This is a genomic window from Haloarcula sp. KBTZ06 (genome assembly GCF_048595605.1).
Taxonomy (GTDB): domain Archaea; phylum Halobacteriota; class Halobacteria; order Halobacteriales; family Haloarculaceae; genus Haloarcula; species Haloarcula hispanica.
In genome coordinates, this window is sequence record NZ_CP184337.1 from 493,463 (window position 1) to 546,794 (window position 53,332).

Below are 53,332 nucleotides of genomic sequence, written 5' to 3' on the forward strand. Positions count from 1 at the left end.
CGCCGTCTGCGTGACCGGACGTGTACAGCGAGTCGTCGATGTACACGTCGAGCGTCGCCCCGCCGCCGTGACCGCGGCGCTCGCCCTGGACGACGACTTCGTTCAGCGCCGGCGATAGCTCCCAGTCGTCGCCGCTGGCCTGGAGCCGCGGCTTGGCCCGCGTTCTGGCGCTGCCGGTCTTCTGGATGTGTTCGACCTCCGCGACGACTGTCTCGACGGCTTCTTCGGGTGCGATAGCGTTCAGAAAGCCGACCTCGCCGAGATTGACGCCCAGGATCGGCGTCGACCCCGCGCCGCGGGCCGCGTACAGAAACGTCCCGTCGCCGCCGATGCTCACGACGAGGTCACAGGCGGACATCTCATCGACCGGGGCCGAATCTGGTACGGCGGCCTCCCACGCGTCGTGGTCTCCCAGCGCCCCGGCGGTCGTTTCGTCCACCACGACGGCCGCCGACGTGGCGCGCAGTCGGTCACACAGTGTACTCGCAAGCGACATGGCCCGGTCGTTGTCCCGCTGCGCGACGATACCGACAGTCATTGCCGGACGTTCCCGCCGGCCGCATATAAACCCTCTACGACGGCAATTATATCCGTCCCGACGCGTATCCACTTCCATGAGCCGTTCGTGTGGCTGGTGGTCGTGCGTATGAGCGGGGACGACGGGTCCGACGACGACTGGTTCGAAAGTGCGCTGGACGACGAGGACGGCGACAGCGAACAGACGGATACCGACGATACTTCGGCGATACAACCCGAAAGCGACGCAGCGGAGTCCACATCCGCGGACACTGGGCCGTTCGACGCCGACGGCGACGACGGGCAATCCAAGCGCAGTGGTGGCGACAGCCCCTTCGACGACGATGGGGGCACTCCCTTTAGCGAGGAGAGTGACAGCAGCCCGTTCGACGACGGCGGCGATGACCCCTTCAGTAGCGAGAGTGGTGCCTCCGATACCGACGCCGGGTCCTCCGGTGACGACGGCGGCGGTGGACTCTTCGACGACGACTTCGCCACCGCGTTCGAGTCTGCCGGCAGCGGTGACGGTGACAGCGGTAGCGACTTCGAGGAGGAGTTCGAGTCCGACATCCCGCGGGTCGACATCGGTATCGAGGGGCTCGACCAGATGATTCAGGGCGGGATTCCACAGCGCCATCTCATCGTCACTATCGGCTCGGCTGGAACCGGGAAGACGACGTTCGGGCTGCAGTTCCTTCACCACGGCCTCCGGAACGGCGAGAACGCGGTGTTTCTGACGCTCGAACAGTCCCACGACGCGATACTGGACACTGCCAGTGAACGCGGCTGGGGGTTCGAGGAGTACGAGGAACAGGGCCAGCTAGCGATTGTCGACCTCGACCCGGTCGAGATGGCGAACAGCCTCGACAACATCCGGGGCGAACTGCCGGCGCTCATCGAGAAGTTCGGCGCCGACCGGCTGGTGCTTGACTCCGTCTCCCTGCTAGAGATGATGTACGACGACCAGTCCCGGAGACGCACCGAAGTGTTCGATTTCACCCGGTCACTGAAACAGGCCGGCGTGACGACGATGCTCGTCTCCGAAGCCAGCGAGAACAACCCCTTCGCGTCCAGACACGGTATCATCGAATACCTGACTGACGCGGTGTTCATCCTTCAGTACGTCCGGTCGGACACCGGCGAGACGCGACTCGCCGTCGAGATTCAGAAGATACGGAACGCGAACCACTCGCGGGAGACGAAACCCTACGAGATAACGAACGACGGTATCTCGGTCTACCAGCAGGCCAACATCTTCTAAGCCGTCGCCGTCCCGACCGACTCCGGTTCGTCCCGCTCGTCGAGTGCGGCGTTGTAGCCGCCGGCCCAGAGGTCCGTCGCGACGACCAGCACGTAGAAGGTGGCGAACGGGCTGAGAATCACGGCGAGGAGCGAACCGAGGAACGGTATCACATTGAGCAAGTTCACCACGACGTTGACGGCGATGAACAGCGCAATCGAGACCAGCCACGGCGTCGCGTACTTCGGGGACAGGACTAACTTCCGTAGCGTCCCGAAATCGAACCCAGCACCGAACTCGCCGGTACAGGCGAAGTGGATGATGGCGGCCGTCGCCACGTAGCCGAACACCAGCGACAGGACGAACGAGATCACCAGCCCGCCGAAGAGGCCGGCCAGGCCGGCACCCGCTCCGGCGCGGGTCCCCGTCGCCATCGCGAACAGGCTGCCGCCGACGGTCACCCCGAACACGACGAGCGGGACGAGCATGTACACGATGCCGATGACCCAGGCCTTGAGGCCGCCGACGAACAGTTCGCCCCAGTCCTCGAACGCCGGCGGCTCTGTCGCCCCGTCTGCCCGTTCGCGGACTGCCTGAACGAGATAGCCGTACACGAGGATACCGGGTACGAGGAGAAAGGCGAGGAGGCTGAGAACGCCGCCGATGAGAACGGTCACGGTCCAGTCGTCGTCTTCCATGGGATATCTGAGTGTCTCTTCGAGTGATTCCATGTGTCTTGGTCACGCCCTACATAATTAGTTACAGACACCTTGCCGGGTTATTCGCTCGGCTTACCGCAGGACTGCGATGTGTCGATTCCAACACGATTCCACTCAAATCGCGCCAGCTTGCGGAACCAATAAATCACAACCGGGCGACAGGAGGGATATGGTACTACTCGTGCCCTTCGACGGTTCGGACCTGTCGAAAGCCGCGCTAACGCGGGCGATGGAGTTCGCGGACTATCGCGACGAGGACATCACTGTGCTGTCCGTTATCCCGGACGATGCGGCGTACGCGCGGGAACGCGGCTGGATCGATGCGGACGAGGTGTTCGATACTGGGACCGTCGCCGACCGAATGCGAGAGCAAGCCGAGTCGGTCGCCCCGACGGCGTCGTTCCGCTACGAGGTCCCGGAAGACGTGAGCTCGATGGCATCGACGACGACGGACATCACCCGGACCATCAGAGAAGTCGCTCACGAAGCGGGGGCCTCAATCGTGTTTATCGGCAGTGAGAACGCCGGACGGGTGTCGACACCGGTCTGTAGTGTCGGCTCACCGGTGTCGGAAGACCCCGAGTACGACGTCCATATCGTCCGGCACCCGTAGCACTATCTGACGACGGTTACGGGGACGGACGCTCGTCTGACGACGATTTCGGCGACGCTGCCCAGCAGGATGCGGGACATCCCCGAGCGGCCGTGGCTTCCCATGACGATCTGGTTGATGTCGTGTTCGTCCGCGTACTCCACGATGACCTTCGTCGGTCGCCCGACCTCGATGACGCGTTCGACGGACTCGACACCGGACTCGGCCACTTCAGCTTCGAGTTCGTCGAGCAGGTCCTCCGCTGTGGCTTTCTGTTTTTCGTACCACTCCTCGGAGAAGGATGGAATCGAGGCCTCCGCGCTGTAGCCGGCCTCTGCGGGGTTGATGACGTGCAGGAGAACGACCGTCGCGTCCGGATACTCCTCGGCCGCGAATTCACAGGCTACTGTTGCTTGATCTGAACTGTCGACCGGAACGAGGATTCGCTTTGCCATATGCCCACTTCCGCTGGGGCCGGTTTGAATCTTCGGCCCGCTGCAATCGGTGAGCGGGCCGTCGGTTTGTCAGTCTCGCCCGTGACGGGTCACACACGTCGACAGACCGATCAGTTCGACCGGTTCGGAGTTATCCGGCGAGTAGACGACCCGCTGGCCCTTCTCCATATAGGGAACCTTCGATTCGAGGTTGCTGGGAATGTTTACCGCCGAGATGGCGTCTTCGTCGCCGAGATTGAGCACCATCGTCGTGTTGATCTGCTTGAACACCGGGTCGGCGATGTCCTGGGGGTCCTGCGTGATGAGGTACAGGCCGAGGCGCTCCTTCCGGCCCTGTTTGGCGGCCTCGGTGAACTTCCCGATGACCTTGCGGCCCTGGACGCTGTCGGCGTCGGTGAGGAAGTTGTGGGCCTCGTCCATCCCGAGCACGAGCGGCGTCTCCTTGATGCGGTCGTAGTCCGGGTCGTTCGAGAGCTTCTGATCGATGAGCAGGCTGGAGACGGCCAGCACGATGGTCGATGCGGTCCGGGAGTCCGTGATGTGGTACGTCGGGATGACCGTCAGCCCGCCGTCGCGGACGAACTGCGATATCTGGTCGGTGATGGGGCGGGCGTCCTGGTCGAAGACTGCGCCGAAGCCCTGAACGCGGCGCTTGACGGCGTCGAACGTGGCCTCGTGCACGTCGCCCGCCTCGTCCAGTTCCTCCTTGAGTGCGGGGTCCCCGAGGAAGGTCCGGAAGTCGCTGTACGTCCCACTCTCGCCGTATTCGCGCTCGAACCGCGGGAGCAGCGTGTTCACCAGCGCGCCGTACTGGTTGTCGTTCAGGCTGGACCCGGCGATGAGCCAGGGGTTGTCGTGGACGAGCGAGAACGGGATGGTGAACTCCACCTGCTCGGCACGGTGGTGGCTGGCGTTGTAATCCGCGCCGGCCACCTTCGGGACGAAGGCGATGGTGTCGTCGTGCCCGCCGTAGACGACGCCCTCCCGCTCGCAGCGGCGCTCGAACTCGTCGGTCATCGCGGGGTTGTCGTCGTGCATCTGGGCGTACTCGTCCTGGGGGTCGAACTGGACGACGGCGAGTTCGGGCGTGCGGCCGTCGCCCATCTCGTAGGTCCGGCCGAGATACTGCCGCAGGACGTTCTTGGAACTGTGGGTCTTCCCGGAGCCGGTCCCGCCGGCGACGAGGGTGTGCCGGAATACGAGCGGGTCGCCGGCGTCGTAGTCGTCTTTCAGCCGGTAGTCGATGGTCGGCGGCTCGGCGGCCGTTCGGACCTTCTCGCCGCCGACGGCGAGATGGCCCAGGAAGACGCCGTCCTCGGGAATCTTCAGGCCGGTCTTGATCTCGGATTTGTCGGTGGCCTCCCGGACGACGGTTTCGGGTTTGGGCACCCGGTCAGTCATCCGCCGCTTGAGTTCGCCACCGTCGCTGTACAGCACTGCAACCGGCTCAAGCTCGGCGATGAATTTGAAATCCCGCTCGTCGATGCCCCGCTCGCGCATCGCTCGCCGGGCGTGGATTTCGGTCGCGTCGTCGGCGTGGAACTCCTGCGCGTACTCCAGGGCCTTGATGCGGCAGAACAGGCGCTCACCCCCAGGGTAGGGGACGAGCAGATAGGTCCCGATGCGCAGGCGCGAGCGGTTCCGCGCGGTGACGTACGCCCGGAGGACCGTTTCCTCCGCTTCCTCGCTGATTCGGAGGCCGTTCGCCGCCGAGAGGACACCGAGGCCGGTGTCTGTGCCGGCCGGTGTCACATCCATATCTTCGAAGTCATCGTCTGCAGACTGTGTTGTCGGGTCGGTTCCCCCCGACGCGTCGACAGCCCCATCACCGTCATCGGCCGTCTCGGCCGACTGTGCGGCCTCGTCGTCAGCCGCCGCGTCGTCGCCGTCGAAATCAGTGAAATCCCCGAGGTCGGACATACCCCAGTTCAGGGTAGCCGGGGATTAACACCTTTCCCCAGCAGCATGAATGTGAAACCTTACCCGGATGGCTGTCAACGAACGCATATGAAGCCGACGCGGGTGATGTCTTTCAATGTGCGGTACGACACCGCCGGGGATGGGGTAGACGGGTGGCCTCACAGGCGGCGGCTGGTGGCGGGGATAATCCAGTACCACAACCCCGATATTATCGGGGTTCAGGAAGCGATGGCACACCAGCTCCGGGAGCTAGAGGTGTTGCTGGACGGCTACGAGTGGGTCGGTGACCCACGGGAATCCGTCGATGCCGGCGGGGAGCACACGGCCATCGGCTACCGGGCCGAGCGCTTCGACTGTGCGGCCACGAACACGTTCTGGCTCTCCGAACAGCCCGCCGAGCCGAGCAGCGTCGGCTGGGACGCCGCCTACCCCCGCGTAGCGACCTGGGCCCGCCTTCGTGACCGCGACACCGACGATGACCTCCTGTGTCTGAACACGCATCTGGACCATCAGGGGGCTGACGCGCGTGTCGAGGGTATCGAACTGGTGCTTGACCACCTCGATTCCATCGCCCGCGAGGCCCCCGCAGTCGTGACCGGCGATTTCAACTGTGTCGTCGGCGAGCCGGCCTACGAGCGGGCCGAGGGCCACGAACTCCCGGACGGCCGCACGCTCGTCGACGCCCGCGACACAGCGACCGTCACCCACGGCCCGACGACGAGCCGGACCGATTTCCACGCTCTGCTCCCCGAGATGGGGATCGACCATGTGTTCGTCAGCGAGGACGTGGCCGTCGACACCAGAGCGGTCATCGCCGACCGCGACGACGACCACTACGGCTCCGACCACCTGCCCGTCGTGGTCGACTGCGAGCCCTGACCTGGGGGAGAATCTTTTGCCTGTGTGGCCCCTACAGTGAGCTATGTTGCTTATTCGGGGGACAGCAGGCGGGACGGCGCTGACCGGGACGCTGTACGAACCGGGCGAGGAGCCGCCCGAGTTCAACGGCGCGCCGGACGAGGGGACGCCCTACGTCTGGCTCTGTGACGCCTTCTACGAGGTCGAAAGCGGCGGTCAGGTCCAGTCTATCGGCGACCGCGAGATCCGGATTGCTTTCGAGTCCCCGATGCCCCGCGGCTTCGAGACGCGCGATGCGGCCATCGACGCGGCCAAGGAACACGTCAGAACGCAGTTCGCCCGGCTCGGCGTGGCTGGCGAGACCGTTGACGTGACGGTGCAGCAAGCTGAGACGGCGTAGCTGCACAGGTCCGCTGTAATCGACCGTCCGTTTTCTGAGTCAGCGAACGACCAGTGAGTTATACCAATGTGACGGGTGAACCCACTGCGCGTGGCCGAGGACCCGTCCCCGACCGAGGTGTTCGCCCTCCTCGACGATGACTACGCTCGCGCGCTCCTTGCAGCCACGAGTCACAGACCGATGACTGCAACTGAACTCAGCAACGACTGCGACATGTCGCTCTCGACCGTGTATCGCCGCCTTGACGCCCTCGAGGACAGCGGCCTCGTCGCCGCTCCGACGCGACTCGCGGACGACGGCCACCACCCGGACGTGTACGAGGCACAGATGGACGAACTCACCGTGCGGCTTACCGACGGGACCTTCGATGTCAGCCTCTCCGTCGAATCGACGACACACGAGTTCGCCGACGCGCTGGTGGATCTCTGGGAGGGGCTCTGATGGACGTTGCCGGCCTCTCCGCCGAAACGTGGGTTACCGTGAACACTGCTTTCCACCTCGCACAGACGGGGGTCGGGCTGCTCATTGCTGCATTGGCGCTCGTCGGCTACCGTCGACAGCGGACCCGCTCCATGCTCGCGCTGGCCGTCGGAATCAGCCTCCTCACCTTCGTCTCGTACCTCGTTACCCTTGGTGCCGTGCAGGTCTTCCCGCGAGTGGTGTTTCCCCTTCCGGGCACTATCACAGAACTCGTCGGGCTCCTCGTCCTCCTGTACGCCATCGTTCTGGCCCGCCGCGGATAGCACGCTTCAGAACGATTCTTCGACGGCTCCCCACCGGATATCGTTGAACTCCCGCTCGCGGTCGGTCTCGAAGGTCCGCTCGATGCGGCGGGTGAGTTCCTCGCTGCCCTGGCGGTCGATCTTCGCTAACTCGTCAGCCTTCCCGATAGCCAGCGGCGGCCCCTGTTCCCGGGCCACGTCGTGGAGTATCTGCCGTGTGAGTTTGGCCCGACACTCCGGGTCTTTGGTGAACGCGTACGGGGCCTCGACGCGGAACACGAGGTCCGAGCGCGGGTCGTAGAGAACGAAAAACGTCACCTCGTAGGCCTCGGGGTCGAGCGACCGCTCGATGCCCAGCGCGTCGCCGTCGGCGGCCATGATGCCGTCGGTGCCGCCCCGCGAACGGAACCAGTTCGTCGCGGTGAGACAGTCGGTCTGCCGCTCACCATCGTCGTCGCGACGCTCCAGGATTCGGCGGAAGAAGGCGGTGTCGTTCACCCACGGCGCGTTGGTCTTGCGCCGGAGCGCCCGCGTGAGGGCCTTCGTTGAGGAGTTCTTGATGAACCCCACCATCGGGACGTCCCGCTCGACGAACCGCTCGACGAGGTCGACGTAGTTGTTCACGACCGTTTTGGGGCGGTCGTCCTCCGCGAGCAGGTCGGCCAGTTCGGTGTCGCGGTCGGCCCATCGGAGGACACCGGTCGGATAGATAGGGCCGTCGAGGATGAACAGGTCCTCGACCACGTCGGCGTTGGTCAGCGCGTGCTGGCTCTCGGCGAGGTATAGTGCCAGCGCGTGGACGACCCGCTGCTCGTAGCGGTCGACCTGGGGCACGTCGAGGACGCGCCGCTTGGCGTAGCCGCGGTCCCCGCCCTGCCACTCGCCGTCGAACCCCAGCGTCGCGTCGTTCGAGTGGACGGCCATGATGATCGTCCGGCCGCGATGCAGTTCGACGTCGGATGGCACGCTGCCCATCGCCGCCTGCGCCACGTCCAGCACCAGTCCGTTCTTGAATGTCGTGGGATTGATAGTCCCCGAATCCAGGCCGTGCTGGGTTGGAAACGGCGGGTCCGCCAGCGCGATGTCCTCGATGGGAACCTTCCGGCGGCGCTGCTCGCCTAGCGGTTCCAGAATCTTCGTCCCGTCCTGCCACAGCGGGTCGAGAAAACTGTCCCAGACTTCCTCGGCGGCCGCCTCCTGGTCGCTCGTCTCGACGGTCTCGCGCACCTGCCCGGCGAGCTTGGCGATGCCGTCGACGTGGACCGGGTCCAGCGTCATGCCCGTGCGTTCGCGGGGACGGGGATAACCCTTTGGTCACCTGCCGATTCGGTGGTTACTCCTTGCCCGACTCCTCGCGGAGCAGGCGTTCGATGGCCTCGGCGATCTCCTCGTAGGACTGCATCGTCAGGCCGTCCGTGGTGATGAGCACGCCCTGGCGCTCGGTCGTCGCCCGCAGGAGGTAGCCGTTAGAGAACGCGCGGACGGTGAAGCGGTAGTCGCCCAGTTCGGACTCCTGATATGCGTTTTTCGTTTGCTTGTACCCCTGCCATTCGTGGCCCACGAAGTCGTTGAGGTCGGCGTCCTGTTCAAGGTCCTCCCGCAGGTAGAGTTGCTCGAAGTTCGCACGCGTGAAATACGTCACTGAACGGAGCGAGTCACCCGTCGCTGTCCGGGCTGTCGTGACGATTGCGTCGGCCAGATCGTCCGAGAGAATGTTCCGAGTCATGCCAGACCGAAGGCGGGCCACCCTCTTAATTTCAGGGTTCCCGATACCGGCAGCGATAGCGGAGTAGCGACATGGAGTACCGACACCAGAGCCGCCGAATTTCGCATTATCGACCGTCACGTTCGGGACTGACCGACAGTGTATTAGGCCGGTCGCGTGACCCACCGGGTATGGACGTCGGACTTATCATCTTAGACGGCTGGGGCCTGAATCCGGACGACGATGTCCGGGATGCCGTCGCCGCCGCCGACACGCCGAACTTCGACCGCTACCGAGACGCGGGCGCAGCGTCGACGCTTGCCACCCACGGCCGCCGGGTCGGCCTCCCGGAGGGCCAGATGGGCAACTCCGAGGTCGGCCACCTCAACATCGGGGCCGGCCGCGTCGTTAAGCAGGACTCCGCCCGCGTCAGCGACAGTATCGCGCGCTCCCGGGGCGAGTCGCCGCCCGATGACGCCGCACAGGACCCGCCATTCTTCGAGAACGAGACGGTTCTGTCGGCCTTCGAGCACGCCGAGGACCACGGCGGCCGGGTCCACTTCATGGGTCTCGTGTCGGACGGCGGCGTCCACTCCTATCAGGACCACCTCCACGCGCTCATCGAACTCGCTGGCGAGCGTGGGACTGACGCCGTCTCGCACGCTTTCACCGACGGCCGCGACACCTCGCCGACCGGCGGCGAGGACTACCTCGCGGACCTACAAGCCCACGCCGAGGCGCACGGAACTGGCCACGTCGCCACCGTCTGCGGGCGCTACTACGCGATGGACCGCGACCAGAACTGGGAGCGGACCCGTCGGGCCTACGACGCCATCGTCCACCGCGAGGGCGACCACCACGCGGATGACGCCGTCACGGCCGCTACGGAGTCGTACGCCCGTGACACCACGGACGAGTTCATCGAGCCGACGACCGTCGGCGACCACGCCGGTCTCGAAGACGGCGACGCGGTCATCTTCTTCAACTTCCGCTCGGACCGCGCCCGACAACTCACCCGGATGCTCGGCGACATCCGCCCGGACGACTGGGGGGCCGACACCGAGCCGCCGGACACCCGGCTGGTGACGATGACGCAGTACGACGAGACGTTCGACCTGCCGGTCGCCTTCCCGCCGAACCAGCCCGAGGACGTACTCGGCGAGGTGCTTTCTGAAGCCGGGAAGATCCAGATCCGGCTGGCCGAAACGGAGAAATACCCCCACGTCACCTACTTCCTCAACGGCGGTCGCGAGGTCGCGTTCGACGGCGAGAGCCGAGAAATCGTCGACAGCCCCGACGTGGCGACCTACGACCTGCAACCAGAGATGAGCGCGCCGGAACTGGCCGACACCGCTATCGAGTTCATCGAGACTGAGGACCCCAGCGCGATGGTCCTGAACTTCGCGAACCCCGATATGGTCGGCCACACCGGCGACTTCGACGCGGCGGTGACCGCCGTCGAGGCCGTCGACGAACAGCTCGGTCGACTGGTCGAGACGATTCAGGATGCCGGCGGCCACGTCCTCATCTGCGCCGACCACGGTAACGCCGACGATATGGGGACCGAAGACGACCCGCACACAGCCCACACGACCAACCCCGTCCCGTTCATCTATCTCGCCGCCGACGGGACTGCCGGCGGACGGACCGCCCGCGATGGCGGGACGCTGGCCGACCTCGCGCCGACGATGCTCATGCTCATGGGCATCGACCAGCCGGAGGCGATGACCGGCACGCCGCTTGTCGAATAGCGGGCGACGCGATCACGCTATTTTTCGAGCAGTGAGAGATACCCCAGCGGCACGCGGTCAGTCGTGTACGTCTCGGTCCCGCGCTTGACGATTCGGCGGTCGTCGGCTTGCATCGCCGCGGCGTCGACGACGAACACGACGGGGTCGGCGGCGTGGCGACGCCCCACCTCGCGGGCCGCCGCGACGGAGTCCGAGAGGTGGACCGTCTGTCGCCCCATCGGCTTCAGTCCCGCGTCGCGTATCGAGGCGACGTTTCGCGGGGCAGTTCCGTGATACAGCGTCGCCGGGATGGGGTCGTCGGTCGCATCCAAGGTTACGTCGACAGAGTGCCCGTAGGCCGCCCGAACGCGGCCGCCAGCGGCCACTGTACTTGACTCGTCACTGGTTCCTGTCCGCTCGAACCGCCCTTTCGGGTCCGTGGCGATGACTCCAGCCAGCGCCTCGCCGTCGGCCCAGTCGTACTTCCGCTCGACTGCGGCCTGGAGGGACGCGAACGCCGTCCACCCCGCTTCGTCTACCTCGATACCGGCGTCCTCGGGAAAGTGTCTGAGCGCTCCCGAGGTGAATTTCGAGAGCTGTCGCCGCCGTTCGCCGTCGAGAACGAGGGTCCCCTCTCTGTCACAGACCGGGCACGCATCCCCCTCGAAAAAGCCGTCCTCGGAACAGCGACGGACCGCGTCTGGCATGGTCGAGAATGAGCCACGACCATACAAAAGCATCACGCGGACGTGACGACGGCCCGCGTATCGACAGCTGCCAGACGCTTTCACCGGCGGCCACGGCATCGCTGCTGGCAAGTCGACATAAGCTCTCAGACTAACTTCTCGGGAATTTTCAAGTGGATACAGGCATCAGTGAGCCATAGCGAAATGCCGTCCCCAACAGACCTCGAACTCGGCGGTGAGCGGTCCGACGTGTATCGGTTCGTGGAGCGGAACGGCCCCGTCGCGCCCGCCGAGGTGGCCGAAGCCATCAGCGTCGATCCCGAGCGGTTCCAGCACCATGTCTCCATTCTCAAACGGGACGACCTCATCGAGTCCACCGAGGACGGGAAGCTGACCGTGGCGCTCCACCACGGCGAGACGGCCGAACACTACGAGGCCGGCGTCAGCTACGAGATACGACCTTCCCGGCCGTCGGACCTCTCCGGCGTCGTCGGCACGATACGCGACGTGACCAGCGAGGCACCGTACATCATCGCGGCCGGTGTCGCCGAGCAACTGGCCTACGAGGACACGCTCGTCCGCTGGGGCCCAAACCGCTGTCGCGTCGTGTTCGTCGCCACGGTCGACGACGACGTCGTCGGCTGGGTCCACGTCGCCATGTCCGAGGTGGCCGAACTCGCGTCGACGGCCGAACTCACGCTCGGAGTAATGGAGACGTACCGCCGCCACGGTATCGGCAGCCACCTGCTCCACCGCGGGGTCGAATGGGCCGCGAGCCGCGGCTGTCGAAAGGTGTACAACAGCCTGCCGGCCACAAACGAGCGGGCCATCGACTTCCTGAAGGAGACCGGCTGGACGGTCGAGGCTGTCCGCGATGGCCACTACGAGATCGACGGCGAACTGGTCGACGAGGTGATGCTGGCGCGCCGGCTGGACTGAGACGGACTGACGGCAAGGGCCACCCTTGTGAGCGGAGAACCCGGGGCTAGCGCCCTATGGCTTTATGATTATCTACCGACAAGTGACGACATGACAGTTACCGAACTAGAAGACTACGGAATGCTCCGGATGAACGTCGAGGACATCGAAAAGACCCTCGAACGGAAGAGCATTGGCGTGCTTGGCGTCCCGACCGATTCCGCGCCGCTACTGCGCCCGCTTGGTTTCTGGTACGACGGCGAGTCCGCGCTCTACTTCGTCTACGTTCTCGGTGCCGACAGCCGGAAAGTGACGGCAAGCGACCACGCGGACGTTGCCCGGTTTCTCATCTACGACGTCGAAACGACGTTCAACTGGCGCAGCGTCCTGCTGACGGGGACCATCGAACGAGTCCCTGACGACGAACGCAGGGCAATCGAAGAACAGATAGACACTTCCTGGACGCCCGACGTGTTCGAACGGGCGGCCGAGACGGAAGCCACAGCGCTGTATCGGTTCCGGATCGACGACCGGGTTGGTATCAAGCAACTCGAACTCCCGCCGGAACTCAGAACCGAATTCTCGACGAGCGGGCCGGATTGACCGGTACCTAGCCCGTGCGGAAAGAGAAATCCAGCGTCGGCGCGGAGTGGGTCAGCGACCCCATCGAGATGATGTCCACGCCCGTTTCGGCGTAGGCCGGCACGTCCGCAACTGTGATACCGCCGCTAGCCTCGGTGAGCGCGCCGGAAGTAGACGCTGCCACTCTGTCGACGGCCCGCTCAGTTTCCGCGGGGGACATGTTGTCGAGCAGGACGATGTCCGCGCCGGCCTCGGCGGCCCGCGGGGCGTCCTCCGGAGCTTCGACCTCGACGTCGAGTTTCGTCGCGAAGGAGGCCCGCTCGCGGAAGTGCTCGATGGCGTCGACCAGTCCCATCTCGGCGATGTGGTTGTCCTTGACCATCACCATGTGCGAGAGGTCCAGTCGATGGGTGTCGCCGCCGCCGGCCGCTACCGCCCGCTTCTCGATGCCGCGCAGGCCGGGAGTCGTCTTGCGCGTGCCGGCGATACGAGGGGTGGAATCTGTCGCAGCCGATTCCGCCGCATCGACGGCGGCCCGTGTCTTCGTCGCCACGCCCGAGGCATGGCCGGTGATGTTCACGGCGACGCGCTCGCCGCGGAGGACCGACTGCGCGGGGCCGTCGACGCGAAGCACTACGTCGCCGGCGTCGATGGCCGCCCCCGAGTCGACCGGTGTCTCAACTGCACAGTCCAGATACTCAAACACCGCGGTGGCAGCGTCAAGGCCGGCGACGACGCCGGACTCTTTTGCCACCAGTCGCCCCTCGGTCGTGCCGGGCACGTCGTTGGTCACGTCGTGGTGGCCCACGTCCTCGCGGAGCCACCGCTCGATGTCGCTGTCGGCGAGCATCAGTCAGCCGTGGACTCCGGTGGTTCCTCGCTCGCATCCACGAGATTGTGCGTGCCGACGCTCTCCTCGTTCTCGGCGGCGTGGCGCGCGATCAACAGGGCGGTGACGCTGGCGTGGCGGAGTTCGTACAGCGAGCGACTGGTCCGCGTGCGGACGTAGGCGTCGACCTCGCCCTTGAGCCGGCGGAGGACGGCCATCGCCCGCTGGAGGTCGGCCGGGTCGCGCTCGACGCCGACGTTCTCGTCCATCACGCGGGTCAGCCGCTGGAACTTGTCGCGGGCGAACCGCTCGGGCAGGTCCGGGTCGCGTTCGAGGAGTTCCGGCGCTTCGATTGGCTCCGGCTCGGCCCCGGCGGCGTCTTCGCCGGCGCGCAGGCCCCAGACCAGCCCTTCGAGCAGGGAGGTGCTGGCGAGGCGGTTCGCGCCGTGGACGCCGGTTCGAGAGCACTCGCCGACGGCATAGAGCCGGTCCAGTGTCGTCCGGCCGCGGTCGTCGACGTTGATGCCGCCACAGAGGAAGTGCTCGGCGGGCGCGACCGGAATGCCGTCTGTCCAGTCGATGCCGTGCTCTTTACAGCGGTCTGCGAGGTTCGGGAACTCTTCGGCGAAGTCAAGCGGCGAGACATCCAGCGTCACCTCACCGGTCGCCTCTCGCTCCGCCTTGACTGCCCGGGCCACCACGTCGCGGGGCGCGAGTTCGGCGTCCGCGTGGTAGTCGGGCATGAACCGCTCGCCCTTGTCGTTGCGTAGCAGGCCGCCCTCGCCGCGGACGGCCTCGCTGACGAGGAAGGCGACCTCAGCGCTACCGGAATTACCTTCGAGTACGCACGCCGTCGGGTGGAACTGCACGTACTCCATGTCCTCGACCTCGGCCCCGGCGAGTGCGGCCATCCCGATGCCGTCCCCAGTGGTGTTGTCGGGGTTCGTCGTCCGCGGGTAGAGGTCGCCGATACCGCCCGTCGCCAGCACGACGCTGCCGGCGAAGTACGGGTCGACCTCGCCGTCGGATTCGAGCATCGCGCCGTGGACCCGCCCCTCGTGACGGATGAGTTCGAGCGCGGCGGTGTCGTCCAGAATCTCCACGCCGTCGTGGTCGTCGATGTAGTTCAGGAACGGGACGTGGATGTGTTTGCCCGTGGAGGCATCGACGTGGAGGATGCGGTCTTCGCTGTGGGCGGCCTCGCGGGTGAAGTCGTGGCCCGAGCCGTTCTGGTCGAACTCGACGTCCAAGGTCTCAAGCAGCACGTCCTCGACGGCCTCGTTGGCATTCTCGACCAGCACATCGACGGCGTCGGGGTCGGCGGTGCCGTCGGAGGCGGCCATGATGTCGTCTTTGAATTCTTCGGGCGTATCTCGGGAGATGGCGATGCCGCCCTGAGCCCACCAGGATGAGGAGCCTTCCGGACGGGTCGCCTTCGTGGCGAGCGTCACGTCGTCGCCTTCACGGGCCGCGGCGAGCGCCGCCGCCAGCCCGGCGATGCCGGAGCCGACGACCAGCACGTCCGTCGTAATCGGGTCGTCCGTCATGGTTAGATCTCCAGCATTCGGTCCATCGCGACCTGTGCCAGTTCCTTCTCCTCGGGCGCGACCTCGATGACGTTGCGCTCGCGACCTTCGACCAGTTCCTCAAGCACCCACGCGAGGTAGTTCGGGTCGATCTGGCGCATGGCATTGCAGTCCATGCAGGCGTCGCCACACAGCGGGACGACATCCACCTCGGGGTGCCACCGCTGGAGGTGGTGGGTGAGGTGAATCTCGGTGCCGATGGCCCACGTTTCGCCGGGATCAGCCTCGGCGACGGACTCACAGATAGTCGACGTAGAGCCGGCCACGTCGGCGGCCTCGACGACCTCGCGGCGACACTCGGGGTGAACGATGACGTTCGCGTCGGGGTAGTCCTCGCGGATCGATTCGATGTGGTGCTCGCGGAAGCGTTCGTGAACCTGACAGTACCCCTCCCAGAGAATGACGTCGTTTTCGACGGCGTCAGCGGCGTCGGTGCCCTCGGCGTCCCACGGGTCCCACTCGACGGTTTCGTCGGCCATGCCGAGCCGGTGGGCCGTGTTCTCGCCGAGGTGCTTGTCGGGCAGGAAGAGTACTTTGTCGCCCTTCTCGAAGGCGTACTCGAAGGCCTTGTGGGCGTTGGAGGACGTACACACCAGGCCGCCCTGCTCGGCACAGAAGGCCTTCAGGTCGGCGTAGCTGTTCATGTACGTGATGGGGATAATCTCTTCGTCGTCGTCGAGCGCCGCGGTCAGTTCTGCCCACGCGGCGTCGACCTGCAGCGCCTCGGCCATGCCCGCCATCGGGCAGGACGCCTCCATCGACGGGAGGATCACGGACTGGTCGTCGTCCGTGATGATGTCCGCGGATTCGGCCATGAACGTCACGCCGCCGAAAATCACGTAGTCGGCGTCGGACTCGGCGGCCTCCTTCGAGAGCTGGTAGGAATCGCCGATGAAGTCGGCGTGTTCGACGATCTCCCGGCGCTGGTAGTTGTGGCCGAGGATGACCACGTCGTCGCCGAGGGTATCGAGCGCGCTCTCGATGCGCTCGGTCCGCTCGTCCGCCTCGAGGTCCCGGTACGCCGGCGGGAGTTGCTCGAGGTTGTCGTACTTGAAGAGGCTGAGGTCCGTCTCGAACGCGGCGGTTTCCATTTCGGGCACGATGTATCCACCTGTCGGTACTCACACTTCAGAACTCCTTCGTGAAAAGATTTTATCTTCAAAGTCGAGGGTTGGTGGGCAAGGAAATTGCATACCTGATATTGGAGGTAACTACAGTTCTGTTTCAGGTGTTGGTGGCCTATCGGGTTTTATATCCGGGTTTGGCGATCTAACTGCTTCTATATCCCGTACTGTCGAATTATGTTGTTTGTTACCGAGAAACAGGAAACGTGACGCGTCGATACTGCCGTCTGTCGGACTTACTCGCCGGAATCGAACACGACCTCGCCGTCGCTGACGGTCAGCGTGACGGCTACGTCCGAGATATCACCATCCGGTACGCTCCACGGAGAGGCCGATAGCACGGCGAAATCTGCAACCGATCCCGGCGTAATCGTGCCCATCCGGTCCTCGTCGAAGCCCGCGTACGCGGCACCGCTGGTGTACGCTCGGAGCGCCTCGTCGACTGTCAGGCGCTGGTTCGACTCCGCGCGGTGACGGCCTGCTGGACGCCATACAGCGGGGAAAGCGGCATACAGTCGCTCCCGAAGGCCAGTTGTGCGCCGGCATCCACGATGTCGCGGAACCGGTTCGTCAGCGCGCGGCGCTCGCCGAGTCGCTCGTCGTACAGGCCGCCCGGCACCGCCCAGCGGTGGAAGTTCGGCTGCGCCGAAACGACCAGTGGCGACGCCGCCAGTCGCTCCGCCAGGTCGCCGGTGAGCACCTCGGCGTGTTCGACGCGATGGCGCTCGTCCGCGGCGTCGACTGATTCGATAGCCGAAAGCAGCGCGTCGATAGCCGCGTCGCCGATGGCGTGAGCGGCGAACTGGAGGCCCGCGTCGTCGATCGCTGACACGAGTTCCCGGAGGGCATCTGGGTCCGTTCGCCACTCGCCGACGCTGTCGCTGTCGGCGTACGGCTCCCGGAGCCGCGCGGTGCCGGCCCCGAGCGACCCGTCGATGTACGTCTTGATCGCGCCCGTTTGCACTCGGTCGCTCCCGTGGTTCGTCACCAGGCCAAGCTCCCTGACTGCGTCGAGGTGGTCTGCCCAGTAGTTGAGCCGCACTCGCAGGGAGAGTGCGTCCTCGGTGTCTAGGTCGCGGTACACTCGCGGGGCGTGAGACTGCCGCACCATGTCGTGGACGGCGGTAATTCCTTCCGAGAGCGCCACCTCCTGTGCAGCCAGCAGATACTCCCGTGTCTGTGTGTAGTCGGGCGCGATGGCGTCGAAGACGGCCTCAGCGGCTTCCTCGACGAGCACACCGGTCGGCGCGCCGTCCTCGGTGCGGACACCGTTGTCGGGCAGATCCAGTACGTCCAGCGCGGCGTGGTTCACCGACACCGTGTGGATATCTTCGCGTGCGGCCGCGACCGGACGCTCAGCGCTCACCCGGTCCAGCGTCGCCGCCTGCAACAGGTCTCCGTCCCAGTCGCTCTCGTCGTAGCCAAAGCCCAGAACCCAGTCCTCGCCGTCGTCGGCCGCCAGCAGCCGGTCGATGCAGTTGTCCGGGCTGTCCGCCCCGGCGAGGTCGGCTTCGACCGCACGCCGGCCGACGATGTCAAGATGCGTGTGGGCGTCGACGAAGCCGGGCAACAGCACGCCACCGCGACAGTCGACGGTCTCGGCACCCGCGGTCGAGAGGTCATCCGGGTCGCCGACGGCTGTGACAGTTCCGTTCGTCACTGCGACCGCCGATGCCGGACCGTCGCCGGACAGCGGCCGCACCTCACAGTTCGTGAATACGCGGTCGACCATACAGACTCCGGGCGCGGCGACTGCAAAACGCTTGGCCTGCCAAGAGCAACTGTTAGGAGTCCCGAAGCCACACCGGTCAGTATGACCGACTCCGACGCTACGGCGCTCGCGGAGCGCGTTCGTGACGGTGAGTTGCGGCTCTACGAACTGGAAGACCACGCCGACCCCGACACTGCGGCGGCGGCCCGTAGACACCTGCTGGCCGAGGAGACCGGCGCGGACCTCTCAGCGGTCGGCGACTACACCTTCGACGCTGCCGACGCCGAGAGCAACATCGAGAACATGGTCGGCGCGGCGCAGGTCCCGATGGGTGTGGTCGGCCCGCTGCCCGTCGACGGCGGGGCCGCCGAGGGCGACCACCACCTCCCGCTGGCGACCAGCGAGGGCGCGCTGCTGGCCTCCGTCAACCGCGGCGTCTCGACGATTCGCAACGCTGGCGGCGCGACCGCTCGGGTCCTCAAATCCGGAATGACCCGCGCGCCGGTGTTCCGCGTCGAGGACGTGGCCGAGGCGGGCGAGGTGTCGGCCTGGGTCCGCGAACACGTCGATGTCCTCGCCGACGCTGCCGAATCAACGACGAGCCACGGCGAGCTACAGGACGTGACACCCTACGTCGTCGGCGACAGCGTCTTCCTGCGCTTTTCTTACGACACCAAAGACGCGATGGGGATGAACATGGCCACCATCGCGACGGAGGCGGCCTGCGACGTTGTCGAGTCCGAAACCCCGGCCGACCTCGTGGCGCTGTCGGGCAACCTCTGTTCGGATAAGAAGCCCGCCGCCATCAACGCCGTTGAGGGCCGCGGCCGGACCGTCGCCGCGGACGTGCTCATCCCCCACGAGCAGGTGGAGGAGCGACTCGATACGACTTCCGACGCTATCGTCGAGGCCAACACCCGCAAGAACCTCGTCGGCTCGGCGAAGGCCGGCGCGCTGGGGTTCAACGCCCACGCTGCCAACGTCGTCGCCGCCGCCTTCCTCGCGCTCGGGCAGGACATCGCGCAGGTGGTCGAGGGGAGCAACGCTATCACGACCGTCGACGCCCGCGAGGACGGTCTGTACGCATCGGTCACTATCGCGTCGCTGGAGGTCGGCACTGTCGGCGGCGGGACGGGTCTCCCCACGCAGTCCGAGGCGCTTGACGTGCTGGGCTACGGCGGCGGCGGCGACCCCGCCGGCAGCAACGCCGACGCGCTCGCGGAGGTCATCGCCGCCGGCGCACTGGCTGGCGAACTCTCTTTACTTGCGGCGCTGTCCTCGCGCCACCTCTCTTCGGCGCACGCCGACCTCGGGCGGTAGCGCCGCTCCTGTGTCAGTGCGCTACCGCTGCCGGCGCTGACTCACCAGAAATCCCGCTCCGGCCACCAGCACGACGACGCCGGCGAGCAGGAGTGCTTCCTGCCCAAGCAGTGGACCCAACACCAGCAACGCCCACGCGACGGCGAAGACACCGTGTGCGATGGCGAACAGCCGCTGGCCCCGCCGGGCGAACACGACCGTCCCCAGCGCGAATCCGAGCGTGAGGACGACCGCCGAGAGCGCGACCGTGCTCACCCGTAGTGAACCCACAGCAACCGGCTCGACGACCGGCGTGAGCAAGAACAGCAATCCCGAGAGACCGACAAGCGTCCCGACCGCGACTGGGCCGGGCTCGAAGTCCAGCGTCGCGGTCATAGCAGCCGGTACTGCCCCCGGCTCTCCGATGCCTTGCCGGCGCGAACCAGCTTTGTCAGTGCCTTCCGGGTGTACGACGCCGGGACGCCGCGTTCCTCGGCGTAGGCCACGATATCGTCTTCGGTCGGCTCGTCCAGTGCCCGCAACGCGTTCGTTACCGTCTCCTTACGGCTCGACCCGCCCGTCGCCCCCTGTTCGGCGCGCTCGGCAGCCGCCGACACGGCGTCGGTGTCCACCCCCGAATCTTCGAGATACGTCTCGTCGTCCACGCCCGCGTCGTCGACCTGCCGCTCCATCTCGGCGTAGGAATCCAACTCCGCGAAGGCGTCGCCCTCCCCCTGGCGGTTCGCCAGCATCGACGCTCGAACCTCTCGGGCGTGGGCCTCGTCGTCTGTCTCGACGAACTTCCGACGCTTCTCGTGTTTCCGGCGCGTGCCACACCGCGGGCACTGGGTCGTCTCCGGCCGCCCCTCGGTGACCCACAGCGCGCTGCACTCGCTACACCCGACGACCGCGTACATACCTCTCTGTCAGGGCCGGACGGTACTGAATCCACCGACAGAGAACGCCGGACCGTGTGGCGCGTCTGGCAGTAGTGAGACCAAAACGCCGGTTGGTCAGCCGCCGTGGGTGGGACTGAAAGGGGCGAGTCGCTGGGCGTTTGAGACGAAGCAAGCACCGCAGGGAGTGCAGCAACCAAGGAGCGCAGCGAGTCGGGGCTTTCTGGGTGGTAGTGGCGGCTACGGCCAAGCTATCACCGATGTTGAGCGGACGAACGCTTAGGTGGGCCGGGTACGACAGCATAGCGCATGAGGGAAGTACCACAGGCGGCCTGTGAGACAGTCGAAGCAGTCGACGGCGTTCACCTGACACAGTTGGCGGTCGGAGAGCAGATGAGCGTCCAGCAGTTCCACATCGACCCCGGTGCGGCCGTCCCGGAACACAGCCACCGCCACGAGCAGGTCGGCTACGTTGTGAAAGGGACCTTTACCTTCCACGTCAACGGCGAGGAGTACGTCATCGGCCCCGGGGACTCCTACGTGGTCCCGAGTGAGGAGCCACACGAAGCGCGCAACGACGGCGAGGAACCGGTCCGGGGTATCGACGTGTTCAGTCCGCCCAGATCGAACCCGGACTGGCAGGACTAGCCACAACTGTTTGGGGCCGGCGGCCGTAGCGCAATCAATGACGCGAGCAGTGGCTGCTGTCGTGACGCTCGCGCTCGTACTCGCCGGGTGCTCGGGCTTCGTCCAGCAGGACAGCCCCGAAACAGTCACGCCGGCAGCGGTGCCGACCGATGGGGTCGGGTATCCGCCGGGCGTGAGCGACGAGGCAGTGGTGCCGCCAGTGCTGGCCAGCGCCCACGCGCGGACGCTCGCGACGACAAACTACACGCTGGTCTCCCGCCAGCGGGTCACCGACAGCAACGGGACGGTACTCCGGCGGTCCGACCACACACGCCACGTCGCGGCGAACAAGACGACGTACGCCGGGCAGTTCCGCCAGAACGGCACCGAACTGAACACTTTTACGACCCGCATTGATTACTGGACCAACGGCTCCATCGTCGCGGCCCGGTACGACGAGCGATCGAACGGGCCCCAGCGGGTCAAGTGGACTGTCCGCGACGACGGCCCGGTCTCAGACCTCTCGGAGCGGCGGATGATACGCGGTATCGGGGAAGCCGTCGATCTCTCCGTTGCCGACCGGAGCGACGGCGGCGTCGTCCTCGTCGGCACCCGTTTCACGGACCCTGACAGGCTCAGTACACCCCTGTTCGTGAGCGCCCCTCGCAATGTCTCTGTCCGGCTCCGCGTCAGTCACGACGGTACCGTCTCGGCGCTTCGGCTGGCATTCGATGCCGAACGGAGCGACCAGCAGGTCCGTGTCACGCAATACCTGCGGCTACGAAACGTCGGGTCTACGACAGTGACACAGCCGGTGTGGGTCGCGAACACGACCCAGCGGTCGCTTCAGGAATAACCGCCCGCAACGAACGAATTCAGGCGCTACCGAGCGCGGGCAGGACTCGGCGGGAGGCGAGCATATAGCCGGCGTACAGGAGGACCAGCCCCATATATACTTCCCACGCAGCGAACGCGGAGATGCCGCCGGACAGGTCGGCGAGAGCGGCCTGTTCGGTGAGTGCTCCTCCCACAGTTAGCCCGGCCGCGAGAACCGTCGAGAGAAGGAGTTCAAGTAGCTCCGGAAGCGATTCTGAAACCATGTATGCGCAGATATCAGTGTCAACCCGCTTGTAGCTCTTTCGATCCGAGAGAGCTTTGTAGGCTCGCGAGAACGGACCTGTATGAGCCAAAACTGGAACGCGGACTACGCGACACTCGCAAAGCGCGGGTTCATGCTTGGGGCGGGGCTGTTCCTCCTCGGCATCGCGGGGGAAGTCGCCGGAAGCGCCGTTCTCGGGACGCTCCCCGCCTGGGGCGACACGCTGCTGGTCGACATGGAAATGCTCGGTATTCTCGTCGGTCTCCTCTCACCGCTCGTGTTCGGTGTGGTCCTTCCGCTGACCGAGTAACCCTTCTCTGACGGATACGCTCGATAAAACGACTCCCGAGCTACGGCCCCGTTCTCCCGACAGCACGACCGCTCGTCTCGCCAGTCCCGGCTGTTGTGCGCGATAAAAATGTAGAGTTTGGGTGATCAGCGCGACTCGCTTACGCGAGCTTCTCTATATTCTCGACGACCTTCTCGGCGAACTCGCTGGTGGCGAGCTTGTTGCCGCCCTCGATCTGGCGTTCGAGGTCGTAGGTGACGTCGCCCGAAGAGATGGTCTCCTCGACGGCGTCACGAACGAGCTGGCCGGCGTCCTTCCAGCCCATGTATTCGAGCATGAGGCGGCCGGAGAGAATCATCGCGGTCGGGTTGACCTTGTCCTCGCCGGCGTACTTCGGCGCGGAGCCGTGGACCGGTTCGGCGAGACAGCGGGCCGAGCCGAAGTTCGCACCGGGGGCGATGCCGAGCCCACCGATCTGTGCGCCGGCGGCGTCGGACATGTAGTCCCCGTTGAGATTCATCGTCGCGATGACGTCGTACTCGTCGGTACGGGTCAGGAGCTGCTGGAGCATGTTGTCGGCGATGCGGTCGTTGACGACCAGCGCGTCCTCGGGCGCTTCGCCGTCGTACTCATCCCACAGCTCGTCCTCGGTGATGACGTGCTCGCCGTACTCCTCTTCGGCGACCTCGTAGCCCCAGTCGCGGAAGGCACCCTCGGTGAACTTCATGATGTTGCCCTTGTGGACCAGCGTGACGCTGTCGCGGTCCTCTTCGAGGGCGTAGTCGATGGCCTCGCGGACGAGGCGCTTGGTCCCGAACTCGGTGATCGGCTTGACGCCGATGCCGACCGGGCCGTCGTGGATGGTCTCGTCGAAGTCCATCTCGTCCTCGACGAACTCCTTGACTTCCTCGACTTCGTCGGTGCCGGCCTCCCACTCGATGCCGGCGTAGACGTCCTCGGTGTTCTCCCGGAAGGTGACCATGTCCATCTCCTCGGGGTCCTTGACCGGTGACGGGACGCCCTCGATGTGGTAGGTCGGGCGGACGTTCGCGTAGAGGTCGAGCGTCTTCCGGAGCGCGACGTTCAGCGAGCGGAAGCCGGCGCCGACCGGCGTCGTCAGCGGCCCCTTGATAGCGACGTTGAACTCCTTGATCGCCTCGACGGTGTCGTCAGGGAGGTTCTCGTCGTACTTGTCCCGGGCGGACTGGCCGGCGTAGACGCGCATCCAGGAGATGTCACGGCCGGTGGCGTTCGCGGCGGCTTCGAGCACCTTCTGTGCGGCCGGACCGACGTCCGTCCCGATACCGTCCCCGTGGATGATGGGGATGATCGGGTTCTCCGGAACGTCGAGTTCGTCGTCCTCCGTGACCTGAATCTGCTGTCCCTCGTCGGGAACCTCCACTTTATCGTAATCGTAGCCCATATTCCGCCAATTGACAGTCGCCCCTAAAGGCGTGCCGCTTTCCCTCAGACATGGTAACACAGTCCGTAAAGAAAGGGCTTCGACCGAACGTCGGGACGACACTAACGTCATAGCCGGAGGTGATATGCCGTTCGTGTGTCAACGGGGTTGCATGCACGTCATCGTCCACGGCGGCGCGGGCAGTCCACCGGAGTCACCGGCTACTCGGCAGGAAACACTCACTGACGCCGCTGAACAGGCAACGGCGGCGGAGGGTCCGATGGACGCGGTGCTGGCCGCGCTTCGACCGCTCGAATCCGATCCGGCGTTCAACGCCGGCGTCGGTGGGGCCGTCCAGAGCGATGGGGAGGTCCGGACCGACGCCGGATTGATGACCGACGACGGTCGGGTCGGGGCGGCGTGTGCAATGTCTGGCGTTGTACACGCCGCGGACGTGTCCTATACGGTGGCAACTGAGACACCACACGTCTTGCTGGCCGGTGACGAGGCCGGCGATTTCGCGGCAGGCATGGGTGTCGAAACCGGTCGCGACCTCACGACTGCGGAGACACGACAGCGATACGAGGCCGCTGACCCTCCCGATGGCGGACCCGCAGATCATCTTGAATGGGTCCGTGAGCATTTCAGCGGCACTGACACCGTCGGCGCGGTCGCGACCGACGGGGACCGGCTCGCGGCGGCGACATCGACCGCCGGGCGCTGGTTCGCGCTGGCCGGTCGGGTCGGCGACGTACCGCAGATCGGCGCTGGCTTCTACGCGGACGACCGCGGCGGCGCGAGCGCGACCGGCGAAGGGGAGGCTATTGCCCGGTTCGGCCTAGCCCGCCGCGCCGTCGAACTGCTCGACACGTACGGCCCGCGACAGGCCGCCGAGGAGGCGATTGCGGACTTCGAGGACGCCACTGGCGGGCGCGCCGGCGTAATCGTGCTCGACCACGCCGGCCACACCGGAGCCGAACGCAACACCGCCGCGATGCAGACCGCGAGGCGATAGCCAGAGGGAAACCCCTTTGCCCGCCACCGACTAACCGCCGTGCATGACTGACGTGGACTTCGATTCCGAGCAGTACGAGAAATGCCGTGAAGCAGGCGAGATTCTAGCACAGGTACGTGACGAGGCAGCCGAACGCGTCGAGGTGGGCGTCTCCCATCTCGAAGTCGCCCAGTGGGCCGAGGACAAAATCAAGGAGTTGGGCGGCAAGCCGGCGTTCCCGGTGAACATCTCTATCGACGAGGAGGCGGCCCACGCCACGCCCGAACGCGACGACGACGCAACCTTCGGCGAGGAAATGGTCAACCTCGACATCGGCGTCCACGTCGACGGCTGGCTCGCCGACACCGCCGTGACGGTCGACCTCTCCGGGCAGGACGAACTCGCCGAAGCGCCCGCCGAGGCCCTGGACGCCGCGCTGGACGTTGCCGGCCCCGGTGTCGATGTAGGCCAGATCGGCGCGGCCGTCGAGGAGGTCATCGAGGGGTACGGCTACAACCCCGTCGTGAACCTCACCGGCCACGGACTGGGCCACTGGGAGCAGCACACGTCGCCGAACATCCCGAACCGCGAGGTGGCACAGGGTGCAACGCTCGACGTGGGCGACGTGGTCGCCATCGAGCCGTTCGCCACCGATGGCCGCGGTAAGGTGCAGGAAGGGGCCGACGAGGAGATTTTCGCCCTCGAACGGGAAGGGTCAGTTCGGAACCGGCAGGCTCGACAGGTCCTCGAACAGATTACCGAGGAGTATCGGACCCTCCCCTTCGCGGCCCGCTGGCTCGATTCGCCGCGAGCGGAGATGGCGCTTCGCCGCCTGAAACAGCAGGATATCGTCCACGGTTATCCAGTTCTTAAGGAGCAGGACGGGGCCTACGTCAGTCAGAAGGAACACACCGTTATCATCACCGAGGACGGCTGTGAAGTGACGACCCGTTCGCGGTAGCGTGAACACCGGCTTCGAACCCGCTGGACTGACACCGGACTCCGCTTCTTGAGCATCCACAGCGACATCTCTCTGTGGCCGGTGTGAAAGGGTGTGATGGGTGGGGGGTGTGGCCACGCAGTCAGAGACCGCGCGGCGTATGGAAACGGTGGGGTGGGGGGTGTGTGGCCACGCAGTCAGAGACCGCGTGGCGTATGGAAACGGTGGGGTGGGGGTGGGGTGTGTGGGATGGTCAGGCGTTGTTCATCCGCGTTGACGTGGTTGTACCACAGATCTGACACTCGCTGACCCGATACGGCTCTCGGGAGAACGCCGCGTTCTCGCGTTTATCGGACTCTGTCTGTATCTGGACACGCACGGCGTGCGGTGTCTCGCGGTCACACGTCGAACAGTGTTCAGCCATGTCAACGCCGTCGTTTATCGCTGCCATCCCGCCTGATACAAGCCGGGTACGGAGTATAAAAACCACCTTCAGTTCTGGTCCGTTCAGCACTGTTTATCGCCAGATAGCGGCCGATTTTTTCGGATTGCTGCCTTAGAGAGGACAAGAATGTTTAAAAGCCCATCTAAGGCTATAGAATCCGGTCTACGACCGTGAACGGCCAACACTTTTATATAGAGCTTCTGCGGCAACAGTCACGTTGTTTTTGCTGGTGGGTCGACAACTGGCGGTATGGACAAGGTGTTCGCGCCGTGGCGCATCGAGTGGGTCGAACGCGAGGAGACGAACCCCGATGTCGACTGCGTGTTCTGTGCGTTTCAAGCGGGGGAGGACGACCGGGCGAACAACCTCGTGGCACGAAGCGACCACGCCTTCGTCCTCCTGAACAACTACCCCTACAACCCCGGGCATGTGATGGTCATTCCCCACACCCACACCGGCGAGTACGGCGACCTCGACGACGAAACCCTGCTCGATCACGCCCGACTGAAACAGCGGACCTTCGATGCTCTCGAAACGGCGCTGTCCCCGGACGCGTTCAACGCGGGGCTGAACCTCGGTGGCTCCGCGGCCGGCGGGTCGATTGACGACCACCTCCATACTCACGTCGTCCCGCGGTGGAACGGCGACACCAATTTCATGCCGGTCATCAGTGACACGAAAGTCATCGTCGAGGCCGTCGAAGAGACGTACGACCGGCTCTACGCTGCGTTCGCATCACAGGACGGGACAACCGCTCCTGACGACGGGGCTGTCCGAATCGAGTAGTTCGGCCGGCCGTACCGACAGAGACGCGGTCTTCGTCCGTGGGACTGTGGTGAAACGGCCGATTTCCGGTAGCTGAAAAGCATCGGGTGGGCCTTTTTCAGTAGACGCCAAACTGTCGTATGGTCCCATGACGCAAGAAGCCCCTCCAAATCACGGCCAGCGTGATAAGTACCCAGCCCCGTCCGGTCGCCGCCGCTTCGTCAAAGGACTGGTCGGTGCCAGTGCATTGTCGGGAGTGACGACTGTCGGCGGCTTCGCAGTCGACGCAGCGACTGACCAAGGCGGTGTCGGTGGTGGTACCGTGTCCTATATCGGCATCCAGAACATCGCTGGCCCGGCGAACCGACCGATGCCGCTCGTTCCGCTGGAGATATCCGATGGCGCACTCCGCGGAAAGTGGCCGTCCGTCTCGGAAGTGACCACGGGCGGTGATACCTTCCGTATCGCCAAAGCGGAGTTGGGCGGCGTGACGTATTCCCAGCAGTGGTTCCAGTACTGCGGGCTCGAAGTCGCCGCGGGACTCGAGCCAGACCCCGAGCGTGACGGGTTCCTCAGGTCGAAGGCGGCATATGACTGGCAATCACAGCTGAATGACGGAGATAAACTCCGTGTCGAGCACTTCGAGGACTACGAGTCTTGGGGGAACGATATCGGTAGCGACGGTCTCGGCAAGCCAGCGGTCGCGACCTGGCGTTCACAGGGCGAGGACGTCAAAGAGATACAGGTGCAAGTGTTCCGGACACCTGCTGTCTCGAAGATGGTCGCCGGTGACGACGAGTATGCCGACCTTGCCGGTGAGATACGCGAGTTCCTGGACGCGGCCACTGCTAAGGATTTCATCGCATGGGTGAACCGCTGTACGCACCTCTGCTGTAATCCCGGGTATAAGACGATGCCCGGAAGCGCGAAGTTCGAGGCTGCCGACAAGGTGTACTGTAACTGCCACCAGTCGGTATACGATCCGTTCTCGCCGACGACGGCAACTTTTGCGTCGCGGCCTCGGCCACAGGGATAGCTCAGTGTCGAAGCGGCTTTGACGGCGGCCCGACAACGGGGGAGCAATGTCACGCCGCGCGACGCTCAGGCGGGTCGGCCTGCTCGTTCTCGGCGTCAATCTCCTCCTCGTGCTGCTGAAAGCCAGCGTCTGGCTCACCACCGGGAGCTTCGCTGTCCAGTCCGAGGCGGTCAACAGCGCCGCCGACACCGCCTACTCGCTGGTCATCGTCGCTGGGCTGTACCTGACGACGCGCCCGCCGGACTTCGAGCATCCCCACGGCCACGAACGTATCGAGCCGTTCGTCTCGCTGTTCGTCGCCGCGGGTATCTTTTCCGCTGGCGGGTTCGTCCTCTGGAACGCCGGTACTGCCCTGCTGACCGGGAACATCTCGGTAACACAGGGGCCAGCCGCCGTGCTCGTGCTCGCCTTCTCGGCCGTCGCGAAGTACGCCCTCTACCGCTACTGTCTCCGCGCGGGCACGGACCGTAACTCCCCGGCGCTCATTGCGACGGCGAAGGACAACCGCAACGACATCCTCACCGCGGGAGCGGCGCTGGTCGGCGTCGGTGGTGCGATGGCCGGTTACCCCATCGCCGACCCGCTGGCTGCGCTCGTCGTCGCCATCGGCATCATCTACACCGGCATCGAGGTCGTACAGGAAAACGTCACCTATCTCGTTGGCGGCGCACCACCGGAGGACCTCCGGCGCGAAATTCTTCGCCGCGCGCTGGACCACCCGCAGGTCCGAGGCGCACACGACGTTATCGCCCACTACGTCGGCCCCGAAATCGACGTGAGCCTCCACATCGAGGTGGAAGGCGACCTGACGCTGTTCGAGGCCCACGACATCGAGACGGCGGTCATCAAGTCCATCGAGGAACTCCCGGAGGTCGACGACGCGTTCATCCACGTCGACCCGAAGGAACTCGGCGAGTGGAAAGACGACGAGGAAGTGGAACGACTCGCTGACCTGGAGTGACGTTTTAGTAGCTTCCGTGCCATGACGTAGCATATGGGTGACGACTCATCACGTAGCTGGCTCGCGCTTGGACGACTGTTGTTCGGCCTCGGTGTGGCCCTCCAGGCCGCTGAGGACTTCCGCGACATGGAGGATGCAATCGAGTACGCTGAGTCTGCGGGTGTCCCCGCGCCGGACCTGCTGGCCCCGCTGGCCTCGGGGATGATGCTGGTCGGCGGGCTGGGGACGGCATTCTGGCGGCTCCCGCGCGTTTCGACCGGTGCCGTCGCCACGTTCCTCGCCGTCGTTACCCCGACGATGCACGACTTCTGGAACGCCGACCCGGACGACAAGAGTGGTGAGCGCCTGGCTTTCTTCGGCAACCTCGCGATGTTCGGCGGGGCGATAGCGTTCCTTCGTGAAGCCTACAGCGGTGACTGACGGCTCGGTCGATTCCGACTGAAAATTCGGGCTGCCGACCCGCTCAGTCCGCGACCTGCGCCCGCTCGATCGGCTCGCCGAAGGCGTAGACGGTGTTGTGGCTCGTGATCTCCACGTCGACCGTGTCGCCGATTTCGAGGCCGCGCTCCTGTGCGTCGGCGATGACGACCTGTCGGTAGGCCTCGTCGTAGCCCACCAGCGACTCGTCGGTACCGTCCTCGACGAGCAACACCGAGGACGTGTGGCCGACCATCTCCTCGTAGGCCTCGGCCATCAGCTCCATCTTCGCCTCGCTCATCTCCTTCGAGCGGTCCTTCTTCGTCTGGCCGCCCAGGCCTTTCATGTCGGCGGCGTCGGTGCCGGGCCGCTTGGAGAAGCGCGTGACGTTGATCTTCTCGGGCCGGGTCTCGCGCAGCAGCGCCATCGACTCCTCGTGGTCGGCCGGCTCCTCGGTCGGGAAGCCGACGATGAAGTCCGTCGACAGCGTCCAGTAGTCCAGATGGTCGTCCAGCGTCTCGACAACCTCCAGGTACTCCGAGACGGCGTGCTGGCGGCGCATGTCAGCCAGCACGTCGTCGCTGCCGGACTGGACCGGCGCGTGGATGAAGTTGTACAGTTCGTCGTGCTCGGCGAACACTCGCGCCAGTTCCTCGCGGACGCCGTGGAGGCCCTTCGGGTTCGCCATGCCGACCCGCACTCGGAAGTCGCCGTCGATATCGGAGCAGATGCGGTCCAGTAGCTCCGGCAGCAGGCTCGTCCCCTTGTTCGTGTCCCAGCCGTAGACGCCGGTGTCCTGGCCCGTGATGCGGATTTCCTTCGCGCCGGCGTGAACGAGCGCGCGGGCCTTCTCGACGTTCTCCTCGACCGACGGCGACTCGATTCGCCCGGTCGCCTGCTTGGTGATGCAGTAGGAGCAGTCCGACATACACCCCCGTGCGATGGGAAGGATACCAACGACGCCGTTGAGCACCGTTTCGGTGTCCGGCGTGATTGTCGGGCACTCGCCGTTGAGGACGTACTGGGGCACGTCGTCCCAGTGGAGTACCTCCGCGTCGACGTCGGCGGTCTGGAACTCCTCGCCCTGTGCGAGCGCCATACAGCCCGTGATGACGAGGTCGGCCGGCGTTTCTTTGTCGAGTTCTTTGGCCCGTGCGAGCATGTTCCGCTCGGTTTTCTCAAGCACCGTACAGGTGTTGAGAATCGCTACGTCAGCCGACTCCGGCCCGTCGGCGGGATGGTGCCCGCCCTCCCGGAGCGCCTGCTCGATCTGCTGGGTCTCACCTCTGTTCGAGGTGCACCCGTACGTCTCGATATGATACCGGGCCATTCATCCAGACACTATCGCCAGGACGGCAAAAGGGCGACGGATTAGACCGGTCAGTAGCCGTCGGTTGTGTCCGCGTCGTCTCGGTCTGTCTCCGGTTTGGTTGGAGTTTCGCCCTGCGTTTCGGCCTGCCACTCTCGGACGATAGTATCGCCGCTAGAGGCCCCGATACGCTCGGCCCCGGCCTCGAACATCGCCTCGGCGTCGGCCCACGACCCGACGCCGCCGCTGGCTTTCACCGGGAGGTACTTGCTGAGGATCTCCACGTCGTGGACTGTCGCGCCGCCCTCGCTGAACCCCGTCGCGGTCTTGAGATACGCGGCGTCAGCGTCTGCGACCAGTTGGCCGACCCGTTCGAGTTCGTCGTCAGAGAGCAGCGGCGCTTCGACGATGACCTTCACGGGAACCGGGACGCTGGCGACGACCTCGGTGATGTGGTCCCGGACGGCGTCGTCCTCGCCGGCCTTGAGTAGGCCGATGTTACACACCATATCCAGTTCGTCGGCCCCGGCGTCCCAGGCCAGTTTGGCCGCCTGACAGACGCTGTCGGTCTGGCCCTGGCCGTGAGGGAAGTCGATAACGGCCGTGAGTGGGACGTTCGCGTACTCCGTCGCCAGCGGGAGGTAACACGGCGGAATACACGCCCGCATCCCGTACTGCAGCGCCTCGTCGAGGCAGGTTCGTACGTCGTCCGGTGTCGTCGTCGGGCCGAGGACTGTATGCTCGATGCGGTCTGGAATGTCGTCCATACCGCGGGGTGACACGCGGTGTCTACGTAAAGACGGCGGGCGGCGGACGGTGCGGGCCGGGTGTCCCGCTGTAGTGGCTGTCCGCGATAGCCGCTCGTACCGGTGTGCCCTCCGTCGGTCTCGTTCGGAAGGTTTTCCCTCGTCGGCGTCGGCGTGAGGGACATGGTACTGCCTTCGGGGTTAGCGCTCCCGCCGCTTGAGTACACCGTGGCGCTGCTTGCGGGCACACTCGTGGTGACAGCGCTGTTGTACGCCCTCGAACCACCGATCGACCAGCGGACCGTGGTCGCTCTGACGCCGTGGATGGCACTCGGCGGCGCGCTCCACGCGTTCCACCAGCCACCGATTGAAGCGTACAGGCCCGTGGTCGCACCGCTGTTCGGCGCACCGGCGGTGTACCTCACGACGTTCGTCACACTGGGTGTCGTCTGGATCACGCTGACGCTGTTCAGCGTCCGGCGCGGCCACAGCGAGACGATATCGCGCAATCTGGGGTACATCGGTATCGGACTCCTGACTGTGTTGCTCGTCATCGCCGTCGTGATGGCACTGGAGTCCGGCCTGCTGGGGCTCATCTGGCCGACTGTCGCCGTCGTCGTCGCGACTGTTGTCACCGCTGTAACGGTGCTTGCGGTCGCGCTGTGGCGGACGCCGGTCGTGGTTCGGATGCGCTATGCGGCCCCGACTGTCGTGTTCGCGCATATGCTCGACGGCGTCTCGACGGCGGTCGGCGCTGACGTTATCGGTATCACGGAGCGAACGCCGATCCCCGCCCGTATCATGGAGTTTGCCGGGACACTCCCGACAGCGCCGTATCTCGGCAAAGGCTGGCTGTTCGTGTTCGTCAAACTGCTCGTGGCGATTGCGGTCGTCTTCCTGCTCGATGACTACCTCGAAGAGGACCCGGTCGAAGCGAGCCTCCTGCTCGCGCTCGTGACCGCCGTCGGTATCGGCCCGGCCACGAACAACATCGTCCTGTTCCTGTTCAGCCCGGTCTGAGGGCGGCGTTATTCTGCCACCGAATCGCTGCGTCGCTCCTGCCGTTCCTGTTCGAGCCGCTGACACCCGAACACGAGCGGCTCCGGCATGTCCGTCGCGTTCGACTGCAGCGATTCGAGCACGACGGCCACCTCCTCGAACCGTGGTCCGCGACCGGCGACCAGTGGCTCTGTATCCCACGTAATGAACTCGTGGTCGGACAGCATCGGCAGGTGACAATGGTACAGTTCCTGTCGAAGGACCGCCGGGTCGCGCGGGACGTTGGGGTTTACGGCACTTTCGGGGAGTGGGACTGTCTCGTCGGGGTGGGCGTCTGACAACGAGATGACGAGCTGCCGCCGCGGCTCGGCCGTAACGGCCTTGAAAACCTCGTCCCAGCGTCTAATCACCTGCTTCCCGTTCTGGTAGCGTTGCTGTGTCATAGTATAACTTACCACATATAACTGGCCGGCGACATATATATCACCGTGGTGTAATATATTGAGTGAATTGAACGGCGAGGACAGCCGTCCCCGATTGACCCGAAACGACACAGCTGAGGGTGTTGAAACGGGTGTGATAACACCTGGGTCCGCATACCGCACTATCTCATCACCCTATGTATCCTGTCTGACTCTGCGGTACTACACTCGACAGTGCCAGAGCCGTCGGTGATATCTCGGGATGGTATCCTCGCAACGGACTATCCCGCCACCAGACCTGTCGTTTCTGCTCTCCCCAGCCGCATGACACAATGCTCATTGGCACTGCGAACAAGGGACGATACGTGCTTGACTACCCCCTCACGCAGTGGGCGTTCGTCTGTGTCGTCGCCGGTGCGGTCGTCGGTCTGTTGTTGAACATCCCGATGATGACACAGGACCAGGGGTACCTGCCGGCGCACGTCGCCGCGGCCGGCCTCACTCGTGCTGACCCGGCCGCAGTGGGCCGTCCGCTCGCCGCCGTCGTGCATCACGGCACCGCCCTCGTTGCGGCACTGCTCTACGGCGCGGTCGTTGCAGGCCTCTCGTCCGTGCTTCCGACGGCAGTCTCGCTCAACGGCGTCCCGCTGCTACCGCACATTATCGGCGTTGCGGGCGTCACCGCGTTCATCTACTACTTTTTCGCCCGCATCGCCATGCCTCGCTTCGGCGGCAGCGTCCGGGACGATGCCGACGAGATCATTCGACAGTGGGCGCTCACGGCGTTCATCTTCGGGACGGCGCTCGCGCTGTTCGTCCCGGTGCTCGTCACCTGGCTGTAAGCTACGTATCCTCGACCCGCTTCGAGAGGTTTCTGTAGGCTCCGAGATACAGGAATACGCTGGCAAGGAGCGCGAACGGGACGACGAGGGTCCACGAGGGGCCGTCCGGCGTTCCCGCGCCGACGGTGTAGCCGGTCAGCAGTCCGAGGACGACTCCGGCGGCGAGAGCGATACCCGCCGGTCCTCGCATCCGCCTGTCGAACAGCGAGAGATCGTCTGCCATACGTCCGCTCTCGCGGCCGTCCTACCTCACTGTTGTGAACGACGGGAATCCACTGACTACTAAATAGTTCCGTGCGACTGGCCTGTATGGCGAAACAACCGCATCTACTCGTCGAACCGGGTGACCTGACAGACATCGCGCTCGTGCCGGGTGACCCCGGGCGTGTCGACCGCATTGCGGGCCTCTGTGACGACCACGAGGTCGTCGCGGAGAACCGCGAGTACAAACTCGTCAATGCGACCTACGACGGCCGCGAACTGACGATCTGTTCGACCGGCATCGGGTCGCCCTCGACGGCCATCGCCGTCGAGGAACTGGAAGCTGTCGGCGTCGAGACGCTCATCCGCGTCGGCACGACCGGCGCGCTTCAGGAAGGCATCGAAATCGGCGACATGGTCGTCGCTAACGGCGCTGCCAAGGACGAAGGAACGTCCCAGCGCTACGAATCGAAGTCCGTCCCGGCCGTCCCGGATTACGACGTGCTCTCGTCGCTGGTCGACGCCGCCGAGGCGAACGACGAGGACGTCCACGTCGGCCCCATCGCCACGGACGACGCCTTCTACGCCGAGACGGACGAGTACATCAACGACTGGGAGGCCGCTGGCCTGCTGGCCGTCGAGATGGAGGCCGCCGCGCTGTTCTCGCTGTGTCGTCGCAAGGGCCTGCGCTCGGGCGCTATCTGTACCGTCGACGGAAACCTCGTCGAGGGGACACAGAAGGGCGAAACTGAGGACGAGGAACTCCCCGAGAAAGCCAAGAACAACGTCGAACGCGCCATCGAAATCAGTCTGACGGCGACCACGTCGCTGTAAGCGTCGGAACCGCTGGGTTCTGCGAGCGCCCGTCGGGGGTGTCCCGTGTGATCGGTCGGTCGCGCCGCTTCCCGGCGGAGGGCTTAACAGACGTTCTCCCGTGGGAAACTGTATGCTCGACCAGTTCCGGAAACGACTCCGCGCGGCGGTCAGACGGCTCCGGCGGGTCGAGCGCCGCGAACTACAGGACTTCAGACGGTGGGCCGAGGTGACCGAAAACCTCGTCCACCTCTCCATGCTGGTGTTCGTCCCGCTGGCTATCGTGCTGGTGACGACGCTGGCGAACGCCGTCCCACAACTGAGCTTCCTGCTGTTCCCGCCGCTTGCAGCGGGGTCGTACACGCTCTTCGTCGATCCGACGAGCAAGTACTCCGACCCGAAGCGGTTCGTCGCGGGACTCACCATCGGTGCGGTCTGCGGGCTGGGCGCGCTCGCCGTCTCGAACAGCTACCTCACAGCCCCGGGCGGCCAGTTCGGCGTCAGCGCGCTCGGTGCCGGTCTCGCCGTCTTCGCGACCGGCGTGGTCACCTGGCCGCTCGACATCGAGGAGCCGTCGTCGTACTCCACCGCCCTGCTGGCGCTGCTGGTCGAACCGAGCCAGCGGGCGGCGTTCGTTGTCAGCATCTTCCTCGCGAGTTCGCTCGTGGCAGCCCTCTTCGTCGTCTGGCGCGAGGAGTTCTACGAGCAGCGGGCGACGTACCTGTACGAGTCGATGTCCGGCGACGACCACGTCCTCGTCCCGATGCGCGGCGACTCGGCTGGCCAGACAGCGATGCTGGGCGCGCGGCTCGCGGCTGCCCACGAAGCCGGGAAAGTCGTCTTGCTGGACATGGTTTCGGACAGCGACGCCGCCACAACCCAGCAGTCGCTCATGCGGGACACGATACAGATGGACATCCGGTCGGAGAACGGGTCCGGCTCGCCATCGGCCCGGACTCGTCCCGTCGCTGACGGCGGTAACCCAGCCAACGCGTCGGTATCACCCGACCAGACTGACCTCGAAGCGGAGGTCGACTGGCTAGAGACCCACGCCGACCGCATCGAGACGCGAACGGGCGTTTCCTGTCAAGTCGTCGTCGCGAGCGACGACGGGTCACCGGCGCAGACGACGCTGCAAACCGCGGCCGAAACCAACTGCGACCTCATCGTCGCGCCCTACGAGAGTCGACACGGGGCGCTGACGTCGTATTTACAGCGGCTGTTCCGCAGTGAGAGCGACATCGTCGTCCATCGGTCACGGAGCGACCGGACCCGCTGGAAGCAGGTCATCGTCCCCGTGCGGTCTGTCAGCGACGTGGCCCACAATATGGTCGACTTCGCCACGCGACTAGCCGGCCGGAGCGGGCGGGTCGCCGTCGCGACCTGTATCGGCTCCCGCGGGGACCGCCGCCGGGCCGAAGAGATGCTCGCGGACCTCATCGAACCGTACGAGGGGGCGTTCGAGACGCGAGTCCCGCGGACGGACATCCAGACGTTCCTGACCGATACCGCCCCACAATACGACCTGGTCATGATCGGGGCGAGCCGCGACCGGAGCAAGGCGTCGCGGTTCATCTCGCCGCCGACGTTCGAACGGTTGGAGGACGTGGAGACGGACGTCGCTATCGTCGACCGCGGCCGGGCCTAGATATCTGCGTCGTCCTCGTCGTTCACGTCGAGCAGGTGGTCGGCGATGTTCTCCATCCCCTCGCGACCCAGTGCAGACTGGACGATGAGGTGCCCGCCCAGCACCGCCGGGCTGATGACTGTGTCCGCGCCCGCCCGGCGGAGCTTCTCGATGTTTTCGCGGTCGGTCGCCCCGGCGACGATGTTGACCTCCGGATTGAGCGTCTGTGCCGTCAGTATCGCCAGCGCGTCCTGTGCGTCGTCGTTCGTCGCCGCGACGACCGCCGCGGCCTCCTCGATACCGGCCCGTTGCATCGGCTCTTCGTCGCTCGGGTCCGCGGTCAGAACGGGGATGTCCTGTTGTTGGAGCCGCGTGGCCGTCTCCGTGTCCGGCGTGATGACCACGAAATCGATTGCGCCGGTCAGTTCCTCGATGATCGGTTCCGTCAGGTCGCCGTGGCCGAGCACCAGTACGTGGTTCTCGAGCAAGTCCAGTTGTGCGTCAGTCATGTTTCCGAGTGCCTCCGAAAGCCGCTTCTCGATTGCCGGGCCCAGCAGCGACCCCAGCGCGATGGCGAAACTGGCCGTCCCGAGGACGACCACCGACATACCGAACAGTATCGCCTGCTGGCTCTGTGGGGTCATGTCGCCGTACCCGACGGTACTGGCCGTGACCAGCGTGTAGTAGAACGCGTCGGTCGCCGTCGAAAGATTGGTGAATTCGTCCCGGAGCGCGTACGATCCCGCCGTCCCGTACATGAGCGAGCCGAGGAGTGCCGCGCCCGCGGCCAGTTGCGCTGTCGAGAGGTCGACCGACCGGTCGAACCGCCGCCGGTTCAGCAATATTACTGGGAGCGAGAGCAGCGAGAGCGCGACGAGCGGTATCGACACCGCCGAACTCGGCACTGGGCCGATAAACGGGAGCGGCACCTCCGAGTTCTGCACCAGCCCTTGAACCGCCGCGACGGGAAGTAAGACGACGGTCGCGTACCACGCGACCCGCAGGCGGCGACGGAGTCCGACGACGCTAACGAGTAGCGTGAATCCCGTGAGCGCACCGGTAAACCCGGCGGTGCGCTGGATGCTTCGCGGAATGAGGTCCCCGAGCGGCCCGCTGATCGACACGGCACTGATGTTGACCACACCAGTGACGAACGACAGCACTGCCACCAGGACCGGCAAGAGTATCGTTGCGCGCGCTCCCAACCAGTTCCGCGGCCTGTCCATACCCATCCAGATTACAGCGGTGGGTGTAAATGTACTGTCCGCGGGCCGGAAGCGATTTACTACCGGCCACGCAGGATGTGGACATGGCTTCGCTCCCGGTCGAGGTGCTGATGGGGATCTATCTGGGGCTGTTGGTGGGAGTGATTCCCGCGCTCGTGTCGTGGGCGCTGGGGTTCAGTTTCAAGTACTTTACCGGCATTACCGTGCCGGGGTTCGGTGTTGTCGTGCTGGCAATCGCACTTGCCGGCGTCAGCGGGGGCCTCATGGCACTGGCGGACAAGTCGATTACGCAGGCCCCCAACGCCGAGCGAATCATTACTGCAATCGTTCTCGTCGGGATGGTGTCGCTGTACGCTCACAGCAAGGGCGACCAGCTCGGGGCGGAGTTCCCGAAGCGGCTCTCTTTCCAGGGGCTACGCGAGAAGAAACTCTCGGCGGACGTGGCCGAATTCGTCGGTGGCCGCGACGAGGTTCGTATCCGCGTCGTCGGCGACGTGGCCGACATGGAAGGGTATCCGCCGCTTTCGGAGCCACTCCGGGCCGAGATACGCACCGAAGAGTGGCGGTTCCCGGCGGACCTCCGTATCGGCGAACTCGAACGCCGGATGGAGGAGCGGCTGAAATCGGAGTTCGATCTCGGCGACGCTGCCGTCTCGATAGACGAGCAAGGGCGGGCGACGGTCGTCGCCGCGCCGCCGTTTTCGGGCCTCTCGAAGCGCGTGGGCGACAACCGCCACGCCGTCTCGGTGGACGCGCTGTTGCCGACCGGGCTGGCCCGCAACGACGAGGTGACGGTGCTGACTGAGGACGCACAGGTCCGGGGGACCGTCGTGAGCGCGCGGTCGACTCCGTCGGCCGACGAGACGCCCGCCGAGACGCCGACGGAACCGGAGATCGCCGACGCCGAGCCGTCCACAGCGCCGGTCCAGGCACCGACGACCGACGGCGGCGAGGGCCGGCTCACGGTCGCTGTGACCCGGACGGACGTGCAACCGCTCCTGCGGTCGGCCCAGCCGAAGGTCGTGGTCGAACCCCGTGGGACCCACCGAGAGTACGAACTCGTTTCGCTGCTCCGTCGGGCCGGGAGCCGGTTTCGCCGACTCACGGTTCGCGCCGACGGCCCGCTGGATAGGACGACGCTCCGGGACGCCAAAGTTCGGGAGGTCTACGACGTTGCCATCGTCGCTATCCGGACGGCGGACGGTTGGCAGGTCGCGCCACGCGGCGACGCGGCTGTCGAGGCCGGCGACGAACTGTACGCGATTGGCCGCCGCGCCGACCTCGACGCCTTCGCGGAGGCGGTCGCATGACGCCGCTCGGCCTGACACTGCTCGCACAGGTCGGTGCGAACCTGCAACTGGGGACGGTGTCGCGGGCGCTGGTCGAGGGCGTTGTCTGGCTCCTCGTCATCACGCTGCTCGCCGCGACGCCGGCGGGCGCTATCGCCGTCTTCTATCGCTGGTACGTCCGCGAACGCATTCAGACCGGGCTGGCGGTCCTGTTCGGCCTGACCGCGGTCGTCCTCGTTATCGGCGCGACGACGGCGCTCAGCGAGGTCATCGCCCAGCGCGAGGACGTGCTGGCGGCCGGTGCAGTCCTGTTGAACCTCGCTGCGTTCCTCGCCGGCGGCGTCGGGGCCTACGGCGGGATGCGTATCGGGGACCGACTGGGCGTCGACCTCTTCGCCGCGACCGGCGGCCGGAACATCGACGCCGACGTGAGCGAGATCGTCCAGACCGTCGGCCGCGTCACGTCCGTTCGCCTGCCCGAGGATGTCGACGACATCATCGGTTACGACCCGATGCCCGACGAGACCAAAGAGACGCTCGCGAACCGGCGCTTTCTCTTCCCGCGGCGGCTGACGAAAGACGAACTCCGGGACCGCCTGGTCGTCCGCCTCAAGACCGATTACGGCGTCGGCCACGTAGACGTCGAACTGGCCGACGACGGCAACGTCGACTACCTCGCCGTTGGCTCACGGGCGGCCGGCATCGGCCCGACGCTGCCGCCCTCGACGAACGCCGTCGCCATCCAGGCCGATCCGGCCCACGCCGCGAGCGCCGGCGATCTGGTTCAGGTCTGGGAGCAAGCGCCGGCGAAGCGCGTGCTCACCGGCGAACTCCGGGGCGTTGCCGACGACGTGGTGACAGTCGCTATCGACGCCGCCGACACGCCGAAACTCGACCCGCAAACGCAGTACAAGCTCGTCACGCTCCCGGTGCAGGACCGCTCCGACCGGGAGTTCGCCTCGCTGCTTCGTGCGGCCGACGAGACGATGGGCACCGCCACCGTCGAACCGGGGAGCACGCTCGACGGTGCGGCGGTCGGCAGTCTGGCAGTCACTGTGGTCGCGATTACCCGCGACGACCAGCAACCGGAGACGATTCCGTCTCGCGGGCGTGTGCTGGCGGCCGGCGACACTATCTACGCAATCGCCACGCCGGACGCGTTGCGGCGGCTGGAGCAAGCCACGGAAGGGACCACGACAGCGACTGTGACGGACGAGTCGGAAGACGATACTGCTGACGAGGACGGCCAGTCAGGCGCGTCTGACCCGGCTGCTGGAACTGAGCAGACTGACGGGGCGGCTGAACCAGCGGCCGACACGACTGATGCCGATGCCCACGACAGCGCGGGGGATGTCGACGCGGCCGAGACCGATGCCGAGGATACGACCGACACCGACGCTGAGATAAACAGAGCTGACACCGACACTGCCGGTGAACCGGCTGACACCGCCGCTGAGGATGGGGCGGCTGATACTGCTGCTGACGCTGGCCTGGCTGATATCGGCGCTGACGACGGGACAACCGAGACCGGAGACGAACCCACGGACGACGACCCGCTGGCGGCGCTTCGGAACGCCGATGTGGAGGACGCAGACGACGAGCTGACTGCGGACGAGGCGTTCGAGGACTTGCCGGCAGACGACGGCGACGACACCGTCGAAGTGTGGGACCCGGAAGAGCGAATCGACGGGGCGGACGACGAGCTGACTGCGGACGAGGTCGACGACAGCGACTCGGCGGACTCCGAAGCGCCCGCCGAGGACGGAGACGGCGTCGACGACGAATCGGGCGCTGGTGACGACTCGGAGAAGTCAAACTGAGAGGCGGGCCTCCCTATTGCTGGATGCACGCCGTCGCCGGCTGCCCTTCCCCGGTCCACCTGAACGGGCCGGACACACCTCGGTCCGGAACCCTCTTTTGCCGGACGCCCGGAGTACGGCTATGGAGTGGAAACTGTTCGCACACCTCCGGGACGCGGCCGACGGCCAGTCGGTCAGCGTCGATATCGAGGGCGAGGCCACGGTCGAAACGGCGCTCGATGCGCTGCTCGCGTCGCGACCGGCGCTCGCCGAGGAGGTGCTCGACGAGAACGAGGAGTTGGCCGACCACGTCCGGGTGCTCGTCGACGGCGAGGACCCGTTCGCCGCCGGTGAGGGGCTGGCGACGGCAGTCGACGAGGAGACGGAACTGGCGTTGTTCCCGCCGGTCAGCGGCGGTTGATACGGCTCGTCGGAGCGGTTTTCGGGTATGTGTCGACTTTGGAGCCGGCACTCTCCCGAAACAATCTTCGACAATCCGTATAGCACGACCTGTCGTCTGTGTCAGCTTTCCAGCGCGCCCGCCACCGTCACGTTCGAGATGACGATTCGCACGCCGTCCTGATACTCAGTATCGAGCGTCACGTCCCAGCCGTGGGTCCGGGCGAGCATCCGCAGGTTCGGGAGCGTCATCCCGGCTTCGGCGTCCGGCATCGCACCGCCGTACTCGAAAAAGGCCTCCGCCGCTGTTTCGCCCGCCGGGGTTCCGTCGTCGGTGATGACGATCTCGTCGGCCTCTCGCTCGACGGTGACCGTCGACGCGTCGTTGTGGGCCGCGAACGTGAACCCACTCTCGAAGAGGTCCCGCAATCGAGTCGGATCGGCGATTATCTGTCCCTCCACGTCGGCCGCCATCGTGAGGCCGTTCGTGTCGGCACGGTCCCAGGCTCCGTCGATGACCGGCTGGAGGTCGACAGCTGTCGTTTCGTCGATTGTCTGCCCGTGTCGGGCCAGCGTCGCGAGTCCGTCCACGATTTCGGACATCCGCTCGGCTGTCTCGGACGTCGACTGGAGGGATTCTTTCGCCAGACCGACCTTGCCGCGGTCTAGAGCGTCTCCGGCGACGGAGACGCGGCCGGTGATTATCTGGAGCGTGTTCAGAAGCTCGTGTCTGATCGCGGTTGCGAACCCCTCCAACTGCTCGTTCTGTCGGTCGAGTTCGCGGCGACGTCGCTCGCTTTCGGTCACGTCGGTGAACACGAGCATCCGACCGATGTCGACCTGCCCCAGCGAAAACGAGGTGTCGCTGACGAGGTAGTACTCCGTCCCGCCGTTCCGGTTCCGTTCGAGAATCTGCTCGTCCGTTTGCAGTATCTCAGTGACGGCCGGCAACACTGTGTCGAGCTGCTGCCCGCGGCTCCCGGCCAGCGCCGGGAAGAGCCGCTGTGCCTCGCCGTTAGACTCCTTGATGTAGCGGTCATCGTCGAGATATACGACAGCATCGTCGACGCCATCGGTCAGTTGCACGGCGAGAAACGCCTCGTCGTACACGTAGAGGACACCGAACGCGAACAGTGCGACGCCGAGCGGCTCGTGGTTGATATCGAGCAGGATGTCGGTGACGAACCCGACGATATCGAGGACCGCCGGGATCGCCGTGACACCGACGAGAACGCCCAGCGGACGGGTGTCGTAGTCCGCTTCGAGGAACAGTTCGAACAGCATGAAGAAGCCGACGGTGACGAGCGCGTAGGAGAGTCCCGTCACCACCCAGTGAAACACGCCGTGTGTGATTGCCAGATGCGGGAACGGCTCAGAGACGAACTGCGTGGCGAAATAGAGCCCGTGAAGCGGATTGGTCAGCTTCACCGTGACGATACCGAGGTACACGCTCACGGCGACCACACGGTATAGTCGGTTCCGGTGGAACGCCCGCCCGGTGTACGCCGAACAGAAGTACAGCCACGCACCGACCGTCGCGAGACCGACGATGAGGCTGCCGAGGTAGAACGCGTATCCAAGCGTCCCGGGCGTGATCAGGAACCCGAGTTGCAGCGCCGCCCAGCCGCCGCTACAGAGAAGGAGTCCGACCATCCCGCGGCGGGTATCGGGATCTTCCATGCGAGTCGCTCTGTAGAGCCCGACGCCGCAGCCGACCGCCGCGAGGCCGTACGCCGCGACGTATACGAGAAATGCCGGCGAACTCCCAACAAGATCCATCTATCGGTGACTGGGCGTGTATCTGAATGAGTGTTGCGTCCGCGTTATCGGTTATGATAACTCTCCGAGGCCGTCTATCTCGAACACGAAGTCCGGGCGGCCGTCGATGTTCCCGCTGGCGTACGCGGCCTGGGCCACATGGCGCGGTGTCTCGGGGATGAGGACCCGCGTCCCGTCAACGCCGAGCGTAGCTGCGTCGGCGGCTATCGCAGTGAACAACGCCCGCGCAGCGTCGACGTCGCTCCACACCCCGACAGCGTACTCCGCGAGCCGTTCGCCGTCAGCTTCGGTCGTCCGGACGCGACACGCCAGGCCTCGTGGCTTATCCCCGACGGTCAGGACCGCCTGGTCAGTCGCCAGCCGGTCGAGCGTGTCCCGCGTCAGCGTCGAGAGCGCCCAGCTCTCCCCGCTGTCGAGCGCGAGCCCGGACAGGACGTCTCGTCCGTCGCTCTCCTGCCAGTAGCGCCACGCTGTCGCGGGGTCGTTTCCGACAGTCATCCCGGGCGTCTCGTCCCGTGGCTCGGGGTGTACCCAGCGGAACGACGTGACCGCCTCGAAGCCAGCAGCCAGCGACTGCCCGAGTCCGGCCTCGTTCCAGGAAAACACCATGCTTCGGCCGACTGACGCGCCGGCATCGGCCGCCCATTCTATGAGGTGGTCGGTCAGCAGCGACCCCAATCCCTGCCCTCTGTAGTCCGAGTCTATACGCATGCCCTGAAACCACGCCTCGGTCTCAGTGAGCATGACGGCCTGCGCGAGGCCGACGGCGTGACCGTCAACATCGACGACGAGGGTTTTCCGGTCCGCGCCGTCGTCGTCGACCCAGTCACGGAACACGTCGGGGATGTAATCGGCCATCGCGCGGTCGGCCCAGACATCGCTTGTCAGTTCGACAATATCGTCGTAGTCGTCGTGACGAGCCGTCCGAACAGTCGGCGACATACGGGCAGACTCTCCCGCGACGGTGAAAAAAGGGTCGCGTCGATTTGCCAGCCGGGAACGGCCCGTCCCGCCGAGGCTACCACACCGTGTTCGGTGCTACAGCCACGGCGTCGAGCGCTGCTGAATCTCGCCGGCAAGGGGCTCCTGCATGGCGTCGGCAACGTCGTCGCTGTTTGCCAGCGCCCACATGAGCTTGACCTTCGCTGTGCCGGGGAGCATGTCCTCGCCCTCGATGACGCCGGCGTCGAGCAAGTCCCGGCCGGTGTCGTAGACGCGGTCACAGACCCGCCCTTCGAGGCACTGGCTGGTCATGACAAGCGGGATGTCCAGGTTCTCGATGGTCCCGATCCAGTCGGTGTTGACGTGGCCGAGCCCGGTTCCCTCGATGACGACGCCCTCGCTGTCCTCGGCGGCGGCTTCTAGCAGCGACGGGTCCATTCCGGGGGAGAACTTCAGGAGTTCCACGTCTGTCTCGATGTCGTCGTGCAGCGCCAGGTCGACGGCGTCCCGTTCGGCGTATTCGCGGTGGAACGTAACTGTGCTCTCACCGTCGATGTCGTAATCGACCTCGCCGAGCGGCTTCGCGCCGACCGTCTCGAAGGCGTCCCGGCGCGAGGTGTGGTTCTTCCGGACGCGAGTGCCGCGATGGAGCGCACAGCGGTCGTCGGACTCGTCGGCGTGCATACAGACCAGCACCTCCGCGCAGTCGCTCGTGGCGGCCTCGACGGCGGAGACGGCGTTCATCACGTTGTCCGAGGACGGTCGGTCCGCCGAGCGCTGGCTGCCCGTAAAGACGATGGGGACCGGCGTGTCGAGCATGAACGACAGCGCCGACGCGGAGTACTGCATCGTGTCGGTGCCGTGCATGACGACGATGCCGTCCGCGCCGGCCTCGATTTCCTCGTGGACCGCCTGCGCGAGGTCCTGCCAGACTGCCGGGGTCATGTTCTCAGAGAGGATGTTGGCGACGACGCGGCCGCGGTAGTTCGCCATCCCCGCTAGGTCCGGCACCGCCCGAAGCACGTCCTCGGCGTCGAACTGGGCCGTCACCGCGCCGGTGCGGTAGTCGACCGTCGAGGCAATCGTGCCGCCGGTGGAGATCAGCGAGACCGTCGGGAGGTCGTCGTCGAACTCGATGGCGGACTGGCTCTGTTCGTCTTGTGCGCTCTCGACGTCGTACACGTCCGATTCCAGCACGTCGACGGACGCGTCCTCTCGGTCGATGCCGACGTTGTACCCGCCGTCGAGTTTGACGACGAGGTGGTCGGGCGTACTCGACGGGAGCACCACGCCCTCGTAGGTCTGGGCCGCGCGCTCGACGCGGACCCGGTCGCCTGCGTTCATGCGCGGCACTTTCCGCCGGTGGGACTTGAACCCACTCGTTTCGGCGAGCGCTCTCAGCCACGCGCCGGATCTGGCGACCGGCCGGCGGTTGGGGCGCTCGCCGCGGCTCTGGTCCGGGATATCTACGTCCGTTACTGCGAGTTACAAACGCTATCAGACCACAATGTTATCCCACTAGACATTCTCCTAACAAGTATGGCAGACAACAAGAACGGCCGTGAAGCCCAGGCCCAAAACGAGGAGCGCCGCCAGCGGGAGCGCGCTATCACTGAGGAACTTGAGCGGGCGGACGAACCCGAGCCGCCGGTCGATCCGACGGAACTCGCGTACTTCGAGACAGAACTCGAATCGCTCGAATTCCCGGCGACAGCGGCTGACGTGGTCGCTACGGTCGGCGATCACGAAATCGAGTCGGCCGACGGGACGTACACTGTCGCGGACCTCTTGCCCGATGCGGAGGTCGAGTCCTTCGAATCGCCGGCCGAGGTCCGGACGCGGGTCCAGCGGCCGACGGTAGCCGGGGCGATGAAACGCGTCGTCGAGGCCGCCGACGAACACCAGAGCGCGTCCTTTGGCGCCTCACAGCGCGACGGCTACGAGCGGACGTTTCGGGAGCTGCGGGCTATCGACGCGGATGACGACGACGAGGGTATTCGGGCCATCGCTGACTGGATTATCGAGCGCATCCACGAGAAAGAGACGCTTCCCGGGTCCCGCGACGTCCGCCGACAGGCGGCGAAGTTCTGCCGGTCGAACGGCTACTCGGTTCGCAACGACGAGTGGCTCGGTATCTGAGCGACACACCACTGTATCCCTGACTGCCGGCGGCCCCCACAAGGACCATACTGCTCGCGGTCACACACTCTATATGGCCGAACGAACCGAGGAGCGGACCCGCGACGCGGACGCAAAATCGGGCAGTGACCTCGGCGTCGATGTCGGCGTGACGGAGTCAGCGGAGACGGACGTCGCTGTCGGGGAATCGCGCGATGCGGAGTCTTCTGTCAGCGACTCCACCACCAAAGACAGTGGGAGCTACTTTTCGCTCCGAGCGCTGTTGTTCGCCTTCGGTGCGGTCGGCGGTGGGATGGTGCTCGGCGGGCTGATACCGCTCGTCCCGTTCACCGAACTGGTCGGCATCCTGCTTGGCGGATTCGTCTACGGACTGCTCGCCAGCGAGCGCCGATACGCCGAACTGGGTCTGGCGGGCGCTGTCAGCGGCGGCGCAACGGCTGTTCTGTCCCTCCTCCCACAGCTCGCCGCGGGACTGAACGGCACCAGACTGTTCGCTATCGCTGGCGGGGTCGGCCTCGTGCTCGCGCTTGTCGGGCACTACTTCGGCCGCGACCTGCGGAGCGGGCTGACGAAGGACTTGTGATTCCGCTGACTGCATATTCCGGTTAGTACCGGGGCCGTGGCTGCTGCACTCGCTAAACTGTATTTCACGATCCCGTCGTTCCGTATGCAGTATATCCTACTCTCCCGCCAAGTTATAGCGATGTCTGATGTCGGTACCCCCTGTTTACGAGAGCGACAGACCGTAGCAGTTTCGACGCGAATGAACTCTTTGTCACGTAATCTTGGTTGTCACGGTCTTGTCAGTCAACCCCAATATAACGGCATATGTCCAGAATAAAGTGCTAGTTCTGGGTAGATATTCCGTCTTCTGGGTTTTCACACCTAGTATCTCAGGTTGATAACGCTTATAAATCTCGTATGTAATCCCAGAAATAGAACGCATGGCACCAGAGACATACGGGCTCATCAGCCTGTTTCCGGCGATGCTCGCCATTGTACTGACGCTGTTCACTCGCCAAGTACTCCTCTCGCTGTTTGCAGGTATCTGGATCGGTGCGACGGTGCTGGTTGGCTGGAATCCGGCCGCCGGAGCCGCCCGGAGCCTCCAGTTCGTCGTGGATAACGTGACCGAACCGTTCAACGTCAAACTGCTACTGTTTACGTTCCTCATCGGGGCAATGCTGGGGATGATCTTCCTCTCCGGCGGGATGAACGCGCTGGCGTCACAGATGGTCAAGCGCATTCGGACCCGCCGGCAGGCGGCGCTTGGCACGTCGCTACTGGGAATGACCATCTTCGTCGACTCGTACGCCTCGACGATGATTACCGGGTCGGTCATGCGCCCGATCACCGACAAGTTCGACATCAGTCGCGAGAAGTTGGCGTATATCCTCGACTCCACCACTGCACCGACCGCGTCGATATCAGTCGTCTCGACGTGGCTCGGGTTCGAAGTCGGACTCATCGCCGAGCAACTGACCACAATCGGGGTGGACCGAAGCGCGTTCCTGCTGTTCCTCGAATCGATTCCCTATCGGTTCTACAGTCTCCTTGCGCTCGCAATGGTCTTTATTATCGTCATCGCGGACCTGGACTTCGGCCCGATGGCGAAGGCCGAACGCAGAGCCAGAGAGGAGGGGAAAGTCCTCGGCGACAACGCGGACCCGCTGATGGAAACACAGGAGGACGATATCGTGACGCCCGACCACGTCGACCCGCGGTGGTGGTACTTCGCCGCGCCGATCGCCGCACTCGTGGGGGTGACCGGGTTCTCGCTGTATTACTCCGGCGGCGGGTTCGCCGGGCGCAGTCTCACCGACGCACTGTCGAACGCGGCCACCGCGGACGCCATCGTCTGGGCCTCGTTTTCGGCCTGTCTGGTCATTCTAACAATTCTGGTCGGGCACGCACGCATCGCGGTCGACGAAGTGAGCGACGCCATCTTCGAGGGGTTCAAAATGGTGATGTTCCCCGTCGCGGTGCTCTCGCTCGCGTGGTCTATCGGCGCTGTGAGCCAGGCACTGGGTGTCGGCCCCTACGTCGTCGCCATCAGTGAGGGGATTATTACGGCCGGGATGCTGCCCGCTATCATTTTTCTCAGCGCCGTCATAATCAGCTTCAGCATCGGCACGTCATGGGGGACGATGGGTATTCTGTTCCCGGTCGCGATCCCGCTCGGACACGCGCTCGGCGCGCCGCTGGCACCGGCCATCGCGGCGATCCTGACCGGTGCGCTGTTCGGCGACCACTGCTCGCCCATCTCCGACACGACGGTGATGTCGAGTATGTTCGCCGCGAGCGACCACGTCGACCATGTGAACACCCAGATTCCCTACGCAGTGCTGGCCGGCATCGTCGCAACCGGGCTGTTCCTGATGGCCGGCTACGGTGTCCCGGCGTACATCGCACTCCCGATCGGACTGGCCGCTGTCGGGTCTGTGACGTACCTGCTCTCGGAACAGCTGTCGGTCGAGGTTCCGAGTTCGTACGGGTCGAAAGCGGACTGAGACGGTCCGCTGTTTGAACTACTGTTCTGTTCAGACGATTTCCCAGCCGTCGTCGGTCCGTTCGACCACGTCGTCCTCTGCAAGCCGAGTGAGCGCTTCCTCGACGATTTCCGGCGGGGCCTCGATCTCTCGGGCCAGCGCCGGAACGGTATCGATACCGTTTGCGAGCCCGCTGACCAGTTCTGCGTACAGTCGTCCGTCGCCGTTCGCGAAGCCGGAGTCGATGCGGTCCCGTACGTCGGTCATGCGGGCCTGCACCCATCGCTGGGCCAGCGACAGTTCGTTCTCTAACTGCTGGAGATGCTCCAGTTCCCGCGCCAAATCGTGAAAATCCCCGTCGGACGCGGCACCCACGTCTATCGAGAGATGGCGACACGAGGGCATCTCGAACTCGGGGTTTGCCGGGTAGGCGCTCTTGGTACCGAACTCGTAGGGAGAGACTCGGACTTCCAGGCGGAGATTCCGGGCGATAGAGAAGTACTTCCGGCGCTGGTCGTCCGTCCGGGAATCGACGAGCCCGGCGTCTTCGAGCTTCTGGAGGTGGTCGATGACCGCTTTCGGGCTGACGCCGATGTATTCGCTGATTTCGGTGACGTAGCAGGGCTTGTGTGCGAGGAGTTTGAGAATCCGCCGGCGGTTGGCGTTTCCAAGGAGATTGAGTAACTCGGCGGAGTCCATCGATACGTAGGTAGCGGGTCACGGTTCAAAAGCATGACTCTCGTCGGGCGGTTTACTGGTGTCTCCCGGCTACGTTAGCAGGTCAATCCACGACATGCTCTGTGAGCCGCTGTTCCCGTTCCCCTGGCCGCTTCCGCCATTACCGCCCTGTCCGCCACTGTTCCCTTGCCCGTTATCGTTTCCGCCGTTATTCGCGTCGCCGTTGTTACCGCCGGACGCGCCGCCAGAATCATCAGCACCGTTACTATCAGAGGTGTCCTCAGCACCGTCACTGCCAGAACTCCCGTCAGAGTCATCGGAACTGTCGTCAGCACCGTCACTGCCAGAACTCCCGTCAGAGTCATCGGAACTGTCGTCAGCACCGTCACTGCCAGAACTTCCGTCAGAGCCATCGGAACTGTCGTCAGCACTGTCGTCCGAGTCCGATGTACCGGCTGAATCATCCTCCCCACCACTGTCGGCTTCATCTGAACCGCTGTCGTCTCCTGCGGTATTGTCGCCGCTGTCATTGCCGTCCCCATTCCCGTTGCCTCTGTCGTTGCCCTGTTCAGCCCCGTTTCCCTGTGTGGACTCCCCGGTTTCGTTTCCGCTGTCGTCAGGCCCGTCGTCCGGTGGCCCCTGGTCGCTCTCGTTTCGTTGTTGTCCGGGGGCGTCAGCAGGCGGTCCCTGTTCACTCTGGTTTGCACCCCGTTCGGACGTGTTGGCTGGTGGTCCCTGTTCGCTCTGGTTGGTCCCAACATCGTCCGGCGGTCCCTGCTCACTTCGATTGACTCCGGCGTCGTCCGGTGGTCCCTGCTCACCTGGGCCGGCGGTCTCTGGTGGTCCGGCGATGCCGCGAGCAATCGACGAGACCTGCTGGCCGGAGAGCTTGCTTGCGTTCTGTTTCAGTCGCTCCAGTGCGGTGTCGTTCACACCGGTCTGTTCGGCGGCCGTGTCGGTGTCGTTAATCGCGGTCTGTAGGCCCGCGATCTCCGCCGTGAGGCGGCTCTGCTGAGCTATGTACGCCTGCTCACTGATGTTTCCGTTCTCGTATCGCTGTTCAAGCGTGGCGTTGCGCTCCTGAAGCCGTTCGAGCCGGCGTTCGAGCGAGCCAGCTCGCTCCGTGACCAGTTCGGCTCGTTCAGTTCCGTTCGATTGGTTGTACGCCGACCGCCACATCCCGTTCTCGACCGTGTCGTTCGCGGCGGCAGAGTTCGACTGGAGGAACGCCGTGAGTTGCGTCCCCATCCCGCTAGTAGAGTCGTTCTGCGTGGCCACTGTCTCCGTCGCGGTCTCCTGCGCTGTCACGGCCGGGAGGCCGACAGCGACAGTCCCGACGATTACCAGCACTGTGAGGAGCGTGGCCTGACGTGGACTCATTCCTATCCATACCTCTACCCTCCCACATCAAAAAGAAACGCCTTCGTTCGTGTCGTTCACAGACGACTGAAACAATCGCAGATAGTCCAAGAGTGTTTAAGCTGCCTTTTGCATCGGCCTTTCCATCGGCAGCAGCTGCCAGGCGATCACTACCGACAGCACCGAGAGCGCGACGGTGGCGAGCGGTAACACGAGACCTGGGTTGTACCGGAGTGGCGGATGATAGCCGAAGCCGTAGTCGAGCACGTCGTTGCCGAGCGCCAAAACCAGCGCAGTCACGAGCGCACCCTTCGTCGTCCGGGCGTAGTGAGGGACTAACAGCCCCTCGGCAACGAACCCGAGGTGGGTGACGATGATGCCGAAGTACGCCCACGGAGCCGGGAAATAGGCGTCGAAGCCGATGTTTAACGCCACGACGGTCCACAGACCCATCTTGACTAGCCAGACAAGCGCGATGGTATGGAGGTACGCCAGCGGCACCGTCAGCGGCACCTCGTCGAGCGACTTGCCGAGGAACGGCAGGAGGGTAGCCACCGACAGTGTCATCAGGAATAGTGCAGCCGGCGAATCAGCATAAAGTGGCCAGAGAAACGTCGACACGTCGGGCATCGTTTCGACGTAGTACCGGACGCCGACGAGCATCGCGACGGCGTTGACGACCAGCAGCCACACGAGGCTCGGTGTCTGTTCCAGGTAGTACCGCGCGTACCGACGTGGCAACGGCCCCCGCTGCTCGCTCATGGGTCGAACCGGGGCCGCTCGCGGCATAGCCCTGTCGGACGGGAGCCGACACCGCGTCGTCCACCCACTGAGTCCGCGCTGTTTGCACGACGGCAAAAGGCTGCCGGCGAACACTTATGTATGTCAATGACACACATCCAGATGCACCGATGTTCGAACAGTTTTCGCGCGGATACTACCTCGGCCGCCTCTACGTCGAACCGAGAGACGACGCGGCGGCCGCGATGTGTCGCGAGCAGCACGAACGAGTGAACGAACAGTTGTACGCCTCCGGCGAGGGGGTCGAACGCACAGACTATCCGCTTGTAATGAAGCTCGGTTCCCAGCACTTCGCCGTCCACGGGGACGAACAGGTCCCGGCAGACACACTCGTCGTGCCCGAATCGATGCTTGAAAACGCCAACGTCCGGAACCCGCCCAGCCTCGAAGAAGTGTTCCTGGCGAAAGCGGACCACGCCGCACAACTGCTCTCTATCTCCGAGGGGACGCCGACACTGCCCGATACCGCGGTCTGAGGTCGTCGAACCCCCGCTCTGATGACAGTCTCCGTTTTCACTGAGCGGGCAGAAAGCGAGCGACTTCTCGCGGGCCGGTATAAGTAGGTTATACGCTTAAGCTACAGAGCAATGCAGTCAGGGGACTACTATTCACCTGATGCCACAGCGGAACCTTGCAGACGATCAGGACAGAGCTACGGAATCCAAATTCTACCTCCCCGCAGGGACCACCCCGTCGTCCGAAGCCGGCTGGTTCGAGCGTCTCTGGGCCGTGCTGTTCAATCATCGCGTCTGAACCATCGATGTGCGGGACTGTGCTGAACAGTGGGGTGATTTCTGATCGGGTCTCCCAGGCTGACCGGCTCGTATCGACGTGCAAACCCTGACCGCAGTCCCGTGCGCAGAAACCACGACCAACCGACCCAGTTAAGCTACCGCACGGCTACCGTTATAACGCCTACTTGTCCGCGTTAGCGCACCAAACCACGATACAGAACAATGACCGATATCACGGCGGTCGTCCGAGCCGAGCACCCGGACATCGTGCTCACGGAGACCGTTACTCACGACCGCAGTTCGAAAGTCAGGTCGGTGTCAGAGGCGGGAACAGACCCGACCTCGGGGAAATTCTTCTATCACATCGAATCGTCCGATTTCCAGCAGTTCGAAGACGGATTACGGAACGACAGTACCATCGGCGAATTCGAGCGAGTCATCGAAACCCGAGACGACGAGGCCATCTACAGCTTCGAGTACACGGACGAAGCGAAAATCCTCTCACCTGTAATTTCCTCCGCGAACGGTGTCATACTCGACATGGAGAACGACGGGAGTGCCTGGATTCTCACAGTGTGGATGCCCGACCGAACGGATCTAGTTCACCTCTGGGACTACGCACAACAGAACGGGATTGATATCGATTTACTGCGCGTGAACGAATACGCCAGTTTGGGGAACACCGACGCCGGGTTGACCGATAGCCAGCGAGAGGCGCTCCTCGTCGCATTCGAAACAGGGTATTTCGAAGAACCGCGGAACGCGACCCTCAGCGATGTCGCCGCGGATCTCGATATCTCTCAGCCGGCTGCCAGTGGGCTCCTCCGACGCGGCATCAAGCGACTCATCATATCGTCACTGCGTGATGACAGCGAAACGCCAGATTGACTGACGGCTCCTCGGTGCAGTGGCGGTCCGGGAAGTCACTTTTAAGCCCGTCCCCGTCCGCCATCCAGTCGATGCTTGACCGGTTGCTGGGCAGAGCGTCGCTGAAAGAGCGGGTGGCCGAACTCGAAGAGGAGAACCATCACCTCGAACGACAGCTCGACGCCGAGAAGGAACGCCGCGCCGACGCAGCGACCGAGCGCCAGCGGGCCGAGGCCGAGGTCAACCGGCTGGAGGACCGCGTCGCCGAACTCCAAGACCGCGTCGAGCGGTTGCAGGACGAAGAAGGCGAATCGACGTTCCGGGCCGAGGAGACGCTCAGCAGGTCGCGGCTGAGTGAGGTCCTCGACCGGCTGGAGTCCTTCGAGACGGAGCCGGAAGGCGTCTTTAC

Annotated in this window: 59 protein-coding genes and 1 pseudogene (2 of these 60 cut by a window edge); 33 read left to right on the forward strand and 27 right to left on the reverse strand. The window is 64.9% G+C overall.

All coding sequences use genetic code 11. The features are described from left to right. Positions 1–538, reverse strand: partial view of an NAD(+)/NADH kinase gene (locus ACNO8S_RS02635; protein ID WP_050007553.1) — the 5' portion only. It extends 314 nt beyond the left edge of the window; 538 of the gene's 852 nt are visible here — the first part of the coding sequence; its start codon is at positions 536–538; the stop codon falls past the left edge of the window. Positions 539–646: 108 nt separating this feature from the next. Here ACNO8S_RS02635 and ACNO8S_RS02640 point away from each other — a divergent pair, with 108 nt between their 5' ends. Continuing rightward, positions 647–1,777: a KaiC domain-containing protein gene (locus ACNO8S_RS02640; protein ID WP_050037579.1), complete on the forward strand. Its 1,131-nt coding sequence runs from the start codon at positions 647–649 to the stop codon at positions 1,775–1,777. Here ACNO8S_RS02640 and ACNO8S_RS02645 read toward each other — a convergent pair. Next, entirely contained in the window at positions 1,774–2,487 is a 714-nt protein-coding gene (locus tag ACNO8S_RS02645) for a DUF4013 domain-containing protein (RefSeq protein WP_014039582.1), read from the reverse strand. The two genes, ACNO8S_RS02640 and ACNO8S_RS02645, sit on opposite strands and share 4 nt — an antisense overlap. A gap of 157 nt (positions 2,488–2,644) precedes the next feature. Here ACNO8S_RS02645 and ACNO8S_RS02650 point away from each other — a divergent pair, with 157 nt between their 5' ends. Next, entirely contained in the window at positions 2,645–3,088 is a 444-nt protein-coding gene (locus tag ACNO8S_RS02650) for a universal stress protein (RefSeq protein ID WP_014039583.1), read from the forward strand. A 2-nt stretch (positions 3,089–3,090) separates the two neighbouring features. On the opposite strand, the gene ACNO8S_RS02655 is transcribed toward ACNO8S_RS02650, so the two are convergent. Continuing rightward, positions 3,091–3,522, reverse strand: a complete 432-nt coding sequence (locus ACNO8S_RS02655) for a universal stress protein (RefSeq protein ID WP_014039584.1) — start codon at positions 3,520–3,522, stop codon at positions 3,091–3,093. Between the two features lie 69 nt (positions 3,523–3,591). Beyond that, a complete protein-coding gene (locus ACNO8S_RS02660; RefSeq protein WP_420182441.1) occupies positions 3,592–5,442 on the reverse strand; it encodes an ATP-binding protein in 1,851 nt (616 codons plus the stop codon). An 87-nt stretch (positions 5,443–5,529) separates the two neighbouring features. Between ACNO8S_RS02660 and ACNO8S_RS02665 the strand changes: the two genes are divergently transcribed. From ACNO8S_RS02665 to ACNO8S_RS02680, 4 genes are all read left to right on the forward strand, one after another. After that, the gene (locus ACNO8S_RS02665) at positions 5,530–6,321 is read left to right on the forward strand and encodes an endonuclease/exonuclease/phosphatase family protein (protein WP_079980821.1); all 792 of its coding nucleotides are present in this window, start codon (positions 5,530–5,532) and stop codon (positions 6,319–6,321) included. A gap of 43 nt (positions 6,322–6,364) precedes the next feature. Next, positions 6,365–6,700, forward strand: a complete 336-nt coding sequence (locus ACNO8S_RS02670) for a DUF7113 family protein (protein WP_014039587.1) — start codon at positions 6,365–6,367, stop codon at positions 6,698–6,700. Between the two features lie 90 nt (positions 6,701–6,790). Next, the gene (locus ACNO8S_RS02675; protein WP_420182442.1) at positions 6,791–7,141 is read left to right on the forward strand and encodes a helix-turn-helix domain-containing protein; all 351 of its coding nucleotides are present in this window, start codon (positions 6,791–6,793) and stop codon (positions 7,139–7,141) included. Further along, positions 7,141–7,443: a DUF7521 family protein gene (locus ACNO8S_RS02680; RefSeq protein ID WP_014039589.1), complete on the forward strand. Its 303-nt coding sequence runs from the start codon at positions 7,141–7,143 to the stop codon at positions 7,441–7,443. The genes ACNO8S_RS02675 and ACNO8S_RS02680 overlap by 1 nt, the downstream gene beginning before the upstream one ends. A 6-nt stretch (positions 7,444–7,449) precedes the next feature. Here ACNO8S_RS02680 and ACNO8S_RS02685 read toward each other — a convergent pair whose 3' ends face one another. Both ACNO8S_RS02685 and ACNO8S_RS02690 read right to left on the reverse strand, forming a co-directional pair. Next, positions 7,450–8,700 (reverse strand): DNA double-strand break repair nuclease NurA, encoded by a 1,251-nt coding sequence (locus ACNO8S_RS02685; protein WP_014039590.1) that lies wholly within the window; start codon positions 8,698–8,700, stop codon positions 7,450–7,452. Positions 8,701–8,755: 55 nt separating this feature from the next. Next, on the reverse strand, positions 8,756–9,148 hold the full coding sequence (locus ACNO8S_RS02690) for a DUF7522 family protein (RefSeq protein WP_004593761.1): 393 nt from the start codon (positions 9,146–9,148) through the stop codon (positions 8,756–8,758). Positions 9,149–9,318: 170 nt separating this feature from the next. On the opposite strand from ACNO8S_RS02690, the gene gpmI reads away from it, so the two are divergent. Further along, positions 9,319–10,878 (forward strand): 2,3-bisphosphoglycerate-independent phosphoglycerate mutase, encoded by a 1,560-nt coding sequence (gpmI, locus tag ACNO8S_RS02695; RefSeq protein WP_420182443.1) that lies wholly within the window; start codon positions 9,319–9,321, stop codon positions 10,876–10,878. 17 nt (positions 10,879–10,895) lie between these two features. Here the strand turns inward: gpmI and ACNO8S_RS02700 are convergent, their stop codons facing one another. Then, a complete protein-coding gene (locus ACNO8S_RS02700; protein WP_151102938.1) occupies positions 10,896–11,564 on the reverse strand; it encodes an RNA 2'-phosphotransferase in 669 nt (222 codons plus the stop codon). Positions 11,565–11,747: 183 nt separating this feature from the next. Here ACNO8S_RS02700 and ACNO8S_RS02705 point away from each other — a divergent pair, with 183 nt between their 5' ends. Both ACNO8S_RS02705 and ACNO8S_RS02710 read left to right on the forward strand, forming a co-directional pair. Further along, positions 11,748–12,482 (forward strand): bifunctional helix-turn-helix transcriptional regulator/GNAT family N-acetyltransferase, encoded by a 735-nt coding sequence (locus ACNO8S_RS02705; RefSeq protein ID WP_014039593.1) that lies wholly within the window; start codon positions 11,748–11,750, stop codon positions 12,480–12,482. A 90-nt stretch (positions 12,483–12,572) separates the two neighbouring features. Beyond that, the gene (locus ACNO8S_RS02710; protein WP_023843134.1) at positions 12,573–13,064 is read left to right on the forward strand and encodes a pyridoxamine 5'-phosphate oxidase family protein; all 492 of its coding nucleotides are present in this window, start codon (positions 12,573–12,575) and stop codon (positions 13,062–13,064) included. A 7-nt stretch (positions 13,065–13,071) separates the two neighbouring features. On the opposite strand, the gene nadC is transcribed toward ACNO8S_RS02710, so the two are convergent. From nadC to ACNO8S_RS02730, 4 genes and pseudogenes are all read right to left on the reverse strand, one after another. Continuing rightward, the gene (gene nadC / locus ACNO8S_RS02715; RefSeq protein ID WP_058990876.1) at positions 13,072–13,893 is read right to left on the reverse strand and encodes a carboxylating nicotinate-nucleotide diphosphorylase; all 822 of its coding nucleotides are present in this window, start codon (positions 13,891–13,893) and stop codon (positions 13,072–13,074) included. Then, the gene (locus tag ACNO8S_RS02720; RefSeq protein WP_014039596.1) at positions 13,893–15,419 is read right to left on the reverse strand and encodes an L-aspartate oxidase; all 1,527 of its coding nucleotides are present in this window, start codon (positions 15,417–15,419) and stop codon (positions 13,893–13,895) included. The genes nadC and ACNO8S_RS02720 overlap by 1 nt, the downstream gene beginning before the upstream one ends. A gap of 2 nt (positions 15,420–15,421) precedes the next feature. Continuing rightward, positions 15,422–16,549 carry a quinolinate synthase NadA gene (nadA, locus tag ACNO8S_RS02725; protein ID WP_196219990.1) on the reverse strand — a complete coding sequence of 376 codons (1,128 nt, stop codon included), beginning with the start codon at positions 16,547–16,549 and terminating at the stop codon, positions 15,422–15,424. Positions 16,550–16,818: 269 nt separating this feature from the next. Then, positions 16,819–18,314: pseudogene (locus ACNO8S_RS02730) on the reverse strand (amidohydrolase). Positions 18,315–18,395: 81 nt separating this feature from the next. Between ACNO8S_RS02730 and hmgA the strand changes: the two are divergent. Next, positions 18,396–19,613 carry a hydroxymethylglutaryl-CoA reductase (NADPH) gene (hmgA, locus tag ACNO8S_RS02735; RefSeq protein WP_050007558.1) on the forward strand — a complete coding sequence of 406 codons (1,218 nt, stop codon included), beginning with the start codon at positions 18,396–18,398 and terminating at the stop codon, positions 19,611–19,613. Between the two features lie 21 nt (positions 19,614–19,634). Here the strand turns inward: hmgA and ACNO8S_RS02740 are convergent, their stop codons facing one another. Together ACNO8S_RS02740 and ACNO8S_RS02745 are read right to left on the reverse strand one after the other, a co-directional pair. Continuing rightward, positions 19,635–19,988: a hypothetical protein gene (locus ACNO8S_RS02740; RefSeq protein WP_420182444.1), complete on the reverse strand. Its 354-nt coding sequence runs from the start codon at positions 19,986–19,988 to the stop codon at positions 19,635–19,637. After that, positions 19,985–20,509, reverse strand: coding sequence for a DUF5817 domain-containing protein (locus tag ACNO8S_RS02745; protein ID WP_420182445.1), 525 nt, complete (start codon positions 20,507–20,509; stop codon positions 19,985–19,987). The genes ACNO8S_RS02740 and ACNO8S_RS02745 overlap by 4 nt, the downstream gene beginning before the upstream one ends. Positions 20,510–20,797: 288 nt before the next feature. Between ACNO8S_RS02745 and ACNO8S_RS02750 the strand changes: the two genes are divergently transcribed. Together ACNO8S_RS02750 and ACNO8S_RS02755 are read left to right on the forward strand one after the other, a co-directional pair. Then, complete coding sequence (locus ACNO8S_RS02750; protein WP_008310705.1) at positions 20,798–21,136, forward strand: cupin domain-containing protein; 339 nt, start codon at positions 20,798–20,800, stop codon at positions 21,134–21,136. A 37-nt stretch (positions 21,137–21,173) separates the two neighbouring features. After that, positions 21,174–21,971, forward strand: coding sequence for a hypothetical protein (locus ACNO8S_RS02755; protein ID WP_064288251.1), 798 nt, complete (start codon positions 21,174–21,176; stop codon positions 21,969–21,971). A 19-nt stretch (positions 21,972–21,990) separates the two neighbouring features. On the opposite strand, the gene ACNO8S_RS02760 is transcribed toward ACNO8S_RS02755, so the two are convergent. After that, the gene (locus tag ACNO8S_RS02760; RefSeq protein WP_014039604.1) at positions 21,991–22,215 is read right to left on the reverse strand and encodes a hypothetical protein; all 225 of its coding nucleotides are present in this window, start codon (positions 22,213–22,215) and stop codon (positions 21,991–21,993) included. A gap of 81 nt (positions 22,216–22,296) precedes the next feature. Between ACNO8S_RS02760 and ACNO8S_RS02765 the strand changes: the two genes are divergently transcribed. Then, on the forward strand, positions 22,297–22,524 hold the full coding sequence (locus tag ACNO8S_RS02765) for a hypothetical protein (RefSeq protein WP_008310699.1): 228 nt from the start codon (positions 22,297–22,299) through the stop codon (positions 22,522–22,524). 139 nt (positions 22,525–22,663) lie between these two features. Here the strand turns inward: ACNO8S_RS02765 and icd are convergent, their stop codons facing one another. Then, positions 22,664–23,926: an isocitrate dehydrogenase (NADP(+)) gene (gene icd / locus ACNO8S_RS02770; protein WP_014039605.1), complete on the reverse strand. Its 1,263-nt coding sequence runs from the start codon at positions 23,924–23,926 to the stop codon at positions 22,664–22,666. 151 nt (positions 23,927–24,077) lie between these two features. On the opposite strand from icd, the gene ACNO8S_RS02775 reads away from it, so the two are divergent. Both ACNO8S_RS02775 and map read left to right on the forward strand, forming a co-directional pair. Further along, positions 24,078–24,920 (forward strand): isoaspartyl peptidase/L-asparaginase, encoded by an 843-nt coding sequence (locus tag ACNO8S_RS02775; protein WP_420182446.1) that lies wholly within the window; start codon positions 24,078–24,080, stop codon positions 24,918–24,920. A 43-nt stretch (positions 24,921–24,963) separates the two neighbouring features. Continuing rightward, positions 24,964–25,860, forward strand: a complete 897-nt coding sequence (gene map / locus ACNO8S_RS02780; RefSeq protein ID WP_014039607.1) for a type II methionyl aminopeptidase — start codon at positions 24,964–24,966, stop codon at positions 25,858–25,860. Positions 25,861–26,092: 232 nt separating this feature from the next. Here the strand turns inward: map and ACNO8S_RS02785 are convergent, their stop codons facing one another. Continuing rightward, the gene (locus tag ACNO8S_RS02785) at positions 26,093–26,290 is read right to left on the reverse strand and encodes a hypothetical protein (protein WP_004518623.1); all 198 of its coding nucleotides are present in this window, start codon (positions 26,288–26,290) and stop codon (positions 26,093–26,095) included. Positions 26,291–26,533: 243 nt separating this feature from the next. Here ACNO8S_RS02785 and ACNO8S_RS02790 point away from each other — a divergent pair, with 243 nt between their 5' ends. The 4 genes from ACNO8S_RS02790 to ACNO8S_RS02805 all read left to right on the forward strand — a co-directional run bounded on the left by ACNO8S_RS02790 (position 26,534) and on the right by ACNO8S_RS02805 (position 29,466). Further along, on the forward strand, positions 26,534–27,070 hold the full coding sequence (locus ACNO8S_RS02790) for an HIT family protein (RefSeq protein WP_064288254.1): 537 nt from the start codon (positions 26,534–26,536) through the stop codon (positions 27,068–27,070). A 127-nt stretch (positions 27,071–27,197) separates the two neighbouring features. Continuing rightward, positions 27,198–28,085, forward strand: coding sequence for a Rieske 2Fe-2S domain-containing protein (locus ACNO8S_RS02795; RefSeq protein WP_014039609.1), 888 nt, complete (start codon positions 27,198–27,200; stop codon positions 28,083–28,085). Between the two features lie 46 nt (positions 28,086–28,131). Further along, positions 28,132–29,046, forward strand: a complete 915-nt coding sequence (locus ACNO8S_RS02800; RefSeq protein ID WP_014039610.1) for a cation diffusion facilitator family transporter — start codon at positions 28,132–28,134, stop codon at positions 29,044–29,046. 33 nt (positions 29,047–29,079) lie between these two features. After that, positions 29,080–29,466 (forward strand): DoxX family protein, encoded by a 387-nt coding sequence (locus tag ACNO8S_RS02805; RefSeq protein WP_050007510.1) that lies wholly within the window; start codon positions 29,080–29,082, stop codon positions 29,464–29,466. A 43-nt stretch (positions 29,467–29,509) separates the two neighbouring features. Here ACNO8S_RS02805 and ACNO8S_RS02810 read toward each other — a convergent pair whose 3' ends face one another. Further along, positions 29,510–30,793 carry a tRNA (N(6)-L-threonylcarbamoyladenosine(37)-C(2))-methylthiotransferase gene (locus ACNO8S_RS02810; protein ID WP_420182447.1) on the reverse strand — a complete coding sequence of 428 codons (1,284 nt, stop codon included), beginning with the start codon at positions 30,791–30,793 and terminating at the stop codon, positions 29,510–29,512. A 50-nt stretch (positions 30,794–30,843) separates the two neighbouring features. After that, a complete protein-coding gene (deoC, locus tag ACNO8S_RS02815; protein WP_146417570.1) occupies positions 30,844–31,539 on the reverse strand; it encodes a deoxyribose-phosphate aldolase in 696 nt (231 codons plus the stop codon). Between the two features lie 162 nt (positions 31,540–31,701). Here deoC and ACNO8S_RS02820 point away from each other — a divergent pair, with 162 nt between their 5' ends. Beyond that, complete coding sequence (locus tag ACNO8S_RS02820; protein WP_129756063.1) at positions 31,702–32,538, forward strand: DUF63 family protein; 837 nt, start codon at positions 31,702–31,704, stop codon at positions 32,536–32,538. 8 nt (positions 32,539–32,546) lie between these two features. Here the strand turns inward: ACNO8S_RS02820 and ACNO8S_RS02825 are convergent, their stop codons facing one another. After that, positions 32,547–32,960, reverse strand: coding sequence for a hypothetical protein (locus ACNO8S_RS02825; protein ID WP_044951686.1), 414 nt, complete (start codon positions 32,958–32,960; stop codon positions 32,547–32,549). 311 nt (positions 32,961–33,271) lie between these two features. On the opposite strand from ACNO8S_RS02825, the gene ACNO8S_RS02830 reads away from it, so the two are divergent. Further along, complete coding sequence (locus tag ACNO8S_RS02830; protein WP_014039616.1) at positions 33,272–33,781, forward strand: hypothetical protein; 510 nt, start codon at positions 33,272–33,274, stop codon at positions 33,779–33,781. A gap of 1 nt (position 33,782) precedes the next feature. On the opposite strand, the gene ACNO8S_RS02835 is transcribed toward ACNO8S_RS02830, so the two are convergent. Then, positions 33,783–34,004 carry a hypothetical protein gene (locus tag ACNO8S_RS02835; protein ID WP_014039617.1) on the reverse strand — a complete coding sequence of 74 codons (222 nt, stop codon included), beginning with the start codon at positions 34,002–34,004 and terminating at the stop codon, positions 33,783–33,785. Positions 34,005–34,090: 86 nt separating this feature from the next. Between ACNO8S_RS02835 and ACNO8S_RS02840 the strand changes: the two genes are divergently transcribed. Together ACNO8S_RS02840 and ACNO8S_RS02845 are read left to right on the forward strand one after the other, a co-directional pair. Beyond that, entirely contained in the window at positions 34,091–34,816 is a 726-nt protein-coding gene (locus tag ACNO8S_RS02840) for a nucleoside phosphorylase (RefSeq protein ID WP_004518634.1), read from the forward strand. 112 nt (positions 34,817–34,928) lie between these two features. Then, a complete protein-coding gene (locus ACNO8S_RS02845; RefSeq protein ID WP_420182448.1) occupies positions 34,929–36,443 on the forward strand; it encodes an HPP family protein in 1,515 nt (504 codons plus the stop codon). Here the strand turns inward: ACNO8S_RS02845 and ACNO8S_RS02850 are convergent. Beyond that, a complete protein-coding gene (locus ACNO8S_RS02850) occupies positions 36,440–37,648 on the reverse strand; it encodes an NAD-binding protein (RefSeq protein WP_050037598.1) in 1,209 nt (402 codons plus the stop codon). The two genes, ACNO8S_RS02845 and ACNO8S_RS02850, sit on opposite strands and share 4 nt — an antisense overlap. Before the next feature lie 29 nt (positions 37,649–37,677). Here ACNO8S_RS02850 and ACNO8S_RS02855 point away from each other — a divergent pair, with 29 nt between their 5' ends. From ACNO8S_RS02855 to ACNO8S_RS02865, 3 genes are all read left to right on the forward strand, one after another. Continuing rightward, the gene (locus tag ACNO8S_RS02855) at positions 37,678–38,958 is read left to right on the forward strand and encodes a potassium channel family protein (RefSeq protein ID WP_420182449.1); all 1,281 of its coding nucleotides are present in this window, start codon (positions 37,678–37,680) and stop codon (positions 38,956–38,958) included. Continuing rightward, entirely contained in the window at positions 38,955–40,757 is a 1,803-nt protein-coding gene (locus ACNO8S_RS02860) for a potassium transporter TrkA (RefSeq protein WP_420182450.1), read from the forward strand. Before ACNO8S_RS02855 ends, ACNO8S_RS02860 begins: the two co-directional genes overlap by 4 nt. Positions 40,758–40,878: 121 nt before the next feature. Beyond that, a complete protein-coding gene (locus ACNO8S_RS02865) occupies positions 40,879–41,157 on the forward strand; it encodes a ubiquitin-like small modifier protein 1 (protein WP_014039622.1) in 279 nt (92 codons plus the stop codon). A 101-nt stretch (positions 41,158–41,258) separates the two neighbouring features. On the opposite strand, the gene ACNO8S_RS02870 is transcribed toward ACNO8S_RS02865, so the two are convergent. The 3 genes from ACNO8S_RS02870 to gatD all read right to left on the reverse strand — a co-directional run bounded on the left by ACNO8S_RS02870 (position 41,259) and on the right by gatD (position 45,200). After that, positions 41,259–42,815: a histidine kinase N-terminal 7TM domain-containing protein gene (locus ACNO8S_RS02870; protein WP_420182783.1), complete on the reverse strand. Its 1,557-nt coding sequence runs from the start codon at positions 42,813–42,815 to the stop codon at positions 41,259–41,261. Positions 42,816–42,965: 150 nt separating this feature from the next. Next, the gene (locus tag ACNO8S_RS02875; RefSeq protein WP_014039624.1) at positions 42,966–43,856 is read right to left on the reverse strand and encodes a GNAT family N-acetyltransferase; all 891 of its coding nucleotides are present in this window, start codon (positions 43,854–43,856) and stop codon (positions 42,966–42,968) included. Positions 43,857–43,952: 96 nt separating this feature from the next. Beyond that, on the reverse strand, positions 43,953–45,200 hold the full coding sequence (gene gatD / locus ACNO8S_RS02880; protein WP_014039625.1) for a Glu-tRNA(Gln) amidotransferase subunit GatD: 1,248 nt from the start codon (positions 45,198–45,200) through the stop codon (positions 43,953–43,955). A 195-nt stretch (positions 45,201–45,395) separates the two neighbouring features. Between gatD and ACNO8S_RS02885 the strand changes: the two genes are divergently transcribed. From ACNO8S_RS02885 to ACNO8S_RS02895, 3 genes are all read left to right on the forward strand, one after another. Beyond that, positions 45,396–45,995: a DUF5789 family protein gene (locus tag ACNO8S_RS02885; RefSeq protein ID WP_050037601.1), complete on the forward strand. Its 600-nt coding sequence runs from the start codon at positions 45,396–45,398 to the stop codon at positions 45,993–45,995. A 73-nt stretch (positions 45,996–46,068) separates the two neighbouring features. Beyond that, positions 46,069–46,578, forward strand: coding sequence for a hypothetical protein (locus tag ACNO8S_RS02890; RefSeq protein ID WP_050037602.1), 510 nt, complete (start codon positions 46,069–46,071; stop codon positions 46,576–46,578). Positions 46,579–46,939: 361 nt separating this feature from the next. Continuing rightward, positions 46,940–48,505: a Na+/H+ antiporter NhaC family protein gene (locus tag ACNO8S_RS02895; protein WP_014039628.1), complete on the forward strand. Its 1,566-nt coding sequence runs from the start codon at positions 46,940–46,942 to the stop codon at positions 48,503–48,505. A 30-nt stretch (positions 48,506–48,535) separates the two neighbouring features. Here ACNO8S_RS02895 and ACNO8S_RS02900 read toward each other — a convergent pair whose 3' ends face one another. From ACNO8S_RS02900 to ACNO8S_RS02910, 3 genes are all read right to left on the reverse strand, one after another. Next, positions 48,536–49,183, reverse strand: a complete 648-nt coding sequence (locus tag ACNO8S_RS02900) for an ArsR/SmtB family transcription factor (RefSeq protein ID WP_420182451.1) — start codon at positions 49,181–49,183, stop codon at positions 48,536–48,538. A gap of 69 nt (positions 49,184–49,252) precedes the next feature. Then, positions 49,253–50,542, reverse strand: a complete 1,290-nt coding sequence (locus tag ACNO8S_RS02905) for a hypothetical protein (RefSeq protein ID WP_151102945.1) — start codon at positions 50,540–50,542, stop codon at positions 49,253–49,255. Positions 50,543–50,638: 96 nt separating this feature from the next. Continuing rightward, on the reverse strand, positions 50,639–51,283 hold the full coding sequence (locus ACNO8S_RS02910; protein ID WP_151102946.1) for a DUF1405 domain-containing protein: 645 nt from the start codon (positions 51,281–51,283) through the stop codon (positions 50,639–50,641). 149 nt (positions 51,284–51,432) lie between these two features. Here ACNO8S_RS02910 and ACNO8S_RS02915 point away from each other — a divergent pair, with 149 nt between their 5' ends. The 4 genes from ACNO8S_RS02915 to ACNO8S_RS02930 all read left to right on the forward strand — a co-directional run. Beyond that, positions 51,433–51,798, forward strand: coding sequence for a DUF5802 family protein (locus ACNO8S_RS02915; RefSeq protein WP_151102947.1), 366 nt, complete (start codon positions 51,433–51,435; stop codon positions 51,796–51,798). A 139-nt stretch (positions 51,799–51,937) separates the two neighbouring features. Beyond that, complete coding sequence (locus ACNO8S_RS02920; protein WP_191450608.1) at positions 51,938–52,075, forward strand: hypothetical protein; 138 nt, start codon at positions 51,938–51,940, stop codon at positions 52,073–52,075. A 203-nt stretch (positions 52,076–52,278) separates the two neighbouring features. Beyond that, positions 52,279–52,944: a helix-turn-helix domain-containing protein gene (locus ACNO8S_RS02925; protein WP_008310652.1), complete on the forward strand. Its 666-nt coding sequence runs from the start codon at positions 52,279–52,281 to the stop codon at positions 52,942–52,944. A gap of 71 nt (positions 52,945–53,015) precedes the next feature. Further along, positions 53,016–53,332 carry the 5' portion of a Vms1/Ankzf1 family peptidyl-tRNA hydrolase gene (locus ACNO8S_RS02930; RefSeq protein ID WP_151146958.1) on the forward strand. The gene runs 577 nt beyond the window's last position, so the window shows 317 of its 894 coding nt (coding positions 1–317); its start codon is at positions 53,016–53,018; its stop codon lies off the right edge, out of view.

Coding starts and splice junctions, on each gene's coding strand:
- ACNO8S_RS02640 (WP_050037579.1), top strand. CDS start 647: ATGAGCGGGGACGACGGGTCCGACGACGACTGGTTCGAAAGTGCGCTG.
- ACNO8S_RS02645 (WP_014039582.1), bottom strand. CDS start 2,487: ATGGAATCACTCGAAGAGACACTCAGATATCCCATGGAAGACGACGAC.
- ACNO8S_RS02650 (WP_014039583.1), top strand. CDS start 2,645: ATGGTACTACTCGTGCCCTTCGACGGTTCGGACCTGTCGAAAGCCGCG.
- ACNO8S_RS02655 (WP_014039584.1), bottom strand. CDS start 3,522: ATGGCAAAGCGAATCCTCGTTCCGGTCGACAGTTCAGATCAAGCAACA.
- ACNO8S_RS02660 (WP_420182441.1), bottom strand. CDS start 5,442: ATGTCCGACCTCGGGGATTTCACTGATTTCGACGGCGACGACGCGGCG.
- ACNO8S_RS02665 (WP_079980821.1), top strand. CDS start 5,530: ATGAAGCCGACGCGGGTGATGTCTTTCAATGTGCGGTACGACACCGCC.
- ACNO8S_RS02670 (WP_014039587.1), top strand. CDS start 6,365: ATGTTGCTTATTCGGGGGACAGCAGGCGGGACGGCGCTGACCGGGACG.
- ACNO8S_RS02680 (WP_014039589.1), top strand. CDS start 7,141: ATGGACGTTGCCGGCCTCTCCGCCGAAACGTGGGTTACCGTGAACACT.
- ACNO8S_RS02685 (WP_014039590.1), bottom strand. CDS start 8,700: ATGACGCTGGACCCGGTCCACGTCGACGGCATCGCCAAGCTCGCCGGG.
- ACNO8S_RS02690 (WP_004593761.1), bottom strand. CDS start 9,148: ATGACTCGGAACATTCTCTCGGACGATCTGGCCGACGCAATCGTCACG.
- gpmI (WP_420182443.1), top strand. CDS start 9,319: ATGGACGTCGGACTTATCATCTTAGACGGCTGGGGCCTGAATCCGGAC.
- ACNO8S_RS02700 (WP_151102938.1), bottom strand. CDS start 11,564: ATGCCAGACGCGGTCCGTCGCTGTTCCGAGGACGGCTTTTTCGAGGGG.
- ACNO8S_RS02705 (WP_014039593.1), top strand. CDS start 11,748: ATGCCGTCCCCAACAGACCTCGAACTCGGCGGTGAGCGGTCCGACGTG.
- ACNO8S_RS02710 (WP_023843134.1), top strand. CDS start 12,573: ATGACAGTTACCGAACTAGAAGACTACGGAATGCTCCGGATGAACGTC.
- nadC (WP_058990876.1), bottom strand. CDS start 13,893: ATGCTCGCCGACAGCGACATCGAGCGGTGGCTCCGCGAGGACGTGGGC.
- ACNO8S_RS02720 (WP_014039596.1), bottom strand. CDS start 15,419: ATGACGGACGACCCGATTACGACGGACGTGCTGGTCGTCGGCTCCGGC.
- nadA (WP_196219990.1), bottom strand. CDS start 16,549: ATGGAAACCGCCGCGTTCGAGACGGACCTCAGCCTCTTCAAGTACGAC.
- hmgA (WP_050007558.1), top strand. CDS start 18,396: ATGACCGACTCCGACGCTACGGCGCTCGCGGAGCGCGTTCGTGACGGT.
- ACNO8S_RS02740 (WP_420182444.1), bottom strand. CDS start 19,988: ATGACCGCGACGCTGGACTTCGAGCCCGGCCCAGTCGCGGTCGGGACG.
- ACNO8S_RS02745 (WP_420182445.1), bottom strand. CDS start 20,509: ATGTACGCGGTCGTCGGGTGTAGCGAGTGCAGCGCGCTGTGGGTCACC.
- ACNO8S_RS02750 (WP_008310705.1), top strand. CDS start 20,798: ATGAGGGAAGTACCACAGGCGGCCTGTGAGACAGTCGAAGCAGTCGAC.
- ACNO8S_RS02755 (WP_064288251.1), top strand. CDS start 21,174: ATGACGCGAGCAGTGGCTGCTGTCGTGACGCTCGCGCTCGTACTCGCC.
- ACNO8S_RS02760 (WP_014039604.1), bottom strand. CDS start 22,215: ATGGTTTCAGAATCGCTTCCGGAGCTACTTGAACTCCTTCTCTCGACG.
- ACNO8S_RS02765 (WP_008310699.1), top strand. CDS start 22,297: ATGAGCCAAAACTGGAACGCGGACTACGCGACACTCGCAAAGCGCGGG.
- icd (WP_014039605.1), bottom strand. CDS start 23,926: ATGGGCTACGATTACGATAAAGTGGAGGTTCCCGACGAGGGACAGCAG.
- ACNO8S_RS02775 (WP_420182446.1), top strand. CDS start 24,078: ATGCACGTCATCGTCCACGGCGGCGCGGGCAGTCCACCGGAGTCACCG.
- map (WP_014039607.1), top strand. CDS start 24,964: ATGACTGACGTGGACTTCGATTCCGAGCAGTACGAGAAATGCCGTGAA.
- ACNO8S_RS02785 (WP_004518623.1), bottom strand. CDS start 26,290: ATGGCAGCGATAAACGACGGCGTTGACATGGCTGAACACTGTTCGACG.
- ACNO8S_RS02790 (WP_064288254.1), top strand. CDS start 26,534: ATGGACAAGGTGTTCGCGCCGTGGCGCATCGAGTGGGTCGAACGCGAG.
- ACNO8S_RS02795 (WP_014039609.1), top strand. CDS start 27,198: ATGACGCAAGAAGCCCCTCCAAATCACGGCCAGCGTGATAAGTACCCA.
- ACNO8S_RS02800 (WP_014039610.1), top strand. CDS start 28,132: ATGTCACGCCGCGCGACGCTCAGGCGGGTCGGCCTGCTCGTTCTCGGC.
- ACNO8S_RS02805 (WP_050007510.1), top strand. CDS start 29,080: ATGGGTGACGACTCATCACGTAGCTGGCTCGCGCTTGGACGACTGTTG.
- ACNO8S_RS02810 (WP_420182447.1), bottom strand. CDS start 30,793: ATGGCCCGGTATCATATCGAGACGTACGGGTGCACCTCGAACAGAGGT.
- deoC (WP_146417570.1), bottom strand. CDS start 31,539: ATGGACGACATTCCAGACCGCATCGAGCATACAGTCCTCGGCCCGACG.
- ACNO8S_RS02820 (WP_129756063.1), top strand. CDS start 31,702: ATGGTACTGCCTTCGGGGTTAGCGCTCCCGCCGCTTGAGTACACCGTG.
- ACNO8S_RS02825 (WP_044951686.1), bottom strand. CDS start 32,960: ATGACACAGCAACGCTACCAGAACGGGAAGCAGGTGATTAGACGCTGG.
- ACNO8S_RS02830 (WP_014039616.1), top strand. CDS start 33,272: ATGCTCATTGGCACTGCGAACAAGGGACGATACGTGCTTGACTACCCC.
- ACNO8S_RS02835 (WP_014039617.1), bottom strand. CDS start 34,004: ATGGCAGACGATCTCTCGCTGTTCGACAGGCGGATGCGAGGACCGGCG.
- ACNO8S_RS02840 (WP_004518634.1), top strand. CDS start 34,091: ATGGCGAAACAACCGCATCTACTCGTCGAACCGGGTGACCTGACAGAC.
- ACNO8S_RS02845 (WP_420182448.1), top strand. CDS start 34,929: ATGCTCGACCAGTTCCGGAAACGACTCCGCGCGGCGGTCAGACGGCTC.
- ACNO8S_RS02850 (WP_050037598.1), bottom strand. CDS start 37,648: ATGGACAGGCCGCGGAACTGGTTGGGAGCGCGCGCAACGATACTCTTG.
- ACNO8S_RS02855 (WP_420182449.1), top strand. CDS start 37,678: ATGTACTGTCCGCGGGCCGGAAGCGATTTACTACCGGCCACGCAGGAT.
- ACNO8S_RS02860 (WP_420182450.1), top strand. CDS start 38,955: ATGACGCCGCTCGGCCTGACACTGCTCGCACAGGTCGGTGCGAACCTG.
- ACNO8S_RS02865 (WP_014039622.1), top strand. CDS start 40,879: ATGGAGTGGAAACTGTTCGCACACCTCCGGGACGCGGCCGACGGCCAG.
- ACNO8S_RS02870 (WP_420182783.1), bottom strand. CDS start 42,815: ATGGAAGATCCCGATACCCGCCGCGGGATGGTCGGACTCCTTCTCTGT.
- ACNO8S_RS02875 (WP_014039624.1), bottom strand. CDS start 43,856: ATGTCGCCGACTGTTCGGACGGCTCGTCACGACGACTACGACGATATT.
- gatD (WP_014039625.1), bottom strand. CDS start 45,200: ATGAACGCAGGCGACCGGGTCCGCGTCGAGCGCGCGGCCCAGACCTAC.
- ACNO8S_RS02885 (WP_050037601.1), top strand. CDS start 45,396: ATGGCAGACAACAAGAACGGCCGTGAAGCCCAGGCCCAAAACGAGGAG.
- ACNO8S_RS02890 (WP_050037602.1), top strand. CDS start 46,069: ATGGCCGAACGAACCGAGGAGCGGACCCGCGACGCGGACGCAAAATCG.
- ACNO8S_RS02895 (WP_014039628.1), top strand. CDS start 46,940: ATGGCACCAGAGACATACGGGCTCATCAGCCTGTTTCCGGCGATGCTC.
- ACNO8S_RS02900 (WP_420182451.1), bottom strand. CDS start 49,183: ATGGACTCCGCCGAGTTACTCAATCTCCTTGGAAACGCCAACCGCCGG.
- ACNO8S_RS02905 (WP_151102945.1), bottom strand. CDS start 50,542: ATGAGTCCACGTCAGGCCACGCTCCTCACAGTGCTGGTAATCGTCGGG.
- ACNO8S_RS02910 (WP_151102946.1), bottom strand. CDS start 51,283: ATGAGCGAGCAGCGGGGGCCGTTGCCACGTCGGTACGCGCGGTACTAC.
- ACNO8S_RS02915 (WP_151102947.1), top strand. CDS start 51,433: ATGTTCGAACAGTTTTCGCGCGGATACTACCTCGGCCGCCTCTACGTC.
- ACNO8S_RS02920 (WP_191450608.1), top strand. CDS start 51,938: ATGCCACAGCGGAACCTTGCAGACGATCAGGACAGAGCTACGGAATCC.
- ACNO8S_RS02925 (WP_008310652.1), top strand. CDS start 52,279: ATGACCGATATCACGGCGGTCGTCCGAGCCGAGCACCCGGACATCGTG.